Raw genomic sequence first — 56,328 nt, forward strand, 5'->3', positions numbered from 1 at the left:
CTATTCCCCTCTACCTTTATATTCGTTGGTTGTGTTGTTTTTATCTTGTTTTGTTGGGGGGGGGGGGGGGGCCCCGGGGGGGGGGGGGGGGCCCCCCCCCCCCCCCCCCCACGTCTGGTCGCTGTCGGTCAGTGGGCGTCGGTCGCCCGGACCACCACCGCCGAGTTGTACCCGCCGTTGCCCCGGGCCAGCACCAGCGCGGTGCGGACGACCGCCGTGCGGGGCTCCCGCCGGACCAGGTCCAGCCGGTAGTCGGTCGGGACGTCCCGCACCTGGGCGGTGGGCGGGATGACACCGTCCCGGATGGACAGCAGGGCGCAGACGACGTCCAGCGGGCCCGCGCCCGCGTAGAGCCGCCCGGTGAGCGTCTTCGGCGCCGTCACCGGCACCCCGTGCGGGCCGAACACCTCGGCCAGCGCCCCGGCCTCCTGCCCGTCGAGCGCCGGCAGGCCGGCGGCGTCGGCGTAGACCACGTCGACCTCCGCCGGGGTCACGCCGGCGTCATCGAGCGCCAGCCGGATCGCCCGCGCCAGGTTGGCCGGGCGTCCGCTGCCCGGTGGGGGGTCGAAGGTCGCCGCGTACCCGGCGAACTCGCCGTACCACCGGGCCGCCCCGCGCTCGCGGGCCGCCCTTGCGTCCTCGAGCACGAGGAAGGCGCCGCCCTCACCGGGCACGTACCCGTCGGCCGCCGCGTCGAACGGCAGGTAGCACCGCCCGGGGTCGGCCGACCGGCTGATCCGGTCGCTCGACAGGTGGGCGACCCACCCCCAGGGGTCGAAGGAGGACTCCATGCCGCCGGTCAGCGTCAGCGGCGTGCCCCGGCGCAGCGTACGGCGGGCGTGTGCCACCGCGTCCAGGCCACCGGCCTGCTCGGCCACCACCACGCTGCCCGGCCCCCGCATCCCGTGCCGGATGGAGATCTGCCCGGTGTTGGCCGCGTTGAACCAGGCGAACGACTCGTAGACGCTGACGTGCTCGGGGCCCGACGTCCAGAGCTTCTGGATCTCCCGATGGGTGAACTCGAACCCGCCGGTCGCGTTGGAGCTGATCACACTCATGTCGAAGTCCGGCAGCGCCTTCGGGTCGACCCCGGCGTCATCGAGCGCCTGGTCGGCGGCGACGAGCGCGAGCTGGGTCACCCGGTCGGTCTGCGGCAGCAGCCGGCTGGAGAGATGCTTTCGGGCCTCGAACGCCTGGATCTGGCCGGCCAGCCGGGCCGGGTAGGCGGCCGGGTCGAACCGGGCCAGCGGCCCGATCCCGCTGCGCCCCTCCAGCGTGGCTTGCCAGTACTCCTCGGTGCTCATCCCGTTGGGGGCGAGCACCCCGAGCCCGGTGAAGACCGCCGTCATGCGTTCACCCCTCGCCACTTGCGCAGCACCATCGCGCTCTGGAAACCGCCGAACCCGCTGCCGACCGTGACCGCGGTGTCGACCACGTGGTCGCGCGCCGTGAGGGGCACGTAGTCCAGGTCGCACTCCGGGTCCTTCTCGTGCAGGTTCGCCGTCGGCGGCACGACACTGTGCTCGATGGCGAGCGCGCAGGCCGCGATCTCGATCGACCCGATCGCGCCGAGCGAGTGGCCGATCATGGATTTGATCGAGCTGACCGGCACCTCGTAGGCGTGCTGGCCGAGCACCCGCTTGAACGCGCCGGTCTCGTGCCGGTCGTTCTGCTTGGTGCCCGAGCCGTGCGCGTTGATGTAGTCCACGTCCTGCGGGCCGACCCCGGCCTCCCGCATCGCCGCGCTCATGGCCTCGGCCATCTCGCGGCCGTCCGGGTGCAGCGCCGTCATGTGGTACGCGTTGCAGCGGTTGGCGAACCCGGCAATCTCCGCGTAGATGTGCGCGCCCCGGCGGCGGGCGTGCTCGTACTCCTCCAACACGAACATCGCCGCGCCCTCCGCGATGACGAACCCGTTGCGGGTGCGGTCGAACGGCCGCGCCGCGTGCTCCGGATCGTCGTTGCGGGGGGTGGTCGCCTTCAGCGCGTCGAAACAGGCGACCGCGAGCGGGGAGATGGCCGCCTCGGTCGCCCCGGTGACCGCCACGTCCACCCGACCCTCCGAGATGAGCTGGTAGGCGTGGCCCACCGAGTCCATCCCCGAGGTGCATCCGGTGGACACCACCCCCACCGGGCCCTCCGCGCCCACCTCCCAGGCCACCTCCGTGGCGATGGTGGTCGGTGTGAAGTGGTTGAACAGGTGCGGTGAGGCGTAGCGGTGGTCCACCACCCAGTCCCGGCCGGTGTCGGAGAGCACCAGGTACTCCTGCTCCAGGCTGGTGGCCGCCCCGACGGCCGTGCCGATGCTCACCGCGAGCCGCCCGCGGTCGACCCCGTCGAGGTCGAGCCCGCTGTCCTGGAGGCTCTCCCGGGTGCAGGCGATGGCGAACTGGGTCGCCCGGTCCATCCGGCGGATCTCCCGGTGGCGCAGGCCGCGCAGCGCCGGGTCGAAGTCGCACTCGGCGGCCACCTGCGAGCGGAACGCCCCCGGATCGAAGGCGCTGATCCGGCGGGTGGCGGTCCGCCCGGCGGTCAGCAGTTCCCAGAACCCCTTCGTGTAGTCCCCGCCGGGAGCCACCACGCCGATCCCGGTGATCACCGTCCGTCTGGCCACGACATTCCTCCTCGTGTGGGCCGCGTCCCGATGCCCGACAGGTCAGGCCGCACGAGCGACCATGTCGAGCAGCGCGCGGGGGGTCTCGGCGGTGGCGATCTCCTCGTCCGCGATCTTGACCCCGTACTCGTGGTTGATCCGGCTCGCCGTCTCCATCAACGCCAGCGAGTCGTAGCCCAGGTCGTTGAACGGAGTGTCGAGGATGTCGCCCCCGAGGTCGACGGACTCGTCCTCGCCTGCGCACTCGGCGAGGATCCTGCGCAGATCGTCGATCGTCATTTCCCGTCACTTTCCCTTCGCGCACCGGTCCCGGAGGGACAGTCGTCGTACTGTGCGAGCCTGCTGGGCGGGCCTGGATCCGCGATGGTGCTCAGCTCGACTCCCGCTCGAACATCCGCAGCCCAGTCGGGCACCCGCTCGATCTCCAGCAGCGCCGCGCTCCAGGCGAAGCCGCCGCCCACGCCGAGCATCAGCACCCGGTCCCCGGCCCGCACCTGGCCGTGCTCCACGAGCCGGTTGAGCCCGGCGAACTGGTCGCCCGCGCCGAGGTGACCGATGCCCCGGCTCCACGACCAGGTGGTGCGGTCGGGGTCGATGCCGAAGCGCCGGAAGAAGTTGACGTCCATCCGTCGCCGACCGAAGTGCGGCAGCACGAACCGGTCGACATCGCCGATCTTCATCCCGGCCTCGTCGAGGGCGGCGGTCAGGCACTCGGTGTGCCGTAGGGCCATCAGCACCACCGTCCGCTTGCCCAGCGGCGTACGGAGGAACGCCTGGGTGGTCTCCTCCACGTCGACGGGGCGGCGGACGGCGAACGGCACCGCCCCCCACGGATCCTCGCCGCGGTGCATCTGCTCCAGGTCCGGCTCGGCCACCGTCACCAGCGACACCAGCCGGGCGAAGCCCTCGCCCCGGGTGACCACCACGGCGCTCGCCCCGTCGGCCAGCACGGTGCCCGGGTCGGAGCGCCAGCGGTCCAGGCCCGGCGGGCAGAACCGGTCCCCGGTGGTGAGCAGCGCGGCCCGCCCGCCGGTGGCCCGCAGGTGGGCCGCCGCCAGTTCGAGCGAGGCCATCCCGCCGTTGGAGGTCTGCCGGATCTCCACCGCCGGGCACCGGTTGCCGACGGCCACCCGCTGCACGTACGACGCCGGGGCCCACATGTCATGGCCCTGGTAGTACGACGAGGAGTGCAGGATCAGGCCGATCTCGTCCGGCCCGAGGCCGGCCCGGTCCAGCGCCAGGCGGGCCGCCCGGGCGGCCATCTCCGGCGGCGGGTCCTCCGCCACGGTCACGCCGGTCACCTGCATCCGCCGGACCGCCACCGGGCCCACCAGCCCACGGGCGACCGCGACCTCCGCCGGCATGACCGGTGGCAGCCAACTGGCGCAGGCACTCAGATAGATGTCGTCCCATCGCACGGGCGCAGGCCTCCCCGGCAGTGTCGGTCAGCGACGTCGGCGAGCCTCGCGGCAGGTCGTGGAAGCGCGGTGGAGCCGCGCTCTAGCCAACCTCGAAGGGGCCGGGGCAGCGTGACCGGGCGGTACCGACCGGACTGGAGGCTTGCCGGAAATGTCAGCGCCCGAACGTGAGCAGGTCCTTCTCTTCCCCGGCCAGGGTTCGCAGCACACCCGCATGGCGGCCGGGCTCTACGACCACGACCCGGTGTTCACCGAGCACGTCGACCGGGCGCTGGCGCTCTTCGACGACCCGCGGCTGCGCGACGCCTGGCTCTCCGACACCCCCCGGGTGGCCCTGGACCACGTCACCATGGCGCAGCCGCTGCTGTTCAGCGTCGGCTACGCGCTCGGTGCCATGGTGCTGAGCTGGGGCGTACGCCCGGCCGCGCTGCTCGGGCACAGCGTCGGCGAGCTGGTCGCGGCGACCCTGGCCGGCGTGTTCGACGTGGCCGACTCGGTGGCGCTGATGCGGGACCGGGTCGACCGTCTCGCGGACACCCCGCGCGGTGGCATGCTGACCGTCTCGGCGACGGTGGACGATGTCGCGCCCTACCTGCGCCGGCATCCGCAGGTGGCCGTCGGCGCGGTCAACGCGCCCCGGCAGACCGTGCTGGCCGGCTTCGAGGGCCCCTTGGGTGCCGTCGCCGGTGACCTGCGCGCGGACGGCTTCACCGTGCTGCCGGTGGCCGCGCTCAGCGCCTTCCACAGCCCGGTCCTGGCGCCGCTGTTCGAGGACCCGGGCCCACTGGCCGGGTGCGTGCCACAGGCGCCCCGGATCCCGCTCTGGTCCGCCTTCGCCGTCGACCGGCTCGACGCCCGCACGGTCACCGACCGGGCGCTGTGGCTGACCCAGCCGGTCGCCCCGGTGCACTTCTGGTCCGCCCTGGACAAGCTGCTCGCCGGCGGGCCGTACCTGCTGACCGACGTCGGACCCAGCCAGGGGCTGGCGATGATCGCCCGCCGGCACGCCGGGGTCAAGCGGGGCGGCAGCGCCGTCGCGGCGTTGCTGCCCGCCCGTCCGGGCACCGCCGAGGCGGACCGGGACGCGGTACGCCGGTGGCGCGACCGGGTCCGGGAGGAGGGCCACCGGCTGCGCCACGACCCGGACCCCGTCCCCCTCGGGTGACCGGTTCCAGCGGGGGTCCAGCCGCGCTCCAGCGTTGCCCCGGATGGTCGCGACAGCGCCCGAGCGGCGGTGCGCCGGTCGACCGGCCGTGGCGTACGGCCGGCCCGACGTCGGCGGCCGGCGCGCGCCCGGGGTCGTGGTGGACCGGCGGGAGCCGGCGATGTCGACCGTTGGAAAGGGAGCCCGTCATGCGTCTGGGAGTCAACCTCGTCTATCAGGGGGCCGGTGAGCTGGCGCGGGAGGCCGAGCGTCTCGGCTACGACCTCGCGCTGGCGTCGGAGGGCTACAAGTCGGACGCGCCCAGCGTCCTCGGGTTGGTGGCCGGGCAGACCAGCCGGATCGGCCTGGCCTCCGGCGTGATGCAGATCCCCGCCCGGCAGCCCGGCGCCGCCGCCCTCACCGCCGCCACCCTCGACGCGCTCAGCGGCGGCAGGTTCCGGCTCGGCCTCGGGGTGTCCAACCCGCACGTCTCCGACGGGTGGTACGGCGTCCGGTTCGACCACCCGCTGGGGCGCACCCGGGAGTACGTGGAGATCGTCCGCCGGGCGCTGGCCGGCGGCCCGGTGAGCCACCAGGGCAAGCACTTCGCCCTCCCCGCGTGGGGCCAGCAGGGCGCCCCGCTGCACCTGTTCACCGAGCCGCTGAATCCCGCGCTGCCGATCTACCTCGGCGCCGTCGGGCCGCAGAGCCTCCGGCTGGCCGGCGAGATCGCCGACGGTTGGCTCAGCGGGTTCACCACCCCCGAGCTGGTGGCCCGGTCGGTGGGGGAGCTCCGGGCCGGCCGGGCGCGGCGGGGCAGGGATCTGACCGGCTTCGAGGTGGTGCCGTTCGTGGCGATGTCGGTGGCCGACGACGTGGCCACCGCCGCCGACAGCCTCCGGGCCCACTACGCCTACCTGCTGGGCATCGGCGACCCGAAGGACAACTTCTACTGCCGGCTGGCCGGGGAGATGGGCTTCGATCGGGACATCCTGGCGTTCCGGGACCGGCTGCTGGCCGGGGACCGGCGGGGGGCGGCCGCGGCCGTGCCGGCCGGGTTCGTCGACCGCACCGCGCTGCTCGGGCCGGTGGACCGGATCGCCGACCGGATGCGGGAGTTCGCCGACGCCGGGGTGACCGTGCTCAGCATCATGGTGTCCGCGAACGACACCGACCTGCCGGGCCGGTTGGAGATCCTGCGGCAGGCGGCGACGGCGGCCGAGCGGGCCGCCTGACGCGTACCACCGTCGTCGACGTCGCCCCGCGCCCCGTGTCGCGGGGCGACGTCGTGTCGGCACGGGGAGGGCCGGGCGGCGGGCCGGGCGCCCACCGCGAGCCGTCCGGCCCCGCACGCCGGGGACCGGAACGACCCGTGCCCCGCCGGTGAACCGGCGGGGCACGGGCGTCCGTCCGTGGCGGCTCAGCCGGCCCGCCGCCAGTACACGCTGTAGTCGTCGATGGCCTCCACCGGGTCCGTGATGCCCTCCCGGTCCCGGAACTCCTCCACCGCCTTGCGGCAGGCGGGGATGCAGTAGTCGTCGATGATCACGAAGCCGCCGGGCGATAGCTTCGGGTACAGGTTGACCAGCGCGTCCATCGTCGACTCGTACAGGTCGCCGTCGAGCCGCATCACGGCCAGCTTCTCGATGGGCGCGGTGGGCAGGGTGTCCCGGAACCAGCCGGGCAGGAAACGGACCTGGTCGTCGAGCAGGTCGTACCGGGCGAAGTTGGCCCGCACGGTGTCCATCGACACGCCCAGCACGTCGTTGCGCTGGTGCAGCGCCATCTCCTTGTCCATGGCATGGCCGTCCTCGCCCGGGTCGGGGATTCCCTCGAAGGAGTCCGCGACCCAGACCCGCCGGTCCTCGACGTCGTGCGCGCGGAGCACCGCGCGGGCGAGGATGCAGACCCCGCCGCGCCACACCCCGGTCTCGATGAAGTCGCCCGGCACGCCGTCGGCGATGACGCGTTCCAGGCACTCGCGGACGTTGCGGATCCGCTTCAGCCCCACCATGCTGTGCGCGACGCTCGGCCAGTCGACCCCGTTCTCGCGCAGCTGCGGGTTGAAGTTCTCCTCCGGCACCCAGACGTTCGGAATCGGGGCGTCCCCGTAGATCACGTTCGTGACCACCTTCTCGAACAGGTCGAGATAGAGACGCCGGGTCGTGTCAGTCATCTGCCGTCCCTCGTTCCTCGGATGTCGTGCGGCTCGCGTACCCCACGCTCGTCGTCCGCGACGCTGATGGCCTGCACCGGGCAGGCGAAGACCGCCTCGCGCACGAGCGGATCGGCGCCGTCGTCCTCCCGTCCGGGCTCGACCATGCTCAGGCCGTCCTCGTCCTCGGTGAAGATGTCCGGTGCGGTCATGACGCACTGACCGGCGCTCATGCACCGCTCCCGGTCAACGGTGATCCGCATGCCCCAGCTCCTCCCTGATGCCCCTGCTCACCACGTGACCAGCAGCTCGACCGGCCCCTGGACGGTGTCGGCGGGTGGCATCGGCACCTCGTCGGCCGGCAGGGCGAGACGGATGTCCGGGATCCGCTCGAAGAGGGTGCGCAGGCTGATCTCGATCTCCGCGCGGGCCAGGTTCTGGCCGACGCACTGGTGGATGCCGTGGCCGAAGGCGAAGTGGTGCCGGGCCGACCGCGACCAGCTCAGCTCGTCCGGCGACGGGTACATCTCCCCGTCCCGGTTCATCAGGGAGTTCGAGAAGACCACCGGGTCGTCGGCCCGGATCGTCTGGGCGCCGATCTCGATGTCGCCGGTCGCCACCCGCAGCACGCCCTCGGCGACCGACTGGAAGCGCAGCAGCTCCTCCACCGCCGTCGGCATCAGCGACGGGTCGGCCCGTAGCTGCGCGAGCTGCTCGGGGTGCTGCAACAGGGTGAACGTGCTCAGCGAGATCATGCTGGCGGTGGTGTCGTAGCCGGCCAGCAGCAGGAGCACCACGATGCCGATCAGCTCGTGCCGCGGGATCGTGTTGTTGCGGGCCTGGTCCTCCAGCAGGTCGCTGAGCAGGTCGCCGGTGGTCTTCTCGGCCTCCTTGCGGTCGAACAGCTCACCCAGGTACTTCTGCAACTGGATGCTCGCGTCCTGCGCCTCCTCGTTGGAGGAGCTGCGCAGCACCCGGTACACCCGGTCCTTGAAGAACTCGTTCTCGTCGTACGGCACGCCGAGCAGGGAGCAGACCGTCTGCGAGGAGACCGCCACCGCCAGGTCCTCCGTGATGTCGGCCGGCGGCCCCTTCTCCAGCATCCGGTCCACGCACCCGTCGACGGTCTCCTGGATGTGCGGTCGCAGCGAGGACACCCGCTTGTAGCTGAAGCTGGGGATCAGGCCCCGGCGGTGCACCTTGTGATCAGCGCCGTCCACGCCCAACAGCGGGGTGCGGAACTCCTGGCTGCCGGCGAACCGGGGGGCCGGGAACGGGAAGTTCGGGTGCTGCTGGTCGGAGGAGATCCGCGGGTCGTTGAGCAGCCGGCGACCGACCGCGTGCCCGGTGACGAGCCACGCCTCGCGCCCGTCGTACAGCCGGATCCGGCCCAGCGGCCGGTTCTCGCGCAGTGACCGGTACCCCTCCGCCGGGTCGTACGGGCAGGTGCGGTCCTGTGGCCAGGCCACGACTTCTGTCATGGGGATCCTCACTAGGTAGAGCGTGCTGGCCATCGCCGCCGGGCCGCCCGCTGTGGGGCCGTGGCCTCCCCGCGCTCGGCGGGCCGGAGTGTGCGACGCCCTCGGTCCGGCCGATCGTGGGCCGGTGGGGTCGCGGCCAGCTCGAAAGCGGCTAGAACAGGGCCGCCCGCCGCGCCGGCGCCGTCCCCCGCCGGTGCTCCACCCGAGGTCCACCGCTGCTCTAGCCCGCCTGCCGAGACTTCTCGGCGGACTCCCGCCCCGCGTGCGGAATCCACCGTCGACCGTCATCGAGCTGATGCTCGTTCCGAGAGAAGAGCGTGATGACCACCGCACCGGACAAGGCAGTCAGGTTCCCGTTCGACGTCAGTGAGCTGGACGTACCCGAAGAGTTCGCCGCGCTTCGCGCGGACCGCCCGGTGCTGCGGGTCGAACTGCCCTTCGGCAGCGAGGGCTGGCTGGTCAGCCGGTACGAGGACGTCCGGACGGTGCTGAGCGACCCCCGGTTCTCCCGGGCGGCGACGGTGGGCGCCGACATCCCCCGGACCAGCCCACCGACCACCCAGCCGGGGAACCTGATGGCGATGGACCCGCCGGAGCACACCCGGCTGCGTCGGCTCGTCGCCAGCGGCTTCACCAACCGCAACATCCAGCGGTGGGAGCCCCGGATCGGCCAGGTGGTGGCCGAACTGATCACCGACATGCGCCGGCACGGGGCACCGGTCGACCTGGTCGAGCACTACTCCGGGCTGTTGCCGGTGACCGTGGTGTGCGAGCTGCTCGGGGTCCCGGTCGCCGACCGTCGGCTGTTCCAGCGCTTCGCCGAGATCGTCTTCGCCACCACGGCCGCGACCGCCGAGGAGATGGCCCAGGCCGGCGCGGACCTGACGGAGTACCTCGCCGCGCACATCGCCCGCCGCCGGGAGAAGCCCGAGGACGACCTGATCTCGCAGCTCGTCGCGGTCCGGGACGAGGACGAGGACCGGCTCAGCGAGGAGGAGCTGATCGCCATGGCCGGCAGCATCCTGGTCGCCGGCCACGAGAGCACCGCCAACGAGATCTCGAACTTCGTCTACACCCTGCTCACCTCCGGCTCGTGGGCGCAGCTCGTGGCGCGCCCGGACCGGCTGGACACGGCCATCGAGGAGTTGCTGCGCTACGTCGCCCTGGGCAGCGGCTACAGCCCGCCCCGCATCGCCCTGGAGGACCTGGAACTGGGCGGGCAGCTCATCCGGGCGGGCGAGTCGGTCATCGCGAACCTGATCTCCGCGAACCGGGACGAGGCGACGTTCGAGGGGGCCGACCGGCTGGACCTCGACCGTCGGCACAACCCGCACCTGTCGTTCGGGTTCGGCCCCCACCACTGCCTAGGCGCGCAGTTGGCCCGGCTGGAACTGCGGGTCGGGCTCGGCGCGTTGCTGCGGGAGTTCCCGGCGCTGGACTTCGCCACCGACGCGCAGGGCGTCGTCTGGCGGGTGGGCACCCGGGCCCGGGGCCCACGGGAGATGCTGATCCGCTGGTGAGCCGGGCGGGCCGGCGCGCCCGCCCCCCGATCGGCCGGGGACACCGGCGGGCGAAGGAGAAGCACGTGACGCAGGTCGAGGCGCGTGGACTGGTGGCACCGGGGTACGAGGAGGTGGCGCGGGCCTTCGCGCGGAACTTCGAGGAGGGCGCCGAGGTCGGCGCCGCGGTGACCGTCTACCGCCGGGGTCGCCCGGTGGTGGAGCTGTGGCGGGGCGTCGCGAACCCGGAGACGGGCCGCCCCTGGCGGCGCGACACCATGGCCGTGCTCGCCTCGCTCAGCAAGACGCTGGTGACCGGGGCGGCGCTGATGCTCACCGAGCGCGGAGTCCTGGACCTGGACGTGCCCGTCGCGCACTGGTGGCCGGAGTTCGCCGCCGAGGGCAAGGGCGGGATCACCCTGCGCATGGTGCTCAGCCACCGGTCCGGCGTCGTCGCGCTCGACCACCGGCCCATCACCTACGAGGCGCTGCGCACCGGGACCCCCGTCGTGGAGGCGCTCGCCGCCGCCCGCCCCGAGTGGCCGCCGGGCACGGCGCACGGGTACCACGCCACCACCTTCGGGCACCTCGTCGGCGAACTGGTCCGCCGGACCACCGGACTGACCGTGGGGCGGTTCGTCGCCCGGGAGATCGCCGGACCACTCGGGCTGGACTGCCACATCGGGCTGCCCGCCGACGCGGTCCCACGGCTGGCCACCTCGCTGCCGTCGCAGGCCGAGACGTTGATGAGCGGCGGGGAGAACCCGGGCACCAGCGCGCTGCTGGCGGCGCTGGCCGACCCTGCCTCGCTGGCCCACCGGGTGAGCATCAGCAGCATGGCCGCCGACCCGATGCTGATGGACGAGGTGACCCGGGTGCAGGTGGAGAACCCGTCGTACGACGGGGTGGCCAGCGCCACCGCGCTGGCCCGCTTCTTCGCCGCGCTGATCGGGGAGGTCGACGGTGTCCGGCTGATCGGGCCGGGCCTGGTCGCCGAACTCCGGCGGGTGCACTCCACCGGGCCGTGCCGGTGCCTGCTGCTGCCGGCCACCTGGGGGCTGGGCGTCATGGTGCCCGACGGCCCGCAGTTCCCGGCCGACGCCGGGCTCGGCACCGCGTTCGGTCTCTCGGGCGCCAACGGGGCGTTCGCCTTCGCCGACCCCGAGCACGAGCTGTCCTTCGGGTACCTGCCCAACCGGGGCTCGGCGGAGCTCGGCGTGCTGGACGCCCGGACGCGGCGGTTGGTCGCCGCCACGTACCGGAGCCTGGCGGACGCGGCCTGACGGCGGCGATCCCGTGGCGCACACCGGCCGACCGGGCCGACCGCGCAGGCCCGCGGCCCGGTGCCGGCCGAGCCGCGGTTCCCGGTGCCTCGGCCGGGCCCCGGATCGCCGCCCGCGACCCGGTTTGCCCCCTGATCGTCCACATGGCCCGTGTTATCGTTCGGGGGTGACTGCCGGGTCGGCCATGTGCCACGAGCGAGTGAGGTTCCCGGCTGACGCGTGATCCTGGCGCGGGCCCGAGGCCCGCCCGGCACCGCTGATCAGCGTCCCCGCTTCCCCCTTCCCACCGTCGGTCCGCGCCCACAGCGCCGCCGGCGTCCGTGGGGTCGTTCCCCCGCGTTCCCGGTCGGCCAGGCCGGCCGGGCGTCCCCGTACGGAGACCTGCCGGCCCGCCGCCGGTCGGTCCCGCGCGCCCTTTTCCGCCACGGTGGACGCCGCCTGCCGGCGCCCGTGGCCTGTCGTCCCGTGTGGAGGAAAACGTATGACCATTGATCTCGACCAGCGCGTCGTGGAGGAGTTTCGGAGCAACCGGGGCCGGGTGAGCGGGCCGCTGGCCGGCAGCCGCCTGCTGCTGCTGAGCACCAGGGGTGGCGACGGCGGCCAGCGCCGTACCACCCCCGTGGAGTTCGTGCACGACGGTGGGCGACGCACCCTGATCGTCGCGGTGCCGGACCGTGCGGGAGCCCTGCCTGGCTGGTACGAGGACCTGCGGGCCGGCTCCCGGGTGGGGGTGGAGAACGGCGTCTTCACCCTGGAGGCCGAGGCCGTCACCCTGGACGGGGCGGAGCGCGAGGAGATCTTCGCCCGCCTGGTCGAGGCGGAGCCCGGCCTCGCCGAGGCGCAGGACCGGCTGGGCGCGCCGATCCCCGTCGTGGCCCTCAACCCGGTCAGCGGCCGGCCGAGCGGGTCGTCCTGGTCGGAGGACCTCAAGCTCATCCACGACGCGTTCCGGCGTGAGCTGGCGCTGATCCGCACCGAGCTGGCCGGGGCGGGCCCGAGCCTCGGCGCCCAGCTCCGGATCAACTGCCTGACCCTGTGCGGCGGCCTGGGCCACCACCACACCAGTGAGGACGCCCAGATGCTTCCGGTGGTGGGCGAGCACCACCCGGAGCTGGCCGGGGTCATCGCGGAGCTGCGGGCCGAGCACGAGGCGATGGCGAAGCTGCTCGCCGAGCTTCAGGCCGTGATCAGCGCGGACCGTCCGGACACCGCCCAGGTCCGGGCCGAGGTCGAGCGGCTCACCGCCCAGGTGGAGGCGCACCTCGACCACGAGGAGGCGGAGCTGCTGCCGCTGCTGGACGCGCTGGCGCCGAACTGAGGCGGCCCGCCGGCCGGCGGCCCATCGGTCAGGGCCGCCGGCCGGCGTGTGGCCCCTGGCGGGCCGCCCGGGCCAGGGCGGCCAGGCCGGGTTGGAGCAGCGCCGTGGCGAGCTGGTCCCGCCAGCTGGGCTGCGCCGGCAGGCCGGCGGACCGCCAGCGGTCGTGCCCCAGGACGCTGAACGAGGGCCGCCGCGCCGGGCGGGGGAACTGGTCGGTGGTGGTCGGCCGCACCCGGTCGGGGTCGAGGCCGGCCTCGGCGAAAACCGCGCGGGCCAGCCCGTACCAGGTCGTCTGCCCGGCCGCCGTGCCGTGGTAGGTCCCCGCCGGCGCGGCGCCGGCACGGGCCGCCGCGCCGAGGGCCGCAAGCTGGTCGGCGAGGGCCGCCGACCAGGTCGGCTGGCCGCGCTGGTCGTCGACCACGGAGAGGGTGTCCCGGGCGGCGGCCTGCCGCAGCATGGTTCCGACGAAGCCGTCGCCTCGCCCCGTGTAGAGCCACGCCGTCCGCACCACGTAGCCGTGTTCCGGCAGGAACCGGGCCACGGCGCGCTCGCCGACCAGCTTGCTCCGCCCGTACGCGTTCACCGGGGCGGGTGGCTCGTCCTCCCGGCGGGGCGCGGCGCCCTCGCCGGAGAAGACGTAGTCGGTCGAGACGTGCAGCAGCCGGGCGCCCGTGGCGGCGCAGGCGCGGGCGAGCCCCGCGACGGCGTCGCCGTTGACCGCCGCCGCCCGCTCCGGCGCGCTCTCCGCCGCGTCCACGTCGGTCCAGGCGGCCGCGTTCACCACGACGTCGTGGCCGACCACGGCGGCGGCCACCGCGTCCGGGTCGCAGATGTCCAGGGCCACGCGCGGGGCGGCGGTGACCCGCGCGGCCGGATCGGCGCGCAACCGCGCGACGAGGTCGCGGCCGAGGCCGCCGCCGGCCCCCGTGACCAGCCAGCGGATCACCGGGGCCTGCGGCGGGCCCGGAGGGACGACATCAGCGGCGGTACGCGGTGGTGAACCGCATGACCGCGGTCCACACGATCCGGCCCGCCTCGTCGCGGATCTCGTCGACGGCGTCGAACACGGCCCGCTTGGCCTCGGCCCGCCGGTCCTCCGGGATCGCCTCGGTGGCGGCCCGGGCGGCCATCGACTCCATCCACGACCACCAGTGCTCGGGGGTGGGGAAGACGTTGTCGTACTGGCGCTCGACGTGGTCGATGCCGGTGTAGCCGGTCAGCTCCATCTGCGAGATCAGCCAGTCCGACCAGCTACGCGGGTTGGTGTGCGGCAGCGGGTCGGGCGGCGGCTGCTGCGGCATGAAGGAGATGAGGGTGTCGGCCACCGGCATCCAGCGCAGCCGGTCGTTGGCCACGAAGGTGCTCAGCGACAGGCGCCCGCCCGGCCGCAGGATCTTCGCGTAGTGGCGGAGCGCCCCGGGGATGTCCGGCAGCAGGAAGGCCACCAGGCTGCCCAGGATGAGGTCGACGCTGCCGGGCGCAGCCTCCGGCGCCTCGGCGTCGCCGACCCGCACCTCGACCGAGTCCAGGCCCCGCCGCTTCGCCTCCTGGCCGGTCAGCGTCACCATTCCGGGGGCGAGGTCGATCCCGAGGACGCGGCCCGTCGGGCCGACCGCCTCGGCCGCCGGGAACAGCGCGGCACCCCGCCCGCAACCGACGTCCAGGACGTGTTCCCCCGGCTTGGGAGAGGCATGCTCGACGAGATGACGGCCCACGTCGGCGAAGAAGTCGACATGCGTTCCGTAGGTCTCCGAGGCCCGATCGAACAGGCCGGCGAGATTCTGCTTCTGCTGGTTGCCGTTCACGACGCTGAGCGTCCCACAACGGAGTCCGGATATCCCGCCCCCTCGATCCCGGCTGTACCGGTTCTCTAGCCGTCGGACGGAGGGGGCCGGCAATCGTCGACGTATCGACCTGGGACAATCAATTGCGCGATCGGGGAATGGGGCTGGCCCTTACCGCTACACGTCCACCCGGCGCAGCACCACCACGGGGATGCTGCGGGTCGTCTTCGCCTGGTAGTCGCCGTAGCCGGGGGCGACCTGCACCGCCCCGGCGAACAGCCGGTCCCGCTCCTCGCCGGTCGGCGCCTCGGCGACGGCCTCGTACGACGTGTTGCCCACCTCGACGGTCACCCGCGGGTTCTTCAACACGTTGTAGTACCAGGCCGGGTTGTTGGGCGCACCGCCGGCGGAGGCCACCACGAGCGGCTGCCCGTCGACCTCCAGGTAGCCCAGCGGGGTCGTCCGGTGCTCGCCGCTGCGGGCGCCCACAGTGGTCAGCAGGCAGAGCGTCGCGCCCTCGAACATGCCGCCGACCTTGCCGCCGTTCGCCCGGAACTCCGCGATGATCTTGTTCTGGAAATCCTGGTAGCCGGCGGGAGCCGTCGTTTCTTCCTGGGTCATGCCGCCCCTTTTCCAAATCGGCTTACGTCCGGACACGCCGGCACCCGGCCGATCGGGTGCCGGGCCTGGGCCAGGCTAACACGCGCCATCGATGCGTAAAGGCGGCCGGCAACGCTCGGAAGGCGGTTTCCCCACCAGCCCGGACGCGGCCGACCCCAGTGAGATTCGAGCGCCGCCGCCTAACGTCGCACGTCGTCGAGAATCCGGTGCCGTCCACCGGACACCGCGCGAACCGGAGGCGACGCGAAATGGCAGCGCAGCTCGCGAAGAACACTTTCCCGACCGTGGACGCCGGCCTGCTCACCCTGGTGGCCGAGCATGCCGACGCGGCGGAGCGGGCCCGCCGCCTCGCGCCGGAGGTCGTCGCGGCGCTCGTCGCGGCGGGCTTCGCCCGGCACTTCGTCCCCCGGGACCTCGGCGGCGCGGCGGGCTCGTTCGCCGACCTGCATCGGGCGGTGGCCGAGGTGGCGACGGTGTGCCCGGCGACGGCCTGGTGCGCCTCGATCAACGCGCACCTCGCCCGGATGGCGGCGTTCCTGCCCGAGGAGGGCCGGCGGGAGGTCTGGCACGACGGGCCCGACGCGCTCGTCGTCGGCTCGCTGATCCCCGGCTCCCGTGCGGTGCCGGCCGCCGACGGGTGGCGGCTCACCGGAAGCTGGCAGTACGTCAGCGGCGTGGACCACGCGGACTGGGCGCTGCTGTGCGGCGTCGGGCCGGCCGGCGAGGGCGCGACCGCGATGATGTTCGCCCTGCCCCGCGCGTCCTGGACGGTGCTCGACACCTGGTCCGACGTCGGCATGTGCGGCACCGGCAGCCACACCCTGACCGTCGACGACGTCTTCGTCCCGGCCCGGCGGGTGTTCCAGCGGGACCTGGCGATCCGTGGCGGCGGGGCCGGCGCTTCGGCGGCCTGCCTCGCCGTGCCGCTACGTGCGGTCAACGCGCTCTCCTTCGCCGGGCCGGCGCTGGGTGCTGCCCGGGGACTGTTGGAGGCATGGCGTGGCCACGTCACCGCCAAGTTGAGCCGGTCGCCGTCGGGACCCGTCCCGCACCCGTACGCGGCGGCGCTCGCCCGCGCGACCGGTGAGATCGACGCGGCCGAGCTGCTGCTGGAGCGGGCCTGCCGGACCGCGGACACCGGCGAGGTCCCGACCGTGTCGGAGGTACGCAACCTGCGCGACTGCGCGCTGGCGACGGACCTGCTCGTCACGGCCGCGGACCGGCTGTTCCGCTCGGCGGGAACGAGCGCGCACTCGGTCGACGGACCGATGCAGCGGTACTGGCGCGACCTGCACTCGATCGCCTCGCACGTGGTCCTCCAGTTCGACGCCGCCGCCACGACGTACGCCGAGGCGGTGCTGGGTGGCGCCCCGGCCCGGTGACCGACGGCCGCCCGCCGCCGGGCGGCGACGCGGCCCGAGAAGCCGCCACCGCGCGCAGTGGACGCGGTGCCCGACCGATCCCCCTGAGAGGTGCTGGTGACGATTTCAGCGGAGAAGATCCTGCCCGAGCCGAGCCTGACCGAGGTCGCCGACGGCGTCTTCGCCTATCTGCAGCCCGACGGCGGCTGGTGCGTCAGCAACGCCGGACTGGTCGTGTCCGACGGCGTGGCCGCGCTCGTGGACACGGCCGCCACCGAGGCGCGGACCCGGTTGCTCCGCGAGCACGTCACCGCGGACGGGCGACCGGCGCCGGCGGTGCTGGTGAACACCCACTCCCACGGTGACCACACGTTCGGCAACCACCTCTTCCCCGAGGCGACGATCTTCGCCCACGCGCACGCCCGCAACGAGATGGACCGGGCCGGCCTGCACCTCACCGAGCTGTGGCCGGGCGTGGTCTGGGGCGACGTCCGGGTGGCCCTGCCGCAGGTGACGTACCGCGACCCCGTCACGGTGCACGTGGGTGGGCTGGCCGTCGAGCTGGTCCCGGTCGGGCCCGCCCACACCACCAACGACACGGTGGTGTGGGTCCCCGAGCGGGGGGTGTTGTTCACCGGCGACATCGTCATGTCCGGGGTCACCCCGTTCTGCCCGCTCGGCTCGATCGCCGGCTCGCTGCGCGCCGTCGACGAGCTGCGCCGCTTCGGCGCGACCACGCTGGTGACCGGGCACGGCCCGGTGGGCGGGCCGGAGATCCTCGACGTGGCCGAGCGCTACCTGCGCTGGGTGCGGGACCTGGCCCGGGAGGGGGTGGCGGCCGGGTCGACCCCGCTGGAGGTGGCGCGGGCCGCGGACCTGGGCCCGTTCGCGGAGCTGAAGGAGCCGGAGCGGCTGGTGCCGAACCTGCACCGGGCGTTCGCCGAGGAGCGCAGCACCGCCCTCGGCGAGGAGCTGGACATCGTCGCGATGGCCCGGGAGATGGGCGTCATCTTCCAGGAGATGGTCACCTACAAGGGCGAGCCGCTGAGCTGCTGCGCCTGAACCCGGCACGGCGGTGGCGGGGCCGGATCCCGGCCCCGCCACCGTTCCGTCGGCTCAGCGCTGCGCCAGCACGTTGTACAGCTCCAGCTCGTCCCACATGAACGGGGCCCGGTGCCGGGTCACCCGCAGGCCCCACCCGCGCAGCGTCCGCTCCACGTCCTGGCGGTCGCCGCCCGGGCCGCCCACCTCGACCAGCAGGGCCCGGATGCGCGGCCGGTCCTCGGCGTCGACCCCCGCGAGGACCGCCGACTCGGCGCCCTCCACGTCGATCTTCACCAGGTCGATCGTGGTGACGTCGGGATGGGCGGTGCGTAGCAGGCCCGACAGCCGGTCGACCGGCACGGGGATCTCCCGGGCCTCGAACAGCCGGGCGGCCTGTTCCGCGCCGAGCTGCCGGGACATGAGGGCCCGTTGCAGGTCGTGCTTGTCCGGGTGCAACGTCGAGTTGCCGGGCAGCCGAGGGTAGAATGCCATCGGCACCGCGTCCTCGGGTCGGGCGCCCAGGCCGACCGGGTGGATCGTCACGCCGTCGAGCCCGTGCAGCTCCACGTTGCGCCGCAGCACCCGCAGGTTCCCGGGCGCGGGCTCGACGGCGATCACCCGGGCCGCCGGGCGCAGGCGCTTGACGAAGAGGGTGAACAGCCCGATGTTCGCCCCGACGTCGACCACCACCGGCGCCTCGGGCAGCTCGATGCGGCGGTACGTGTCGTCCTGGAATATCTCCCGGTGGATGAACCGGGCCTCGGCCTCGCTGGTCGCCCAGCACGACAGGCCATCGTCCAGCTCGACGAGCCGAATCTCCTCCGCGGACCCGCCGGTCCGGATCTCCTCGGGCATGGCGGTACCCCTTCCTCCCGGCCGGTGGGCGCGGGTCTCTCGCAGCGGTCGGGCGCGGGGCGCGGGAGGGCCGTGGTCAGCGCAGGTGCGAGCCGCCGTCGACCAGCAGCACCTGCCCGGTGGTGTACGTCGAGTTGACCAGCGCCCACACCGCATCCGCCACGTCCTCCGGCTGGCCGACCCGGCGCAACGGGGCCAGGTTGCTCACCTGCTCGGCGATCGGCGCGAAGAAGTCCTTGCCCCGGGTCCATGGGGTCTCCACGAGGCCCGGGGCCACCGCGTTCACCCGCACCTGCGGGCCGACAGTGGCGGCGAGCAGGCGGGTCAGGTGCTCGATCGCCGCCTTGCTGACGGCGTACGGGATGGAGCTGCCCGCCGGGCGGCTGCCGGCCAGGGAGGAGACGTTGACCACCGCGCCCGCCCCGCCGGCCCGCAGGGCGGGCATCGCGGCGACCGTCGTCTGCCAGGTCCCGACGACGTTGACGTCGAGGATCTCCCGCCAGACCGCGCCGGTCGCCGCCGCCAGGTCGGCGTGCGGGATCGGGCGGGTGATCCCGGCGTTGTTCACCAGGACGTCGAGACGGCCGAAGTGTGCCACCGCGTCGTCGACCAGCCGCAGACAGTCCTCCTCCCGCGCGATGTCGGCCTGGACGTAGTGGCCGTCCGGCAGTGAGGCGGCCACCTTCTCGCCGGCCTCGACGGACCGGGCCGAGTTGACCACCACCCGGAAACCCTCCGCCGCCAGGCGCCGCGCCACGGCCTCCCCGATCCCCGACGACGATCCGGTCACGAGTGCCACCCGACTGGTGCTCATGAGTCTCCCCTCCGCGTCCCCCGGCCCGCTGCGGGCCGGCCCGGGGCCCGCTGGCGCCCGGTCATCCGGTCCACTGTCCGGGGGCGGTCTCGATCCAGGGTCGCGCGCCGGTCGAAGTCGGCACGGGCGGGCCGCTCGACGCCGCGTCCACCACCGCTCGAGACGGCCGGACGAAAGTGGCCGAGCAGGCCCGGCGGCCCACGACTTCCGGCCGACCGCCACCGCGGACGCGGTGTCCGGGCGCGAGGCAGTCCGGGAGCCGGCGCGACGGTGCGCGGCGGCGAACGGGCCGACGACGGAAGGGCTGCCATGTTCTCCACCCTGTCGGAGTTCCACGACTGGTTCACCGAACGGCGACGCGCCAACGACTACCGGGTCGAGCGGGTGCCGCTCGATCGGCTCGACGGCTGGTCGTTCGAGGAGGCCACGGGTAACCTCGCGCACCGCAGCGGACGGTTCTTCTCCGTGCAGGGGCTGGACGTACGCGACTCGGGGCGGGAGGTCGACTCCTGGCGACAACCCATCATCGTGCAACCCGAGCACGGCATCCTGGGCATGCTGGTCAAGGAGTTCGACGGCGTCCCGCACTGCCTGCTCCAGGCCAAGATGGAGCCCGGCAACGTCAACCTGGTGCAGCTCTCGCCCACCGTGCAGGCGACCTGGAGCAACTACACCGGGGTGCACGGCGGCAAGCCGGTGCCGTACCTGGAGCACTTCGTCGCGCCCCGGGGCGGGCGGATCCTCTCCGACGCGCTCCAGTCCGAACAGGCGTCGTGGTTCCTCGCCAAACGCAACCGGAACATGATCGTCTGGACCGACGAGGACGTGCCGGTGCGCGAGGACTTCTGCTGGCTGAGCGTCGACCAGCTCGCCGCGCTGCTCCGGCTCGACAATCTGGTCAACATGGACAGCCGCACCGTGTTGTCGGGGGCGGCGATGCTGCGTCCGGCCGCCCCGTCGGCCCCCGCCGACAGCTTCGACGACGCGCTGGCCCGCTCCGTCCGGCCGGACAGCCCGGCCCTGCACGACACCGCCGAGCTGCTGAGCTGGTTCACCGAGGCGAAGGGCCGGTGCACTCTCACCCGCCGGCTCGTCCCGCTCCGTGAGGTGCTCGGCTGGGCGCACTCCGACGGGGTGATCGGGCACGTCGACGGCCGCCACTTCACCGTCCTCGGGGTGGACGTGCGGGCCAGCAACCGGGAGGTCGGCGGCTGGTCGCAGCCGATGTTCGCGCCGTGCGGACAGGGCGTCGTCGCGTTCCTCGCCCGGCGGGTGGAGGGGGTGCTGCACCTGCTGGTGCAGGCCCGGATCGAGACCGGGGCGCTCGACCGGATCGAGATGGCGCCGACCGTGCAGTGCCAGCCCGGCAACTACCGCCCCCCTTTCCCGGCGGACCGGCGACCCCGATTCCTGGACGAGGTCCTGGGCGCACCGCCGGAGCGGATCCGTTTCGCGGCCGTCCACTCCGAGGAGGGCGGCCGGTTTTACCACGCCCAGAACCGGTACCTCGTGGTGGAGGTCGGCGACGACTTCCCGCTCGACGTTCCGCCCGACTTCGCCTGGCTGACGGTGGCGCAGCTCGTCGACTTCGTCCGATTCGGCAGTCACCTCAATGTCGAGGCCCGGAGCCTGCTGACGTTCCTCACCTTCTTCCACAGCGAGGCCGACCGGCTGACTCCCGTGAGCTGACCCACCGGCCAGGTCTCCAGATCAGCTCGAGCTGATCACGAGAGGCCGACCGTAGCTTTCCGGGCATCCGGCGCTTCCCGCCGGACGTCCGGCACGGGCGCCGGAGCCTCGGGCCGCGACCCGTCGGTGGACGCGGTCGACACCGGACCGGGCGGCGCCCGCCCGGACGGGCGCCGCCCGGGCACCTCGCGACAAACCCTCGGTGCGCGACCAGAAGAACCAAGGAGACAGCAAGTGACCGTCCACGCAAGCGCCGATTCCATCCGCACGGAGCTGCGGGCCCACCTGGCCGGGATCCTCTACTGCGAGCTCGCGGAGATCGACGACGACGCCACGCTGACCGAGCTGGGGCTGGACTCCGTCCTCGGGGTCGAACTCGTCACGTTGGTCAACAGCCGGTACGGCCTGCAGGAGTCCCTGGACACGCTCTACGAGCACCCCACCGTCAACCAGCTCACCCGGCACGTCCACGACCAGGTGGCCCAGGGTCAGGCGGCCGGGCGATGACCGCGGCTCCGCTGGCCCGGGAGCCGGTGCTGCTCGACGAGAGCTGCCTGACCCGGGAGGTGACGGTGACGCCGAGCATGTGCGGCGGCAGCTCGCTCGTCTTCGCCCAGCTCGGCGACTGGACCTGGGAGGCGGTCAACGCCGCCTGCCGGACGAACGTCTACCTGGCTCAGAACTCCGAGGGACAGCCCACCTACCTGTCCTTCTACTACTTCCACGTCAAGGGCAGCCCGACCCTGCACCCGTACGGCCTCACCTTCGGCGACGAGCTGGAGGTGACCTCACGGGTGCTGGACTTCGGCAGCCAGTCGGTGCTGACCCTGCACCGCCTCTCCCGGGTCGGCAGCCTGGGCGGTGACCGGCTGCTGGAACCGGAGGAGTTCTACGAACGCCCCCGGCCGGACTGCATGTACGTGGAGAACCTCAACCGGTGGGTCTCGCGCAGCCGGGCGAACAGCAACCAGAAGCTGGTCGAGGCGTCGCCGGTGGGCTTTCAGCACGAGCACCTGCCCCGGCTGCCGAGCGCCTACTCGCCCCGCTCGGCGGCGGGCCGGGCCCGGGAGAAGGGCACCTTCTACCCCGACGGGGTGCCCGGCTTCCTGCCGGTGGCCTCGGCGCACAGCGACCAGCCGCTCGATCCGGTGCGCGACCTCAACGGGGTGGGCCTGGTCTACTTCGCGTCCTACTTCTCCATCATCGACACCGCCCTGCTGGGGTTGTGGCTGAAGATCGGCCGCAGCAAGCGCCAGTTCCTGCGGCGCCGGGTGATCGACCACCAGCTCGGCTACTTCGGCAACGCCGACCTCGACTCCGTGTTCAGCATCTCCGTGCGGCTGTGGCGCGACGCCACCGACCAGGGCGTGGAGATCGCGGACATCGCCGTGCGGGACCGGGGCACCGGCCGGCTGCTCGCCGTCGCCGCGATCAAGCAGACCGTGGAGGAGGCGTGACCGCCCCGGCCCGGGCCGAGGTCCGGCGGGTGGTGCTCGACGTCATCGCCGAGATCCTGCCGGGCGTGCCCCCGGAGGAGATCACCGACGACAAGAACCTGCTTGACCTGGGCGCGGACTCCGTGGAACGGGTGGAGATCATCGTTGAGCTCCAGCACCGCTTCGGCTCGACCGAGCCGGTGTCACGGTTCGCGGACGTGCCGGACATCGGTGCCCTGGTCGCGTTCTTCGACGAGGCGGGTCGCCGGTGAGCACACCGACGGTGGGGGTCGAGGGGCTGAACGCCTACGCGGGGGTGGCCCGGATCTCCACCCGTGCCATGTTCACCGAGCGCGGCCTGAACACCGACCGCTTCGCCAACCTCCAGATGGAGCAGCGCTCGGTGCAGCTGCCGTGGGAGGACCCGGTGACCAACGCGGTCAACGCGGCCCTGCCCCTGGTGGCGGCCCTGAGCGACGACGAACGCGGGCGGATCGAACTGCTGGTCACCTCGACCGAGTCCGGCCTGGACTACAGCAAGTCCGTCGCCTCCTACGTGCACGAGTTCCTGGGCCTGCCGCGCACCTGCCGCGTCCTGGAGGTGAAGCAGGCGTGCTACGGCGCGACGGGTGCGGTGCAGCTGGCCGTGGGCCACCTGGCCTCGGGGATCAGCCCGGGCGCCAAGGCGCTGGTCATCGCCACCGACGTCAACCCGATGGACGAGCACGCCGGGTACGCCGAGCCGACCACCGGCCACGGCGCCGTGGCGGTGCTGGTGAGCGACCGTCCCCGGCTGCTCGCGTTGGACGTCGGCGCGTACGGGATCAACAGCTTCGAGACGATGGACACGGCGCGACCCCGGCCGGACTTCGACCTGTACCACGCCGACCGGTCGCTGCTGACGTACCTGGAGTGCCTGTCCGACAGCTACCGCGCGTACCTGCGGCGGGTGCCCGGGACGCGGCTGGTCGAGTCCTTCGACCACATCGTCATGCACACGCCGTTCGCGGGCATGGTCCGGGCGGGGCACCGCAAGCTGATGCGGGAGTTCGCGCCCCGGCCGCCGGCCGAGATCGAGGCGGACTTCGTCCGCCGGGTCGCGCCGTCGCTGCGCTACACCCAGCAGGTGGGCAACCTCTGCTCCGGCTCGGTCTGGCTCGGTCTCGCGAGCCTGATCGACAACGCGCCGGCGTCCACCGGCGACGCCCGGGTGGCGCTGTACTCGTACGGCTCCGGCTGTGCCTCCGAGTTCTTCAGCGGCCGGCTGGTGCCGGGCGCGGCCGGGTGGTCGGGCCGACTGGACATCGCCGGCCGGCTGGCCCTGCGCCGGGAGCTGACCTTCAAGGAGTACGAGGGGCTGCTCCCCGCGTCGCGCCAGTGCCTCGTCCCGAAGGCCGACCACACGGTCGACCTCGCCGGGCACGAGGAGTACCTGGAGCCGTTCCGCGCGGCCGGGCCGATGCTGGTGCTCGAGTCCGTGGCGAACTACCGCCGGCGGTACGGGTGGCGGTGAGGGCCGACGGCCGGCAGGGTGGCCGTCGGCGGGGAGGGGCGCGGTGAGCGCCCCGCTGGACCTCGACGTTTCCCGCCCACCGGTGGTGCGGATGACGATGCGCGCGGGCGTCACCCGCAACCGGCTCGACGACGAGCTGGTGGCCGGGCTGACCGCCGGGCTGCGGCGGGCCGAGCGGACGGCGGGCGCCGGCGTGTTCGTGCTGGACGCCGTCGGGGACACCTTCTGTGCCGGGATGTCGCTGGGCGACCTCGACCGGATCGACTGGCGGCCGAGGATCACCGCCCTGGCCGACCTGTTCGACCGCCTTCGGGCGTCGCCGCTGGTCACCGTCGCGGTGGTCGACGGGGCGACGCTCGGCGGCGGGGTGGGGCTGGCCGCCGCGTGCGACCACGTCATCGCGGGTCCCGGCAGCCGGTTCAGGATGACCGAGGTGTTGCTGGGCCTCGTGCCGGCCCTCGTGCTGCCGCTGGTGGCCCGCCGGGTCGGCCCGCACCGGGCGGCCTCGCTGGCCCTGTCGGCGACCGAGCTGACCGGGCGCGACGCGGAGCGGCTCGGGCTGGCCGACCGGTCCACCGAGGACCCGGCGGAGGAGCTGCGGCGCTTCGTGGTGGGCCTGCGCCGCGCGGACCGACGGGCCGTGCGCGCCCTCAAGCGGTACGCGCACGGCGGCGGCACCGGGTCGGCCCTGCGGCGCGAGGACGCCTGGGCGGTGCTGGAGGAGCTGCTGGCCGACCCGGGCGTGCACCGGCGGGTGGCCGCTTTCCGGGAACAGGGGTTGATACCATGACGAATGTTGATCTATCCGGGCGGGATCCGGTCCTGCTGGAGGTGGAGCCGCCGGTGGCGGTCGTCCGCCTCCAGGACGTCACCGGCCGGAACCGGATCTCCGGGCCGCTGGGCGACGGCCTGCGCGCCGCGCTGGGCCGCGCCGCGGCGCACCCGGAGGTACGGGCGGTGGTGCTGGAGGGCCTGCCGGACGTGTTCTGCGCCGGGGGGTCCGCCGACCGGATGCTCGGCGGCCACCAACAGCGGGTCGTGGAGGTGTGGCGGTTCCTCCGCGCGGTGCTGGACTGCCCGCTGCCGGTGGTCGCCGCGGCCCAGGGCCACGCGCTCGGCGGCGGCTTCCTGCTGGCCCTGTACTGCGACGTGGCCGTGCTCAGCGCCAGCTCCCGGTACGCCGCCAACTTCCTCACCTTCGGCTTCACCCCCACCGGCGGGGCAACCTGGCTGCTGCCGACCGTGCTGGGCCGGCCGCTGGGCACGGAGATGCTGTACACCAGCCGCAGCTACCGGGGCCAGGAGTTGGCCGACCGGGGCGCCGGGGTGCGGGTGGTGGCCCACGACCGGGTCGCCGCCGAGGCCCGCGCCACCGCGCTGCGCATCGCCGCCGCCCCGCGCGCCTGCCTGGAGGAGGTAAAGGCGCAGCTCGCCGAGCCGGTCCGGCACGCGGCCGAGGCCGCCCTGCACCGGGAGACGCCGGCGCACGAGGCCACGGTGGGCACCGGCGAGGCGGCCTGGCGGATCCGGATGCTGCACGGCGAGCGGCTGCGGGACCGGCCGACGCAGGCTGATCCGGTGCGGCCCGGGAGCGGGTCGTGAGCCCCGTCGACCCGCGGGCGGTCCGGGCGGCCACGGACGACCCGTCGGCGGTGGCGATCATCGGGATGTCCTGCCGGGCCAGCGGGGTGGAGACGCTCGACGACTTCTGGCGGCTGGTCAGCGGGGCGCAGCGCCGGTTCGCGGAGGTGCCCGCCGGCCGCTGGCACGGGCTCGACCCGGGGGTGGGGACGCCCCGCGCCTCGCTGCTGGACCGGATCGACGAGTTCGACGCCCGGTTCTTCGGCATCGCCCCCCGGATGGCGGCCTGGATGGACCCCCAGCACCGGCTGCTGCTGGAGCTGGCCTGGCACGCCGTGGAGAACGCCGGCCGGAACCCGGACGACCTCTCGGGCCTGCCGGTCGGCGTCCTGGTCGGCGGCTTCATGTCCGACTACCGGGAGCGGATGGCCGCGGTGGGGCGGGCCGACGGGGCCGCGCTGCCCGGCACCCTGCTGTCGTTCCTCGCCAACCGGGTCTCGTACCAGTTCGGGTGGACCGGGCCCAGCATGGTGGTCGACTCCGCCTGCTCGTCCGGCCTGACCGCCCTCGGCCTGGCGGTGCGGGGCGTGCAGTGCGGCGACTACCCGATGGCGCTGGTGGGCGCGACGAGCGTCATCAGCGCCGGCTTCTACGCGAACAACGCCTACCGCGGCGGCGCGCTCTCCCCGTCCGGCCGGTCGGTGCCGTACCACCCGGAGCGCGACGGCTACGTACGGGGCGAGGGCGGGGCGTGCCTGCTGATCAAGCCGCTGCGCGCGGCGCTGGACGACGGTGATCCGGTGCACGGCGTCATCCGCGCCGTGGGCACCGCGCACAACGGGCGCGGGGGCGGGCTCACCGGCACCGACGCCGACTCCCAGGAACGGCTCACCCGTCGGACCGTGGCGGCGGCTGGTTGCCGGGTCGGCGACCTGGGGTACCTGGAGGCCCACGGCACCGGAACCCCGGGCGGCGACGGCGTCGAACTCGTCGCCCTGGCCCGGGCGAGGGACCCGGAAGGGGAGGGGTCCCCGGACCCGGCCAGGCCGGGCGGCAGGACCTGGGTGGGATCGGTCAAGGCCAACATCGGGCACCTGGAGGCCGCCGCCGGACTCATCGGGCTGGTCAAGACGGTCCTCGTCGTGCAGCACGGCGTCATCCCCCGGGTGGCCGGCCTCGACGCGCCGGACCCCCGGTTGACGCCCCCACCGGACGGGCCGGTCGCGATCGCGGTCGAGGACGTGCCGTGGCCGGCGGGGGACGGACCGCGCCGGGCGGCCGTCAACTCCTTCGGCCTGGGCGGCGCGCTGTCGCAGGTGGTGGTCGAGCAGGCGCCGAAGCCGACGCAGTCGCCGACGTCGGGGTCCGGGTCGGCGTACCCGGTGCCGCTCTCCGGGCCGCACGAGGCGGCGGTCCGCGCCACCGCCGAACGGCTGGCGCGGGCGCTGAGCGCGCCGCCGGGGGCCACCCTGGCGGCGGTGGCCTGGACCCAGCAGAGCGGGCGACGGGCCCAGTCGACCCGGCGGGTGCTCCTCGCCCGGGACCTCGACGAACTGCGCGACGCGCTCGGTGCGCTGGCGGCGGGCCAGCCCCACCCACGGGTGCTGGCCGTCGCGGACCGGGCGGTGCCGGCCGATGTCGACCGGGCCTCGGCGCTGGCCGCAGTGGCATGGCTGCGGGGCGACCCGGTGGACTGGCGGGAGCTCTGGGGAACGCGGGGCCCGCCGGAGCGGGCGGCCCTGCCCGGGTCGTACCTCGACCGGCGCTCGCACTGGTTCGACCGGGACGTCCCGGGGCCCGCCGGCGGGTGACCCCGCCCCGGTGTCCGCTCCCCGCCCGGTCTCGGCCCCGGGCCCGGTCGCGCGGGGCTGGTTGCCGGGGCCCCGGGCGGCGGGCGAGTCGCGGGCCGACGGCCGGCCACCTGTGGTCACCCGGCCCGCCCGCTGCGGGCGGGCCGGGTGACCACAGTCCGGTGCGGGCTCAGTCCGGTCCGGAATCAAACCGATTCCAGGTCCAGCGCGGGGTCATTGGCGAGAATCGCCCGGTGCAGCCCCTGGATCCGCCGGGACGGCTCCACTCCCAGCTCGGCGACCAGCGTCCGGCGGAGCTGCTGGAAGGTCTCCAGCGCCCGCCACGCGTGCCCCGACCGGTAGAGGGCCAGCATGAGCTGGGCGTGCAGGTTCTCCTGCAACGGGTTCTTCGCGGCCAGCTTGCGCAGCCAGGGGATGAGGGTGGCGTGCCGGCCGAGCCGCAGCTCGGCCACGATCTGCTGCTCCACCACCCGCATCCGGGCCTCCTGCAGGCCGAGCAGCTCGGTGGCCAGCACCCGGCCGACCGGGACGTCCTGAAGCGCACGTCCGCGCCAGAGCGAGAGCGCGCGGCCGAGGGACTCGGCGCCCGCCGCCGCGTCACCCGCCTCCAACGCCGCGTCACCCACCTCGGCGAGACGCTCGAACTCCCGCAGGTCGAACGAGCGCGGCGAACCCTCCAGGCGGTACCCCCCGAAGCTGGTGCTGAGCACCTCCTTCGCGCTCTGTCCCGCCGGCAGGGCGCGGCTGAGCTGGCGGCGGATCTGGAGGATGTACGTCTGTAGGGTCGTCGTGGCGCTACGGGGTATGGCATCGCCCCAGATCTCTTCCATGAGCGTCGGCACCGAGACGGTGTGACCGTTACGGAGAGCGAGCAGCGCGAGTACCTGTCGAGGCTTTCCTGCACTAGGGACGATCGAGGTCCCGTTCTGGGTCAGGGTCAGGGAACCCAGTATTCCGATGTGCATCTACTGCCCCTTCTCTCCGCATGCGACCGACGACTGGATCACTATCGGTTACCAGCCCGCCACATACTGGCACCGCAGTGGGCGGCGGCAAAGTGACGCAGTCACCTCCTTGGGGTGAAAAATCCACGGGTTGCCACGGCGGTTGGTGGCGGGTCAGGATCGGCTGCTGCGCCGTGCGCGCTGCGAGCCGGGCTCGAGGTGCCGGCCCTACCGTTCCGGGCATGAAAGCACTCGTACTGGCCGGAGGATCGGGCAGCCGGTTGCGCCCGATCACCCACACCTCGCCCAAGCAGTTGGTGCCGGTGGCGAACAAGCCGGTGCTCTTCTACGGCCTGGAGGCGATCGCCGAGGCCGGTGTGACCGACGTGGGCGTCATCGTCGGCGACACCGGACGGGAGATCCGGGAGGCGGTCGGCGACGGCTCCCGGTTCGGACTGCGCGTCACGTACATCACCCAGTCGGCCCCGCTCGGCCTGGCGCACGCGCTGCTCGTCGCCGGCGACTACCTCGGTGACGACGACGTCGTGATGTACCTGGGCGACAACTTCGTCGTCGGCGGGATCAGCGGGATCGTCGAGGAGTTCCGGGCCCAGCGCCCGGACGCGCAGATCCTGCTCACCAGGGTCGACGACCCCACCGCCTTCGGGGTGGCCGAACTGGACGGCTCCGGGCGGGTCGTCGGGCTGGAGGAGAAGCCGGCCCGGCCGAAGAGCGACCTCGCGCTCGTCGGGGTGTACCTGTTCACCTCGCGGATGCAGGAGGCCGTCCGCGCCATCCGGCCCTCCCGGCGCGGCGAACTGGAGATCACCGACGCGATCCAGTGGCTCATCGACCGCGGCTGCGACGTGCGCTCCACCACCATCTCGGGCTACTGGAAAGACACCGGGAACGTGCTGGACATGTTGGAGGTCAACCGCTCCGTGCTGGACACGCTGGAGCCGGGCATGGAGGGCAAGGTCGACCGGGCCAGCGAGATCATCGGCCGGGTCCGGGTCGAGGCGGGCGCGGAGATCCGCCGCTCCCGCATCGTCGGGCCGGTCGTGATCGGCGCAGGCTCGGTCGTGACCGAGTCGTACATCGGACCGTTCACCTCGATCGCCGACAACTGTCGCATCGAGGACAGTGAGATCTCCTTCTCGATCGTGCTGGAGAACTCCCTCATCGACGGGGTGCGGCCCATCGAGGGCTCGCTGATCGGCCGCAACGTGGCCGTCGCCCCGGCGCCCCGGACGCCCGCCGCTCACCGGTTCGTGCTCGGTGACCACAGCACCGTCCACATCTCGTCATGACGGCCACCCGGATCCTGGTCACCGGCGGCGCCGGCTTCATCGGCTCGCGGTACGTGCGGGCGCTGCTGGGCCCGGGCGGGGCGGCCGACGTCGACGTCACCGTCCTCGACAAGCTCACCTACGCGGGCAACCTCGCGAACCTCGCCCCGGTCGCCGACGACCGCCGCTTCTCCTTCGTCCGCGGTGACATCTGCGACGGTCAGCTCGTCGACAAGCTCGTCGCCGAGCACGACCAGATCGTGCACTTCGCGGCCGAGTCGCATGTCGACCGGTCCATTGAGGACTCCGACGACTTCGTACGCACGAACGTCGTCGGCACGCACACCCTGCTCCGGGCGGCGGCGCGGCGGGTCGACGAGTCCCTCGTCTTCGTACACATCTCCACCGACGAGGTGTACGGGTCGATCGCCGAGGGCTCCTGGCCGGAGACGGACCCGGTCAACCCGAACTCGCCGTACGCGGCGGCCAAGGCGTCCAGTGACCTGTTGGCCCTGGCGTACCACCGCACGCACGGCCTGGACGTGCGGGTCACCCGCTGCTCCAACAACTACGGCCCCTACCAGTACCCCGAGAAGGTCATCCCGCTCTTCGTGACCAATCTGCTGGACGGCCGGAAGGTGCCGCTGTACGGCGACGGCCTCAACCGCCGGGACTGGTTGCACGTCGACGACCACGTCCGGGCGGTGGAACTGGTCCGGAACGGGGGCCGGCCGGGGGAGATCTACAACATCGGCGGCGGAGTGGAGCTGAGCAACGTCGAGCTGACCGACCGCCTGCTCGCCGCCTGCGGGGCCGACCGGACGATGGTCCAGCGGTGCCGGACCGGAAGGCGCACGACCGCCGCTACTCGGTCAACTGCGAGAAGATCAGCCGCGAGCTGGGGTACCGGCCCGAGCGGGACCTCGACAGCGCGCTGGCGGAGACGGTCGGCTGGTACCGGGAGCACCGCGCCTGGTGGGAACCGCTGCGGCGGCACCACGGCTGACCGCGGCGGCCCCGGCTGCCCCGGCTGCCCCGGCGGAGCGTCGGGGCGTGCCGGCCTGCCCCCGACAACCCTCCCGCCCGGTGCCCGTGCCGGCCCGCCCCCGTGACAACCCTCCCGCCCGGCGCCCGTGCCCGGGGTCGGCCCCGCCGGTCCCGGGCACCGGTGTCAGTACCGCGTGCGACCCGCCGTCCGACCCGCGTGTCCGCCCGGGTCGGACGGCTGACTCCGGTCCGGTTCGACCGGGACTCGAGTTGACCACATGAGACTCGTGCCGACGGTGTGAGATGGCATGGGGGGCCCGCGTCGTTGTTCCACCAGATTCTGACCCGACATGATCGCCCCGGCTCAGCGTGGACCCGGTGGCGCGTTCGTGCGAGGCGCCGGCCCGGTGCGAGCGGGAACGTCGTGGTCCGTCCCCTGCCCCGTGACGCTCACCGGCCGCGCTGACGGCGCGACGCGCGTCCCGCTCACGTCGACGGCCCCGGCGGGGCCCTCGGCGTGAGCGGTGCCGCGTCCGGCTGGCGGGCCTTGGCAGGTTCGTGTGGTCGTCGGGCGTCGGACATTCACCGCTCCGGACCGACCCTCGATCGTCGGCTGGAAGCGCACACACGGACCGGCGGCCGCCGTCTCGCCGCCCCCGAGCGTCGAGGACGGGTTAGGGGTTGACCGGAGCAGCGATCGGAGGCAGCCCCAGCGCGCACTGTCGCCTGAGCTGTCGCTCAATGCGGGGCCGCCCCGGCGGGCACCCGGGCAGGACCGGACCGGAACCACTGTCCTCACTCAGCGAGTCGGTCCGGATACCGGTGGCGAGTAAGATCTACGGGTCTGAATGACCTGGATCGGGGGAGTCATGAGGGACTGTTGGGGCGACGGGCTCGACGACGAGGAGGAGGAAAATCGGCCCGGCTGGGGTGGGAAGGTACGCCGGCGGCTCGGCTTTCTCGGGTTATCGTCGCTCCTCGCGATGGCGGCGGTCGTCGCCGTGGGCGTACCCGTGGTGCGGGCACCCGCGCTGCTGTTCGAGGGGACCGTCGCCGGGGTGCTGCTGTACCGAGGGCTCGGCGCGCTGCGCGGGTACGCCGGCCGGCGGGCCGCGGGTGCCGCCCCCGGTGGGATGGCGACCGACCCGTCCGCTCAGGTGGAGTCGTCGCGCCGGGAACTCGCGATCGGGCGGACCGACGGCCGGGAGATCGGCCGGGAGCTGCACGATCTGTTGGGCCTCGGGCTCTCCACGATCACCCTCAAGACGGAGCTCGCCTCCCAGTACGTGGGCCGGGACGACGAACGGGTGCGGCGGGAGCTCGGCGAGGTGCTCGTCATCGCCCGCCACACGATCGACGACGTACGCCGGATGGCCCGGGGGGACCAGCGGTTGTCGCTCGTGGACGACATCACCTTCGTCCGCGAGCTCCTCACCTCGCTCGGCGTGCGGGTGACGGCGCGGATCTCCGGGGTGCTCGGCGACGACCGGATCGAGCGGGAGCTGTCGCTCGTCCTCCGCGAGGCCGTCACGAACCTGCAACGTCACAGCCACGCCCGGCGCTGCTGCATCCGCCTGCGCCGCACCAGCGGGTGGGTGCGAATGTCGGTGTCCAACGACGGGGTGGACCCGAACGCCCCCCTCGGCTCCGGGGGGAGCGGCCTGCCGAGCCTGCAGCTGCGCCTGTCCGGCCTGGGCGGGACGCTGGTCACGCTCTCCGGCGACGGTTGGTTCCACATCATCGTCAACTGCCCACTGCCTAGCGCAGCCACCCCGCGTCCCGCGCGATCCGAACAGCATCCAGCCGATTACGCGCATTGAGCTTGTGCACGATGACCGTCAGATAGTTGCGGACGGTGCCGGCGGACAGGTGCAGCTCCTCGGCGATCTGGCTGGGGCCCGCGCCGTTTGCGGCGAGCTGGAGGACGTCCAGCTCGCGCCGGGTCAGCGAGACGGGCTCGCCCATCCAGGCGGCTGCCGCGAGATCGGGGTTGATCACCCGTTGCCCGGCGGCGGCCAGCCGGATGGCGCGGACCAGGTCCGCAGGCAGATCGTCCTTGAGCAGGAACCCGCTGACCTGCGCCTCCATCGCCCGACGGATCACGGCGGGCGAGTGCAGCGCGGTGAGCATCAGGACGGCGCAGCTGGGCACCACGGTGCGGAGCTCGGCGGCGGCGGTCAACCCGTTGACGCCCGGAAGGTTGACGTCGATGAGCGCCACGTCCGGCTCCAGCCGGACGGCGGTCTCCACGATGTGGTCCCCCCGGTCGAGCTGTGCGACGACTTCGAGGTCACCCTCCAGCTCCAACAGGGCCACGAGCGCGCCGCGGATCATGTGCATGTCCTCAGCCAACAAGAGTCGAATCGCCACCACCCTAGGGTGCCGGTGGACGACACCTTGAACCAGTCGGATTGACGTGTGCCGTACAGGACAGGGGGCGGCGATCCGTCACCCGAAGCACGCGGCGGGGAAAGTGTCGGTGGGATGGCGTAGTCATGTCCGGTCCCCTCGGGCGGCCGGTTCGTCCGGTCACCGTCGCCCGACCTGCTCGAACGGTGGGGAGGACCCCCGATCGCCCTGGTCGGCTTCGCTGTCACGGCCGGGCCGGCGCCGTCCTGGGGCCCTGTCCGTGCGCCGGGGAGGCCGGGTCCGGCCCGTACGGGCCGGGGTGGCTGCTCCACCGCCGCTGCACGCGGGCTCCAGTCGTCCCGTCGAGGCTGGACCGGATGGCCGCCGGGTGGGCCCCCGGCGGCCCGGCCGGCGATCCCGCCGCCGACCACCCGCCGGAGCCGAAGGACGGTTCGGATGAAGATGCTCTACCTCGCCGGTGGGAGCCCGGCGACCGTGTTCGCGCTCGCCCCGCTGGCGACCGCGGCCCGTAACGCCGGCCATGCGGTGATCGTGGCGGCCACGGCGGACATGGTCCCGGTCGCCGCCGGCGTCGGCCTGCCGGCCGTCCCGGTCACCGACGGCACCATGCGCGACTTCATGTTCGCCAGCCGTGACGGCGCCCCGCTCGCCCTGCCCGACGACGCGGGCGAGCGGCTGCGCTTCGGCGGCCACGGCTTCGGCCGGCTGGCCGCCGCCAGCATGCCGGCCCTGACCGAGCTGGCCCGCCAGTGGCGGCCGGACGTCGTCGTCGGTGGCACCCTCGCCTTCGCCGCCGGGCTGCTCGCCCGCCGCCTCGGCGTCCCGTACGTGCGACACGCGTGGGACATGGGCGAGCCGGCCGAGATGGACCACGGCGCGGCCGACGAGCTGACTGCCGAACTGGCCGGTCTGGGCCTCGCGGACCTTCCCGAGCCGGAACTGTGGATCCACCTCTGCCCGCCCAGCGTGCTCGCCCCGGACGCGCCGGACGGCCGGCTGATGCGGTACGTGCCGGCCGGTGGGCAGCGTCGTCTGGAGCCCTGGATGTACACCCGGCCGGAGCGGCCCCGGGTGTGCCTCACCGCGGGCAGCCGGGCGGGGGAGCAGGAGGTCGCCGCCCTGGGTGGTCTCGTCGACGAGCTCGCCGCCGCGGACGTGGAGCTCGTCGTGGCGGCGCCCGACCAGGTGGCCGCGTCGCTGACCGCCGGGCGGCCCGGTCTGCGCGCCGGCTGGCTGCCGCTGGACACCGTGCTGCCCACCTGCGACCTGCTGGTGCACTCCGGCGGCGGGCAGACCGCCCTCACCGCGATGTGGGCGGGTGTGCCCCAGGTGCTGGTGCCCAACATGCCCAAGCTGATCCCGCACTCGCGGCGGCTCCACGCGTCCGGCGCGGCGGTCATGCTGCCCCTCGGCGAGGACGCCCCCCGGGTCGTCGCCGTCTGCCGCGAGGTGCTGACCGATCCCGCCTACCGGCGGCGGTCCGGGGGACTGGCGGCGGAGATCGCCGCCCTGCCCGGCCCGGCCGAGATCCTCCCGGTCGTCACCGACCTGAGGGTCGGCTGAACTCGGGCGGATGCGCTCAGCGGTCCCGGTCGCCGGTTCCTGGCCGTCGGGCGGGACCGTTCGACGCGGCCCGGTGCAGCTCGGCCAGCAGGTCCGCCTGGGCCAGGCAGTCCGCCGTCGGGGCGGTGCCCTCGCGGACCGCCCGGACGAAGGCGGTGACGGTGTTGGCCACCTGGTCGTCGGGGTCGACGGTGACCGTGCGGGTTCCCTCGGCCGTCTCGACCCTGATCTCGGTTGCCAGGTCGGCCGGCGGCGTGAAGGCCCGGTCGACGGTGAGGTGACCGGCGCTGCCCCACAGCTCGTACCGGTTGCGGTAGGCGTGCCGCATGCCGAAGGTGAGCTGCGCGGTGACCCCGGCGGCGGTGCGCAGGAGCACCGCCCCGGCGCCGTCCACCTCCCGACCCGGCCCGGTGGTCAGGGACGCCCCCAACACCTCCAGGTCCGTGCCGAGCAGGTGCACGGCCGCCCGTACCGGGTAGAGGCCGACGTCCCACAGGCTGCCGCCGCCGAGCGCGGCGCTCCACCGGATGTCGCCCTCGGGCGGCTCGGGGATGGCGAAGGACGCGTGGAAGGAGCGAAGCTTGCCGATCGCCCCGGCCGCGACCAGGTCGCGAACGACGGCGTGGCGGGCGTGGTGGACGAACATGACGTTCTCGGTGAGTGCGAGACGGCGGTCCCGGGCGAGGCGCAGCAACTCGCGGGTCCGGGCCGGGTCGGTGGTGAGGGGCTTCTCGGCGTGCACGTGCTTGCCGGCGCGCAGCGCCGCCTCCACCCAGGCAGCGTGCAGGGCCGCGGGCAGCGGGACGTAGACCGCCTGCACCGCCTCGTCGGCCAGCAGCGCGGCGTACCCGGTCACCGGCCGGCAGCCGAACTCCCCGGCCGTCCGCGCGGCCCGCGCGGCGTCGCGGCTGGCGACCGCCACCAGGTCGACGTCCGGATGCGCGGCCAGCGCCGGCAGGACCCGGCGGCGGGCGATGTCGGCGCAGCCCAGGACGCCGACGGCGAGGCGGCCCGTCACGGGTGCGCCCCGGGCGGGGCGGTCGGGTGGGTCGCTGGGCGCATGGGTCACCTCGGCGGCGTGGAAAGGGACAGGGCCTCGGATTCTGCCGGAGGGCACTGGACTACGGCTCGAACCGTCCGCCTCGTCCGTCGGCCGGCCGGAAAGGAGCTGCGGAGCAGGTTGCCGCCGCGTCGCTGCAATTCCGCTCGCCGCATTCTCAAGGCCGGCTCGAATTACCCACGCAGGCGACTTGAGCTGGCAATTATTGGTTCCTCGGTGGGACTTGCCGAAGTGCGCCCTGTGGCAGCATCCGATTCATGAGAGTCCTTTTTCCCGCCGCCCCCGGATACGGGCTGATGCTGCCGATCGTGCCGCTGGTCTGGGCCGCGCGGGCCGCCGGGCACGAGGTCCTGTTCGCCACCACCGCGTACGTCACCGGCACCGCCGTGGAGTGCGGTCTGCCCACCGTGGACGTCTTCCCGCAGCGTGACGTCGGGGCGGACCTGATCCTCGCGTCCGGTGGGAAGGCGCCCGACCCGGACGACCCGGCCGCGGCGGCGGGGCTGCCACCCGGGTACTGGCGTCTCGCCCGGCAGTTGAAGCCGTTCGAGCTGTTCGCCCTCGCGATGACCGAGGGCACCGTCGCCGCGGGCCGGCACTTCGGCGCCGACCTGGTGGTGTACCCGGCGGACCACGTCGCCGGGATGCTGACCGCCACCGCACTCGGGGTGCCCGCCCTGGAGGTCGGCAACCGGGTCTCCTGGTCGCTGCGGGACGAGGACTTCCGGGCCGACGGCGGGCACAACGACCGTACCGGCGTGATCCCGGACCAGGCGCCGGTCATGCGCGAGCTGCGGGAACGACTGGGCGTCGGCGACCGGGGGCCCGACCTCGTCGCCCGGATCGACCCGCGCGCGCCGAGCCTGGGCGGGCTGGAGCGGGACGAGCCGGACAGCCGCGACGGCGTCCCGTGGTGGGCCATGCGGTACGTCCCCTACAACGGCGGTGGCCTGCTGCCCGAGTGGGCCCGGAAGCGGCCGGAGCGGCCGAGGATCTGCCTGACCCTGGGCACGGTGACCCCGCTGCTGTCGGACGGCAGCCGGCTGTCCCTGCTGATGCGGGCGCTCGGCGAACTCGACGTGGAGGTGATCCTCGCCGACCACTCGACGGACCTGTCCCGGCTCGGTGCGCTGCCCGACAACGTGATCCGGGCCGGCTACCTGCCGCTGTCCACGTTCCTCGACAGCTGCGCCCTGGTGGTGCACCACGGCGGCTCCGGCACCACCGCCGCCGCCCTGCACTACGGCGTCCCCCAGCTGCTGCTGCCCGAGGGGGCGGACAATCCACTGGTGGCGCGGCGGGTGGTCGACCGCAAGGCCGGGCTCGCCCTGTCGCCGGCCGACCTCGACGTGCCCACCGCACAGGGGCTCGTGCGACGGCTGCTGACCGAGCCCGCGTTCCGCCGGGCCGCCGCCCAGGTGAGCGCGGAGATGGCCGCGCAGCCGAGCCCGGCCGCCGTCATCGACCGCTTCGTCCGCGAGGCCCTCGACCGGCGGGGATGACCCGCCCACCCGGCCGCCGGGGTTCCGTGGGCCGCCTCGGCCCGGGGACCCCGGCGGTACCGCGTCCGGCCGGCGCCGCACGCGCCCCGGGGCGGTGCCGACCCCGGCACCGCCCCGCTGGTACGGGTGTTCCCGTCACTCCGGCTCGCCGGCGAGCCCCTCGCCCCAGTCGACCGACGTCATCGCCTCGTAGCTGAGCAGCTCCCGGGGGATCCACGTCGGGCTGGGGCCCTCCGCGTTCACCCCCTTCTCCAGAATGGCGAGGCTGCGGTAGAAGTGCGCACCGGTGAGCGTCCGCTCGACCTCCGTCGTCGTGGCGTCCTCCGGCCGCTCCTGCTCCTCGTGGTGCAGCCCGTCGAGCAGGCTCTTGAGGAAACCCATGCTGGTCGTCCGGTCGTCGAGGCGTTCCGAACTGCCGCCGTAGCCCGGCCAGTACGAGGTCTGCAGGTCCTCCACGACGTACAGGCCGCCGGCGCGCACGTGGGGGAACAGCGCCCGGAAGGCGGTGATCACGTCGGCGTTCCGGTGCGAGCCGTCGTCGATCACGATGTCGAACGGACCCAGGTCCGTGCCGAGCGACCGCAGGAAGCCCTCGTCCGACAGGTCGCCCTGGACGGTGTGCACGCGCTGTTCCCGGATCGGCGTCTTGTCGAAGATGTCGACGCCGTAGAAGACCGCCCGCGGGAAGAAGCGCTTCCACATCCGCAGCGACCCGCCGCCGGAGGCGGGGTTGCCGAAGCCGCCGATGCCCAGCTCCAGGACGACCAGCGGCTGGTGCCGCAGCGGCCCGAAGTGCCGGGTGTAGTGGGGCGTGTAGTAGTGCAGGCCCCACTTGTCCGAGCCGTTGCGCAGCGACAGCTCGGCCAGGTCGGCCGGGCCCCCGGCGACGGCCCCGACGAGCCGCCGCATCACCTGGAACACGTGCATGGCGGCACCCAGCCGCTCCGGCGCCTCGATGTCGTGCCAGCGGATCCGCAGGCTCCGCCCCTCGTCCCCCCGGTACGGGCCGAACACGGCCCGGAGCAGGTGCGCCAGGGACGTCTCCAGGGTGGCGTGCGGCTCCTCCGTCGTGACCGGCGAGTGCTCGGTGCGCTTGCCGACGCGGATGTGGTGCTCGACCGTGGCGCCGTCGTGCTCCAGGGCCAGCCGCACCACGATCGGCGTGGCCGCCACCCCGGGGACGTCGTGCAGGTCGGCCCGGGCGACGAGTTCGTCGGCGAGCTGGGCGGCCACCCGGGCGGGGCCCACCTCGCCGATCACCGACCGGATCTGCTCGTCGGATCCGGCCGCGGCCAGGATCACCTCACGGATCTGCTGATGTGCGCGTTGGATGGTCACGCCACCAGACGGTGACGCGGGGTGCTGGACTCGCGCTCGTGGCGGGCTCGACCGGCGGCGGCCGGCCGGGCGCGGGGCCGCTTGAGCGAGATTCCACCGGGGCGCGGGGCAGCGCGGTCATCGTGTTCGGGACTCGCCCGGACGAAAGGATGCCCATGGCTGCCACGGTGACGCGTCGGAGTCTCCTCGGACTGGGTGCCGCGCTCGGCGGCGCGGTGCTGCTCGGCGGGCCCGCCGCCGCGGCGAGCGCGGCCGGTGTCCCGGCATCGGCCCAGGTGGTGCCCGCCGCCGGCGGCCCCTGGCCGGACCTGCTGCACCTGCCGGACGGCTTCCACCCCGACGGCATCGCGGTCGGCCCGGCGCCGTACGCCTGGTTCGGCTCCCTGCTCGGCGGCGCGATCTACCGCGCCGACCTGCGGACCGGGGCCGGGACGGTCATCTACCCGGGGACCAACCCGGGCGTGTTCGACCCCCGGTACATGGCGCTCGGCCTGCACGCCGACCCCCGTGGCCGGCTCTTCGTCGGCGGCGGCTGGGGCCGGGTGATCAAGGTGCACGACGCCGTCGCCGGCACCCTGCTGCGCAGCTACGACGTGGGCGTCGCCGACAGCGCCGTCGCGTTCACCACGGCCGCCGCCGGCACCGTCTGGTTCACCGACGGCTTCCAGCCGCTGCTGTACGGGCTCCCGCTCGGCCCCCGGGGTGAACTGCCCGGCCCCGACCGGGTGGTCACCCTGACGCTGGGCGGTGACTGGGTGCAGGCGGGCGGTGGCGCGGTCAGCGCGAGCGGGATCTGCCCGACCCCGGACCGGTCGGCGCTGCTTGTGGTGAACGTCGCGCCCGACGGCGGCCTGTTCCGGGTCGACCCCGCCACCGGGTACGCCCGCCGGGTGGACCTGGGCGGACTGACGCTGCCCACCACCAACGGCATCGCTCTGCGCGGCCGGACGCTCTACGCGCCCCGGCTCACCGATGTGGTGGTGCTGCGGCTCAGCCCGGACGGGACGTGCGGCGAGCAGGTCGGCCTGATCACCGACCCGCGCTTCGACATGCCCAGCGCCGCCGCGGTGTACGCCGACCGTCTCTACGTGACCAACGGCAACTTCGACGAGCCGCCCGTCCCGCAGACCCGGTACAACGCGGTGGCCGTGCCGCTGAACACCCGTTGACCCGACCGCCGCCGCTCGTGCCGGCGGCGGTGGCCTCCCGCCCGACCGGCGGACACCGCCGGGTCATCCCCACCGGGGTGCCCGGCGGGCGAGGAGAAGCAGCGACCGAGGAGGACACATCATGGCCCAGCCCGGCACCCGGGTGGCGTTGGTCACCGGGGGCACCAGCGGGATCGGACTGGAGGTCACCACCCGGCTGGCGGCGGCCGGTACGCGGGTGTACCTCTGTGGCCGGAACCCGGAGACGGTGGAGAGCACCGTCACCTCCCTGCGCGGCAAGGACCTGGACGTCGCCGGCAGCGTCTGCGACGTCACCCGCCCCGACCAGATCCGGGACCTCGTCCGGGCCGCGGTGGACCACTACGGCCCGGTGGACATCCTGGTGAACAACGCCGGGCGCGGCGGCGGTGGCCCCTTCGACCAGCTCGACGACGAGCTGTGGCGCCAGGTGATCGATACCAATCTCACCGGCCTGTTCCTGATGACCCGGGAGGTGCTGACCGCCGGCGGAATGCTCGCCGCGGGGCGGGGCCGGATCGTCAACATCGCCTCCACGGGCGGCAAGCAGGGCGTCGCGTTCGCGGTGCCGTACTCCGCGTCCAAGCACGGCGTGGTGGGGCTGACCAAGGCGCTGGGCCTGGAGCTGGCGCGGACCGGGATCACCGTGAACGCGGTGTGCCCCGGTTTCGTCGAGACCCCGATGGCCGAGCAGGTCCGGCAGGGCTTCGCCGGGGTCTGGGGGGTGAGCGGGCAGGAGGCGTACGACCGGATCACCGCGAAGGTGCCGATGGGTCGTTACGTCGAGCCGCGCGAGGTCGCGGCGATGGTCGAGTACCTCGTCGGCGACGACGCGGCGGCGGTCACCGCGCAGGCGCTCAACGTCTGCGGCGGACTCGGCAACTACTGACCGTCGCGGCACCGACCGATGCCCGTTCCGTCATCCACCCTGGAGAGCCCGTGACCACCGTGACCCCGACGACGACCCCCACCTCGTTCACCGACCTGTACGTCCGGATCCAGCAGTTCTACGCGGGCCAGGTCCGGCTGCTCGACGGGATGCGGGCCGAGGAGTTCGCCGCCACCTTCACCGACGCCGGCCGCTTCGACCACGCGCCGGGCACCCCGCCGCTTCAGGGGCGGCGGGCCATCGCCGAGGAGATGCGCCGCTACCAGGAGGCCCGCTACGCCGCGGACCCCTGCCAGCGGCGGCACTGGTTCAACATGCTGGAGGTCTTCCCGGGCCCCGACGGCACCGTGTCGACCGAGTACTACGCGCTGGTGCTGCTCACCCGACCCAACGAGCCGGTGCCCGTGGCGGCGCCGAGCTGCCTCGTCCGGGACGTGCTGGTCGACCGGGACGGTGAGCTGCGGGTCCAGGAGCGGACCGTGCTGCCCGACTACGCGATCTGAGCACACCGACGCCGGGTGGCGGCCCGCGCCCCTGGCCGGCCCGGCCGGCGGCGCGGGTCCCGGCGGCCCGGCACGACCGCCGAGGGAGCGGCCGGCGGACATCGTCCGATCGTCCCGGCCGCTCCTGCGGCCTGTACGGATGTTCGAGCAGCCCGCCCGGCCCGTACGAGGCGAGCCGGGTGGGGCTGCCCGCCGACGAGAGGACTGGATGGGACATGGGTCTGCGACTCATCGAGCTGGACGAGGGTTTCCCGTGCTATGTCAGCGGGGAGTTCGAGGCCCGCTTCATCTACGCGGAGATATTCCAGGACAACAACTACGACCACGCCGGGCTGCCCGAGGCGCCGTTCGTGGTCGACGTGGGTGCCAACATCGGCCTCTTCTCGCTCTTCATGAAGCGGCGGTACCCCTCGGCCCGGATCGCCGCCTTCGAGCCCGCGCCGCAGAACGTCGAGGCGCTGCGACAGAACCTCGCGCTGCACCGGGCCGAGGGGGTGACCATCCACCCCTTCTGCCTCGGCGCGGAGGACCAGGCGGAGGCCCGGCTGACCTACTACCCGGAGATGCCGGGCAACTCCACCCTCCACCCCCGGGAGAAGGACCTCCAGCGGTCCCTGATGGGCGAGCGGCTGGGGGACGATCGGGCGGCGGAGCTGTTCACCGCCACCGAGGTAACCGTTCCCGTGCACCGGCTGTCGCGGGTGCTCGCCGAGCACCACGGCGGGGAGACCGCGATCGACCTGCTGAAGGTGGACGTGGAGGGTGCCGAACTGGACGTCCTGAACGGGATCGACGCCGCCGACTGGGCCCGGATCGGCACCGTGCTGCTGGAGGTGACCGACTTCGACGGCAAGCTGACCGGCGCGCTGGACCTGCTGCACCGGCACGGGTTCCGGACGACCGACACGCCGGTGCCGTTCATGTGGGAGGAGCTGCGCTTCCACTACGTGACGGCGACCCGCGCCTGACGCTCCCACGCCGACCCGGCCGCCCCGCGAGGGCGCGGCCGGGTCGGCCCGTCCGCGCCCCCGTTGCCCCCGGCGTCCGCCCAGGTCGGCCCGGCCGGGCTGCGCCGGGCTGGCCTGCGCTGGGATGGGCTGGGCCAGCCTGGGCCGGGCCGGGCCGGGCTGCGCCGGGCCGGGCTGGGCCGGGCTGGGCCGGGCTGCGTCGGGCTGGGCCGGGCTGCGTCGGGCACGCGCGTGCCCAGCCCGGCGGGGCCGGGCTGGGCGTCGACGGGGCGGGCTGGCGGTCAGGCGGTGAACGCGGGCAGCCGTCCGGCGTCGCGCATGGCGGCGAGGGTGGGCGCGGCCCGGTCCTTGTCCGACATCACCGGGGGCCCGGACAGCTCCCACGGCAGCGCCAGCTCGGGGTCCAGCGCGTCGACCTCGATCTCGGCCTGCGGGGCGAAGACGGTCGACACGGCGTAGCAGGCGCAGGTGTCGTCCGCGAGGGCGAGGAACGCGTGTCCGACCCCCTCGGGAATGTAGAGCGCCCGGCCGGAGGCGGGGTCGAGCTCGGTCACTACGTGCCGTCCGAACGTCGGCGAGCCGACCCTCAGGTCCACGATGATGTCCCGCATCGCCCCCCGGACACAGGAGACGAACTTCGCCTGCCCCGGCGGCAGCGCCGAGCCGTGGATGCCGCGCAGGGTGCCGCGCCGGGACACCGAGTAGTTGATCTGCCGGGCCACGAAAGGCTTGCCGAGGTGCGGCTCGAGCACGTCCGTCCGCATCGACTCGAAGAACGCGCCCCGGTGGTCCGGGAATCGGTGTGGCTCGATGACGTACGCACCGGGAATGGTCGTTGCCGTGATCCGCATGGCCGGATCCCTCCTGTCGTCCTGTCCTGCCGTCTCGTGGGGCGGGCGCCGGGTGTCAGCCCGGCCCCGTCAGCCCGAGTGCCGCGCCGTGAGGGTCTCCAGCACGGCCACCATCTCGTGCGGGCTCCGCGCCTGGCTGGTCTCCCGGTGCAGCGCCTCCGCGCCGGCCGTGAACGCCGGGTCGTCGAGCAGCCGGCCGACCTGCTTGCGCAGCAGGTCGACGCTGAACTCCGCGCAGTCGACCAGCAGCCCCGCCCCGCTGTCGGCCAGGAACTGGCCGGTGGTCGCCTCGCTCCAGAACGGCATCGGCACGATCAGCTGCGGCACCCGGGCGGCGACCGCCGCCGCGAAGGTCCCGCCCCCGCCGTGGTGGATGATCGCCGAGCAGGTCGGTAGCAGATAGGTCAGCGGCACGTACTCCACGAGGCGCACGTTGTCCGGCACGGTGCCGACGCTCGCGATCAGGTCGCGGTGCAGGGTCGCCACCACCTCGACGTCCATCTCGGCCAGTCCGGCGACGACCTCGGGGAAGGACACCCCGGACTCCCGGAACAACTGTCGCCCCCGGCCGCCGATGCCCAGGGTCAGGCAGATCCGCGGACGCTCGGGCCGGCCGTTCAGCCAGTCGGGGCACACCGCCGTGCCGTTGTACGGGATCCGGCGGATCGGCTCGTACCGAATGTCCAGCGGCAGTCGCAGCGCCGCCGGCATCGGGTCGATCGTCCACTGGCCGAGCAGCAGCTCCTCGTCGTACTCCAGGTCGTACTTCTCCAGCATGGGCCGCATGAGGGCGGACACCGGGTCGACGAGCCCGGCCCCGTCCGGGCCGGCCAGCCGCTCCAGGGACTTCGACCGCAGCCACCCGATGTTGTCCTGCCCCCACAGGAACCGGGCGTGCGCGGCCCCGGTGACCCGGGCGGCGACGGCCGCTGCCACGCAGAACGGGTCCCACACCACCAGGTCGGGGCGCCAGCGACGGCACAGGTCGACGAGGTCGTCCAGCATCGGGGTGAACAGGCGCAGCATTCCGGTCAGCCCGGCCCACTGCTGCTCCCACCGATCGGCCTGCCCGGTGTCGAGCGAGAGCGCGTCGCTGAGCTGGTCGAGCATCTCGAAGTTGTCGTTCCACCGGACCGCGTCGGCGAGCACCTCGCGGGAGCCCAACGGCACCGCGGGCAGGCCGGCGTCCGTGGCGAGGTGCACGGTGTCGGGGTGGATGGCGACCCGGACCTCGTGGCCGGCGTTCTGCAACGCCCAGGCCAGCGGGACGACCGGATGCACGTGGGCCGTGGCCGGGAACACGGTGAACAGGACACGCATGGGGTCGGCTCCTATCGTCGGTGGGCAGTGCGGTCGGTCAGGCGGCGGCGAGCATGTCGGCGAGGGAACGCTTGAGGTCCCGGCGGGGCCGCCAGTCCCACAGGTGCGCGGCCTTGGTGATGCTCAGCTCCAGCCGCTCGACGTCGCGGCGGGCCGCGCCCTCGGCCACCGGTGACACCCGGACCGGGACCCCGCTGAGCCCGATCAACAGGTCAACCAACTCCCGCACCGGCACGGCCCGACCGCTGCCGACGTTCACCACCTCGCCGACGAGTGGGGGTCCGGCCGGCGCGGCGGCGGACACCACGGCGTCCGCGACGTCGCGGATGTCCACGAAGTCCCGGCGCACGGTGAGCGGGGCCAGCGACAGCGGCATCGCCACGCCGGCTGCGGGCCGGCTGCGGGCGAAGTCGGCCAGCCGCCCGGCGATCCCGCCGAGCAGGCTGCCCCTCGGCAGGTGGGGGCCGGTGCTGTTGGCGGCCCGCAGCACCACCGCGTCCAGCCCGCCGGCCCGCGCCGCGTCGATCACCGCCTGGCTCCCGCGAAGCTTCGACAGGCCGTAGTCGGTCACCGGCGCCGTGGGGTGGTCCTCCGGGGTCGGGCCATGCTCCGCCCCGGCCCCGTACTCGTGGACGCTGCCGAGCTGGACGAGTCGCGGCGGCCGGTCGAGCCGACCGAGGGCGGCCATGAGCCGGACCACCAGGTCGACGTTGCCGCTGCGGAGCTGCTCCGGGGTCGGCCGCCAGACCGCGCCGGCGCAGTTGACCACCACGGCGGCGTCCAGGTCGGCCAGCAGGGCGGCGATCCGCTCGGACGGCGCCCCCGCGAGGTCCATGCCCGCCCAACGGCCGGGTGGCTCGCCGTCCGGGTCGGCCGGCTCCGTCCGGGACACCGTCGTCACCTCGGCACCAGCGGCGGTCAGCGCCGCACACACGTGCCGGCCCACGAAACCGGTCCCGCCGAGCACCGCGACGCGCCGGCCTGCCATGTCGGTCGTGTAGCCCATGTCGTCCTTCCGCTGGTCGCCGGGCACCCGGGTTCGTCGCACCCGACCCGGCGCGGGTGTCGAGACAGCCGGCCCCACGGTCGTGCCGGCGGCTCGATTCCCTCTCGCAGCGGGATCGAGGCGTCGGGTCAGCGAGATTCGACGGCGGGTTGAGTCAGGCTCCAGAGCAGCGCCCGACAGTGGCGGATCAGTGGCCGCCACGGGTGGCCGAGGTGGACGGCGAGGAGGCACCATGGCCGGCAGCGGCGAGCACGACGAGGTCACCACCGCCCCGGCCGACCGGGTCTACGGCCTGGTCGCCGACGTGACCCGGTGGCCGCTGATCTTCGGGCCCTGCCTGCACACCGAGCTTCTGGCCGACGGTCCGGTGGACCAGCGGCTCCGGATCTGGGCCACGGTGGGTGACGAGGTGCGCAGTTGGACGTCCCGACGTCAGCTCGATGCCGCCGCGCGCCGGGTCGACTTCGCCCAGGAGAGCCCCGCCCCGCCCTTCAGCGAGATGTCCGGCAGTTGGTGCTTCGAGCCGGCCGAGGGCGGGACCCGGATCGTGTTGGGCCACCGCTGGAACACGACGAAGCAGGACGACGACGTGCAGCGGTGGATCGCCACGGCGCTGGACCGCAACAGCACCCAGGAGGTGGCGGCGGTCCGGTTCTGGGCGGAACGGCCGGAGGACCACAGCGACCTCATGTTCAGCTTCTCCGACGAGGTGGTGATCGACGGCCCCGCCGAGCGGGTCTACGGCTTCCTCCACCGGGCCGACCTGTGGCCGCAGCGGCTGCCGCACGTCACCCGGCTCGACCTGACCACCGAGAAGGCGGTCGGTGCGGCCGACGGGGTCGAGGTGCAGCGGATGGAGATGGTTACCAGGGGGCCGGACGGCGGCGAGCACACCACCCGGTCGGTGCGGTTGTGCTTCGACGGCGACCGGATCGTCTACAAGCAGACGGCGATGCCCCGCCCGCTGCTCGCCCACGGCGGGACCTGGACGGTGACGGGCGACGGCCGCCGTACCCGGGTGACCTCCCGGCACGACGTGGCCCTCGACCCGGAGGCGGTGGCCGACGTCTTCGGCCCCGGCACCACCCTGGAAGCCGCCCGGGCCGCGGTCCGCGACATCCTGCGCACCAACAGCCTGCGCACGCTGGAGCGGGCGGGCGCACACGCCGAGGGGCGCGACTGAGCGGGTCCCGGCGACGGGCCGGGCCGGGCGCGGCGTCCCCCGCCCTGACCAACGGTCCGGGGCGCGAATTCCGCCCCGCGCCGGGGCGCTGCTGTTCGAAAACCGGGCCGACGGCGGTCGGCGGCCATCGGTAGGCTTGCCCGGACGCCTCCCCCCACATGAGAGACGGATGATGCGCATGTTCGGCTGCCGAGCCGTCACCTTCCGGGCCCGTCCCGGCTCACGGTCCGTCGTGGAGACTGCCGCCGCCGGAGGTGCCCGGTGACCGGCCGGGGGCAGCCCCGCCGTCCGGCTGGCAACCCCGTCGACCGGGCGCGGGCGCTCGGCGACGAGCTGGTGCGGATCCACGATTCGCTGCGCACCGACCTGAAGCGGATCCGCCGGGAGATCGACTCCTATTCGGGGGACATCGGCACGAGACCGACGGAGCTGCGGGCGCACTGCGCCGCGTTCTGCCTCGCGCTGACCAAGCACCACACGAGCGAGGACGCGACGGCGTTCCCGATCCTGCGCGAAGAGTTCGGGGAACTGGCTCCCCTGCTGGATCAGCTCGAACAGGACCACCACATGGTGGCCGACATCGTCCGCAGGGTGCAGAGGCTGCTGGAGGAGCTGACCCCCGAGAACACCGAGCGGATGAAGGGCGAGCTGGACGGGTTGGCCGCCATCCTCGAATCGCACTTCCAGTGGGAGGAGCGGCGGCTGGTCGAGGCGTTCAACGCGCTCGACGAGGCGTCCCGCCCGACCGAGGATTTCTTCGGCATCCCCGCACCCCGCTGACCCGGGGCACCCTCCCGGCGTCCCGCTCCCGCCCGGGGCCGACGTTCGCGACCCGCATGGCCTACTGCTGATATCCGACGGTGTGTGTCCGTACACCAGGGGCTACCTGGCTGTATTGATGACTACCATCATTGGTGTCGCTGGCTACCGGGCCGGATCGACGATCGTCGACCTCGGGGGAGGTGCGCGCGATGCCGACGGAACCCGCCCGCAGTCCGTCGCTGAGCCTCATGCGGTCGAGGCTGATCACCTCGCTGGACGTGCGGCCCCGGTCCCTCGGCCTGGTCGTCGCGCCCGCCGGGTCCGGCAAGACCACCCTGCTGGCCCAGTACGCGGCCACCGTCGCCGGGCCGGTGGGTTGGCTGCGCACCGTGCCGTCGGATGCCGACCCGGCGCGGGCGCTGGACCGGGTGGACGCGACGCTGCCCGATCACTGCGCACTGCTGGTCGTCGACGACCTGCACCTCATCGAGGGCACGCCGGGGGAGTCCGTGCTGCTGGACCGGGCCCTCACCCTCACCCGCGACGGCGTCCGGGTGGTGGTCGGCACCCGGCGCACCCCGCCGCTGATCCTGGCCCGGCACGAGTTCTCCGACAGCGTCGTCATCGACGCCGAGCAGCTACGTTTCCGTACCTGGGAGGTCGAACGGCTGCTGCACGACATCTACCGGGAGCCGCTGCCGGCCGACGACGTGGCGGCCCTGGCCCGGCGGCTCGGCGGCTGGGCGGCCGGCCTGAAGCTCTACCACCTCTCCACCCGGGGCCGACCGCTGGCCGACCGGCGGCGGGCGGTCGCCTCGTTGGGCGCACGCTCCGCGCTGTCCCGGGACTACCTGACCCGCACGGTGCTCGCGGAGCTCGCCCCCGACCTGCGTCGGTTCCTCGTCCGCACCTGTGTGTTCGAGGTCCTCACCGCCGAGCGTTGCGAGGGGCTGCTGGGCGGCGACGCCCAGACCGCGCTGGAGGAGCTGGAGCGCCGGCAGGCGTTCACCGTCTCGCACGACGGCGGCCGGTCCTTCGCGTACCACGAGGTGTTGCGTGCCCACCTGATCGCGGCGCTCGCCGAGGAGCTGGGGGAGACCGCGGCCCGTGCCTGGCACGCCCGCGCCGGCCGGCTGCTCGCTGCGGAGGGCGCGGCGCTGGAGGCGGCCCGGTGCTTCGCCCGCGCCCAGCAGTGGTCCGACGTGCACCGGTTGCTCGACACCGCCGGTGACGACGTCGCCGTGCGGGGCCTCGATCCCTGGTCGGACCTGCTGCCCACGTGGTTCATCGCCGAGGACCCGTGGCTCGTGCTCGCCGACGCCCGGCACCGCATCAACGAGGGTCAACTGGCGGCGGCGGTGCCGCTGCTGCGCCGGGCCGAGGAGATGTTCGGCAGCGAGCCGGCCCGGTCGTGTTGCCGCTCCCTGCGCGCCGACGTGACGGCCTGGCTGCCGGACGGCCCGCACTGGCGCGGGCACTGGTCCGGCTGGCTGCGGGCCGCCACCCGCCGGCACCCGATGGTTGTCGTCGGCGAGGCGGAGCGGCTGACCGGGGGGGCCGACGTCCTGGTCCGGGCCGGCGCGTTGCTGCTGGCCGGCCACGCCGCCGAGGCGGCGCGCGTCCTGGACCGGCCGATCCCGTCCGAAGCCGGCCTCGTCGGGCTGGCCTGCCGGCTGCTGCGCGCCGCCGTCGCGTCGGCCGGCGGGGACCCGCAGGCACCCGCCGTGGCCGCCGCCGTCGGGTTGGACGCCGACCGGGCCGGTCTGCCCTGGCTGGCCCGGCTCGCCCGGGCCGTGCCCGCGCTGGCCGGCGCGGAAACCGACCTCAAGGAGGCCGCCGCCGTCGTCGAGGAGTGCGACCGGTTGGGGGACCGCTGGGGCGCACTGCTCGCGGCCGGCTGCGCCGCGCTGGCGCGCTCCCTGCACGGTGGCCCGGAGGTGGAGGAGGTCGGCCGGCTGCTGGGCAGGGCCCGGGAGGTGGACAGCGGAGTGCTCGCCGCCTGGGTGCAGTCCCTGCTCGCGCTGGCCGCCGTGCGCGCCCGGCTGCCCGATGCCGAGGTCGAGGTGCGCCGGGCGGAGAGCACCGCACGCGCCGCCGGTGTGCCGGGGGCACGGGTGCTCGCCCTCGCCGCGGGCGTGCCCGCCGGGCCCGGCCGGGCGGCGGGCCTGTCCGCCGTGCACGCCGCCGCCGAGCAGGCCGGGCTGCCCCGGCCGGCGGTCACCGCCTGGGTCACCCCGGAGCGGGGCCCGGCGCCGGCCGCGTCGGACACGGCGCCGCTGACCGTACGCTGCTTCGGCGGCTTCCGGATCTGCCTGGACGGCGAGCCGCTGAACTGGTCGCCGCTGCGCCCCCGGGCCCGGGCCGTGGCCCGGATCCTCGCCATGCACGCGGGCCGGGCCGTGCACCGCGACCGGCTCCTGGGCGCGCTCTGGCCGGACACCGATCCGGCCACCGCCACCCGCACCCTGCACGTCGCCCTGTCCAGCCTGCGCCGGTTCCTCGACTCCCACCTGCCCGCCGGCGAGGGGGAGAGCCTGCTGCACCGCGACGGCGACGCGTACCTGCTGGCCCTGCCCCCGGGTAGCTGGTGCGACGTCACCGAGTTCCGGCTCGCGCTGGAACGGGCGTCCCGCGCCGGGGCGAGCCGTGACCCGCGCGCGCTCGACGACCTGCGGGTGGCCGTGGCCGCGTACACCGGCGAGCTGCTGCCGGAGGACGGCCCGGCGGAATGGGTGGTGGCCGAGCGGGAGACGCTGCGCCGGCAGGCCGCGGACGCGGCGGCGCAGCTCGCCGAGGCAGCCCTGGGCGGCGCCGACGCCGATCCGGCGGTCGCGACGGCCGCCCGCTGCGTCGAGATCGACCCGTGCCACGACGCCGGCTGGCGGCTGTTGATCGCGGCGCACGCCCGGGCCGGCAACGCCGCCGCGGCCGAGCACGCCCGCCGCCGGTACGCGGACGTGCTCGTCTCCCTCGGCCTCGACCCGGCACCCGCGGAGACCACGCCACCGGGGGCCACGGTCAACGTCGACCGAAGAATTCCGCCTCCCCGATCGCCACGGCCGGATCCAATCCGGGCCCGTACGTCGAGCGGACCACCAGCCTGATCCGCACCACGTTCGACGCCTCGACGGGAAACTGCTGCTCGCCGGGTTCGTCGCGCAGCTCGATGTCGGTCTTCTTCTCCTTTCCTCCGGCGTCGACGGTGACCACGGTGAGCCCGCGCGGCCGGCCGGCTTCGAGGAACGCCTGCCGCCGCTCGCCGACGCCCGGGGTGATGATGACGGTGAGCAGCCGCACGGGCTCGGTGAAGCGGCCCTCCACCCAGGCGCCGGCGGCCGTGCCGGTCGGCGCCCAGTAGCGGTTGCTCGCCCCGTCGGTGAGCCGGGCCGCGCCGGCGCCCAGCTTCTCCGACGACGCGCTCACCGCCGCCGGGACGAGCGACGCCGGGTCCTCGGTCCAGTCCCGCACCGCCTCCACGGCCCGCCGCGCCAGGGGCGGCCCGGCCACCGCCAGCACGACGACGAGGCAGAGCCCGAGCACGAGCAGCAGCAGCCGGCGGGCCGCCCCGGCGGCCCGGCGGTCCTTCGGGGCGGAGCGGCGGGGCCCCCGGCGGCGCACCCGGTCCCACATCCGTCGCCACCGGTCCCGCAGCCGCTCCCACCAGGTGGCGCGCTCCGGCTCCGGTCCGACCGGCGCGGTCAGCGTCTCCCCGCAGAACCGGCAGATCCGGCGGCCGGGCGGGTTGATCCGGCCGCAGTGGGGGCAGGTCGGCTCCGGCGGCCGGGGCGCCGGAACGATCGCGTCGACCGGCCTCGGCGCCTCCCGGGTGGTGCTCGGTAGCCCGGGCTGCAGTGCTTGGGGCGTGCCGTCGCCCGCACGGACCGGCTTGTCCCCGGCCGGCTCGTCCCCGGCCGGCTTGTCCCCGGCCGGCCTGTCCCCGGCCGGCTTGTCCCCGGCCGGAGCGGGCTCGGCGGGGTCGGGCGGCCGCACGACGGGAGGCCGCACGACGGGAGGCGGCCCGCCGGCGGTGGAAGGCCCGGGGCCCGGCGGGGCCGGGACGACCGGATCCGTCGGCGCGTCGGTGGCCCGCACGGTCTCCGGCCGGCCCCGGGTGACGGCGGTCCCGGAGGCGTGCGGCGCGCTGCCCTCGTCCCACAGGTACTCGCCGCAGGCGGCGCAGAACTGCCTGCCGTCGGCGTTGGAGGCGCCGCAGTTCGCACAGGTGATCATGACTCGATCTCCAGCGTCAGCCGGACGTGGGCCGGCACGGCGGACGCGACGACCCGGCGCACCAGCGCCTCGTCGGCCGCCCCGACGACCCGGACCCGGACCTCCGGAACCTCGTCCGGCGGCGGCCCGCCCGTCGGCGTGGCCGAACACGTCACCCCGCCGTTGTCGGTGACCTCCACCCGTGCCCCGGTGGCCACCCGCACCGCCAGCTCGACGCCCCGGGCCGTCCCGCGCCACCGGTGCGCCTCCACCGCGTGCCGGACCACCTCCCGGCGCACGTCCGGCGCCCGGTCCCCGTCGACCGGTGCCGCCACCCAGCCGGCCAGCCAGTCCAGGAAGTCCGGCGGGGCCAGGTCCAGGTCGAAGTACGCGTCCAGGCAGTCGAGCGTCAGCAGGACCGGCGCCAGCACGTCGTCCAGCCCGGCGGTGAACCGCTGCGCGAAGTCGTCCTCCAGGTACACCGCGGGCAGCTCCTGCCCGATCGGGTGAGGGCTCGCCAGCCCTGGCACCACACCCCGCATCATCCCCTCCTGACCTCGACGACGCGCCCGCTCACCCGGTGACCCGCACCTGGTGGGCGTACGAGAAAGCGATGGCGCTGACGTCCAGCTCGATGCGCTGCACCGCCTCGCCGCGTTCCCCGGTGGTCGGATCGGCCCCGAACAACCGGACCTCCTCCACCAGGTCCACCCCGTTGACCCGCTGCAACACGGCGTGCAGCTCGCCCGACTGGATCGGCCGACCGAACGGCCACCCGTCACCGTCGGGACCGCCCCGCACCGGGTCGAGGTAGTCGTACAGGGCCCGCAGCGCCCGGCGGCGCAGCTCGGCGGCGGACGTGCTCACCCGCGGCCGGGCGCGGACCCGGGCGACCACCGTCACCCCCTGGTAGAACGGCGGCTCCACCAGCACCCGGGCGCCCACGCAGCGGCGCGCGTCGAGGAACGCCTTGATCCGGTCCAGGACCTCGTCGCGGGGCCGCAGCGCGGCGAACCGGGCCGCGTCGTCCTCGGCGTCGCCGTGCTCACCCAGCGCCGGCACCACCAGCACCCGCACCGCCGCCGAGCCGTCACCGGCCGGCACGCACCTCACCCGCAGCATCTCCGGCGCCGCCTCCCGGGCCAACTGCTCGTAGTCCTCGGCGGTGACCGCCCGTTCCCCGGTACGCAGGCTCAGCGGCCCCCGCACCGACGTCTCGGCCAGCGACTCGCCGTCGACGCCGCCGGTGGCCGCCGCCCGGTTGGTCACCGTGGACACGAACGGCACCGGGTCCCGCAGCACACTCAGCGTGCGGGCGGCCACGTTGCCCTGCCGCCCCCCGCCCGTGCGGTAGGTCGGGATCCGGACCACCGCGCCCTTCGGCGGCACCGCCCCGTACCGGCGCACCGTGCCGTCGGCCTGCCGGACGGCCGGGCCGAAGCCGATCTCCCCGGTGGACCGGTCGACGCACACGTGCCGGTCCTCCGGCCCCGAGCCGGCGAAGCTCGCCACCTCCCGCCAGGTCTGCCAGCCCTCGGCGGCGCCCACCTCGATCCCGATCGCGCCGTCGGCGGCCACGATCGGCGCCCGCTGCACCGTGAACCGCTGCCCCGGCACCCCCTCGGACGCGCCCAGGGTCTCGCCGCCGATCAGCTCGGAGTGGCAGGCGCTCACCGTGCCGCCGATGGTGACCGCCTCCGCCCGGCCCAGCCGGGGCGGGGCGTGGAAGAACGGCTGCCCGGCGACGGGCTCGCGCAGCCGGCAGCGCAGCCAGCCGGCACGGTGGCGGGCCTCCACCGACGCGGCGTGCCGCGCCGGGACGTGCAGCACCACCTCGCCGGCCCGGTTCAGCGCGCCCGTGGTGTCCCGCTCCACCGGGCACTCCTCCCAGCCGCCCTCGGTCCACGCCTCCCACACCAGCGGCGGATTCGTCGGGTCGACCCCGCGCCCGGCGACCACCCAGTCCATGGTGAGCAGCACGGCGCTGCCCGGCACCGCCCCGTCCAGGCCGAACAGCACCGCGTCGCCGGCCACCGGCGGGTCCGCGAACGCCGGGATCCGGTCCGCGCCGCCCAGGTCCCCGGTCCGGTCCGTCGCCCGCCCCCCGGCCGGCACGGTCAGCACCCGGACCAGCCGGCACGGCGGCACGGCCAGCTCGTGCAGCGTCTCGAAGGTCACCGGCTCCGCGCTCTCCGCGCGCACGGTCGCCACGTGCGTACCGGCCGGGACGACGACCGGGGCGTCCCTGGGCGCGGACAACCAGAACGTCACGTCCGTCGACGCCACCGCAGGCGGGAACGGAACGATGCCGAGCAGGTCCAGGAACTTCACGTAGTGCCGGTCCGGCACGCGGTTGAGCCGGTACAGCAGCTGGTCCACCATGTACGCGAACGTCTCGATCAGGGTCACCCCCGGGTCGGACACGTTGTGGTCGGTCCACTCCGGGCAGCGCTGCTGCACCAGGCGCTTCGCGTCGTCGACCAGGTCCTGGAAGCGGCGGTCGTCGAGGTGGGGGGCGGGCAGGGCCATCACTCGGCTCCCGGGTCGTGCGCGGGGATGACGTAGAACGGGAAGACCAGGTTGCGCGGGTCGTTGTCCTGGCGCAGCCGGTACCGGATGTCGATGTGGAGGGTGCCCCGGGCCGCGTCGGCGAAGTCGACCAGCACGTCGTCGAGCTCGACGCGCGGCTCCCACCGCTCCAGCGCCAGCCGCACCTGGTACGCCACCTGGCCGGCCGTGGACGGGTCGGCCGGGGCGAACGCCAGCTCGTGGATCGCGCAGCCGAACTCGGGGCGGCCCGGCCGCTCGCCCGGGGCCGTGCCGAGGATCAGCCGGATGCTCTCCACCACCTCCCGGTCCCCCCGCACCAGGGCGATCCCGCCGGTGGGATCGGTGCGCAGCGGGAACGCCCAACCGGCGCCGACGAAGTCGGTGGCCATCGGCGTCACCCGCCGATCAGCACGGTCGGGCAGCCGGCGAGGATCGGCGCCCCGCAGCCGGCCAGGTCGCCGAGGCGGGCGGCGGGCCGGCCGCCGATGAGTACCGTCGGGCAGCCGGGCGGCAGCAGCGGCGACGGGGGGTGCGGCGGGGTGCCCGGGAAGGAACAGGCGTGCATCGTGCCCACGGTGGCGGCGGGCTGCCCACCGATGAGGACGGTGGGCGCCCCGGGGCCGCCGACCATGCCCGGATGCGTGGTGGGGTCACCGACGCGAGCTGCTGGTGGCACGGCGCTCTCCCTTCACTCACGTACCGTCAGTTGATCCGGACGACGCCGCCGCGGACGGTGACAGCGCCGCCGGCGGTCAGCTCCGCGCCGCCCTGCCCGGCGACCTTCACCGTCGCGCCCTCCACGGACGCGCCGGCCGTGCCCTTCACCCGCACCTGCCCCTGCCCCTCGATGCCGACGTCGCCCTTCGAGGTGACCGTGACCTTCTGCCCGGCCAACTCCAGCGGCCCGGAGCCGGCGTCCAGGCTGATCCCGTCCTTGGCGCGCACGCTCACCTTGCCGTCGCTGACGATCTCGACCTGCCGGCCGGTGCGGTCCAGCCGCAGGGTGAACTTCCGGTCCCCGGTGGCCAGCAGGATCCCGTCCGGGCCGCTGCCCGCCTCCAACAGCTCCAGCCGGTGGCCGGTGCGGGAGACCAGGGCCCGCGCCGCGATCCGGCCGCTGCTGCCGTCCACCGGATCGGTGTCCAGCTTCGGCGGCGCGTCGGTGCCGTTGTGCAGCCCACCGAGGACGTACGCGGCGTCGAGGTTGCCGCCGGTGAACCCGACCAGCACCTCGTCGCCCACCTCCGGCAGCAGCACCGCCCCCCGGCCGGCGCCCGCCCCGGGCTGCACCACCCGCGCCCAGCCGGTGGTGTACCTCTCGTCCAGCCACGGCAGAGTGAGACGGACCCGGCCCAGCTTCTTCGGGTCCTTCACGTCGCTGACCACCGCCGGGACCAGTCCGTCGCCGGCCCGGTCGGTCGCCGCCGGGCCGGCGGTCAACCCGTACAGCGAGCGGTCGGAGCGGCCGGAGACGGTGAACGCGGTGGTGTAGCCGGCCTGCTCACTGAACACGTGCCGGGTGCTGGTCAGCACGTACTTCCCCTGGAACGGCTCGCCGATGTTGGCCAGTGCCACCGCCGCGCCCGCGCGCAGCCGGGCGTTGCCCTTCGCCACCCCCTCGATCTCCGCGCAGCCGCCGCCGAGGTCGCCGGCGAGCGCCCCGGCCACCGCCCGCACCGCCGCGTCCGAGCCCAGGGTCGGGTCGGCGACCAGGTACGGCGGGCTGCCCACCTTCTTTCCCAGCTCGGCCGGGTCGGCCCCGATGCCGTCGGCGCCCGGAACCTTCGGGGTGGCGGTCGCGCTGACCGCCCGCTTCGTCGCCGGGTCCCAGCCCCGGGCGGCCACCTCGGGCACCTGCGCGGTGGCGGTCACCCCGGCGCGCAGGGCGATCAGGTTCCGGTTGACCTCCAGCACCAGCGGGTCCTGGGTGGCCCGCGCGGACGGGTCCGGTGCGCCCGCCGGAGGCTCGGGCATCCGCAGGTGCAGCGCGCCGTCGAGCACCATCACCTGCGCGCCGACCAGCGTCGCGAGCCGGTGCAGGAAGATCCAGTCGCTGACGTTGTCCTGGCTGAGCTGCGCCTCCGGCTCGCCGCCGATGCCCGTCACCGGGTCGATCCGGCCCGCCTTCAGCCCGGCCCGCTGCGCCACCTTCCGCACGATGTCCGGCACGCTCATCCCCGGGTACGCGGCCACCCGTCGGCCGCGCAGCAGCCGGTGGGCCAGGTCCAGGCCGCGGACCTCGGTGAACGTGCCGGTGGCGTCCAGCTCGCACTCCACGGCGGTGACCTCGCCGGCGAGCAGCGGCGCGGGGCCGCCCGGATCGGAGGTCTGCACGGTCAACCGGACCGGGGCGCCGATGGTGAAGCCGCCCTTGGCCAGCACCGTCCGGCCCGGGTCCCGGTACCGCAGCACGAACCGGTCGGGCA

Annotated in this window: 51 protein-coding genes and 1 pseudogene (1 of these 52 only partly in view); 27 read left to right on the plus strand and 25 right to left on the minus strand. The window is 74.2% G+C overall.

The window, feature by feature from the left end; translation table 11 throughout:
• Positions 1–128 precede the first annotated feature (128 nt).
• Genes ABT023_RS22855 through ABT023_RS22870 form a run of 4 tightly spaced genes read right to left on the minus strand, consistent with a single transcriptional unit; the run spans position 129 to position 4,032 of the window.
• Positions 129–1,349, minus strand: coding sequence for a ketosynthase chain-length factor (locus tag ABT023_RS22855; protein ID WP_350888427.1), 1,221 nt, complete (start codon positions 1,347–1,349; stop codon positions 129–131).
• Complete coding sequence (locus ABT023_RS22860) at positions 1,346–2,614, minus strand: beta-ketoacyl-[acyl-carrier-protein] synthase family protein (protein WP_350888428.1); 1,269 nt, start codon at positions 2,612–2,614, stop codon at positions 1,346–1,348. The genes ABT023_RS22855 and ABT023_RS22860 overlap by 4 nt, the downstream gene beginning before the upstream one ends.
• Before the next feature lie 42 nt (positions 2,615–2,656).
• Positions 2,657–2,893 carry an acyl carrier protein gene (locus ABT023_RS22865; protein WP_350888429.1) on the minus strand — a complete coding sequence of 79 codons (237 nt, stop codon included), beginning with the start codon at positions 2,891–2,893 and terminating at the stop codon, positions 2,657–2,659.
• The gene (locus ABT023_RS22870; RefSeq protein ID WP_350888430.1) at positions 2,890–4,032 is read right to left on the minus strand and encodes a ketoacyl-ACP synthase III family protein; all 1,143 of its coding nucleotides are present in this window, start codon (positions 4,030–4,032) and stop codon (positions 2,890–2,892) included. Before ABT023_RS22870 ends, ABT023_RS22865 begins: the two co-directional genes overlap by 4 nt.
• A 151-nt stretch (positions 4,033–4,183) precedes the next feature.
• On the opposite strand from ABT023_RS22870, the gene ABT023_RS22875 reads away from it, so the two are divergent.
• Positions 4,184–5,197, plus strand: coding sequence for an acyltransferase domain-containing protein (locus ABT023_RS22875; RefSeq protein ID WP_350888431.1), 1,014 nt, complete (start codon positions 4,184–4,186; stop codon positions 5,195–5,197).
• A gap of 188 nt (positions 5,198–5,385) precedes the next feature.
• Complete coding sequence (locus tag ABT023_RS22880; protein WP_350888432.1) at positions 5,386–6,411, plus strand: LLM class flavin-dependent oxidoreductase; 1,026 nt, start codon at positions 5,386–5,388, stop codon at positions 6,409–6,411.
• A 185-nt stretch (positions 6,412–6,596) separates the two neighbouring features.
• On the opposite strand, the gene ABT023_RS22885 is transcribed toward ABT023_RS22880, so the two are convergent.
• From ABT023_RS22885 to ABT023_RS22895, 3 genes are read right to left on the minus strand one after another with little or no spacing between them, the layout of a single operon-like run.
• On the minus strand, positions 6,597–7,352 hold the full coding sequence (locus ABT023_RS22885) for a TylF/MycF family methyltransferase (protein WP_350888433.1): 756 nt from the start codon (positions 7,350–7,352) through the stop codon (positions 6,597–6,599).
• Positions 7,349–7,594, minus strand: coding sequence for a ferredoxin (locus tag ABT023_RS22890; protein WP_350888434.1), 246 nt, complete (start codon positions 7,592–7,594; stop codon positions 7,349–7,351). Before ABT023_RS22890 ends, ABT023_RS22885 begins: the two co-directional genes overlap by 4 nt.
• A 27-nt stretch (positions 7,595–7,621) precedes the next feature.
• Complete coding sequence (locus ABT023_RS22895) at positions 7,622–8,812, minus strand: cytochrome P450 (RefSeq protein ID WP_350888435.1); 1,191 nt, start codon at positions 8,810–8,812, stop codon at positions 7,622–7,624.
• Positions 8,813–9,132: 320 nt separating this feature from the next.
• Here ABT023_RS22895 and ABT023_RS22900 point away from each other — a divergent pair, with 320 nt between their 5' ends.
• From ABT023_RS22900 to ABT023_RS22910, 3 genes are all read left to right on the plus strand, one after another.
• Positions 9,133–10,332: a cytochrome P450 gene (locus ABT023_RS22900; RefSeq protein ID WP_350888436.1), complete on the plus strand. Its 1,200-nt coding sequence runs from the start codon at positions 9,133–9,135 to the stop codon at positions 10,330–10,332.
• Positions 10,333–10,397: 65 nt separating this feature from the next.
• The gene (locus ABT023_RS22905) at positions 10,398–11,594 is read left to right on the plus strand and encodes a serine hydrolase domain-containing protein (RefSeq protein ID WP_350888437.1); all 1,197 of its coding nucleotides are present in this window, start codon (positions 10,398–10,400) and stop codon (positions 11,592–11,594) included.
• A 481-nt stretch (positions 11,595–12,075) separates the two neighbouring features.
• The gene (locus ABT023_RS22910) at positions 12,076–12,912 is read left to right on the plus strand and encodes a nitroreductase/quinone reductase family protein (RefSeq protein ID WP_350888438.1); all 837 of its coding nucleotides are present in this window, start codon (positions 12,076–12,078) and stop codon (positions 12,910–12,912) included.
• Positions 12,913–12,940: 28 nt separating this feature from the next.
• On the opposite strand, the gene rfbD is transcribed toward ABT023_RS22910, so the two are convergent.
• The 3 genes from rfbD to ABT023_RS22925 form a co-directional block, all read right to left on the minus strand.
• Positions 12,941–13,858, minus strand: coding sequence for a dTDP-4-dehydrorhamnose reductase (rfbD, locus tag ABT023_RS22915; RefSeq protein ID WP_350888439.1), 918 nt, complete (start codon positions 13,856–13,858; stop codon positions 12,941–12,943).
• Positions 13,859–13,889: 31 nt separating this feature from the next.
• On the minus strand, positions 13,890–14,717 hold the full coding sequence (locus ABT023_RS22920; protein ID WP_350888440.1) for a class I SAM-dependent methyltransferase: 828 nt from the start codon (positions 14,715–14,717) through the stop codon (positions 13,890–13,892).
• A 156-nt stretch (positions 14,718–14,873) separates the two neighbouring features.
• Positions 14,874–15,317, minus strand: coding sequence for a nitroreductase family deazaflavin-dependent oxidoreductase (locus ABT023_RS22925; protein ID WP_350888441.1), 444 nt, complete (start codon positions 15,315–15,317; stop codon positions 14,874–14,876).
• Positions 15,318–15,565: 248 nt separating this feature from the next.
• Here ABT023_RS22925 and ABT023_RS22930 point away from each other — a divergent pair, with 248 nt between their 5' ends.
• Both ABT023_RS22930 and ABT023_RS22935 read left to right on the plus strand, forming a co-directional pair.
• Positions 15,566–16,699, plus strand: a complete 1,134-nt coding sequence (locus ABT023_RS22930) for an acyl-CoA dehydrogenase family protein (protein ID WP_350888442.1) — start codon at positions 15,566–15,568, stop codon at positions 16,697–16,699.
• A 96-nt stretch (positions 16,700–16,795) separates the two neighbouring features.
• On the plus strand, positions 16,796–17,740 hold the full coding sequence (locus ABT023_RS22935) for an MBL fold metallo-hydrolase (protein WP_350888443.1): 945 nt from the start codon (positions 16,796–16,798) through the stop codon (positions 17,738–17,740).
• A gap of 54 nt (positions 17,741–17,794) precedes the next feature.
• Here the strand turns inward: ABT023_RS22935 and ABT023_RS22940 are convergent, their stop codons facing one another.
• Both ABT023_RS22940 and ABT023_RS22945 read right to left on the minus strand, forming a co-directional pair.
• Positions 17,795–18,577, minus strand: coding sequence for an FkbM family methyltransferase (locus tag ABT023_RS22940; protein ID WP_350888444.1), 783 nt, complete (start codon positions 18,575–18,577; stop codon positions 17,795–17,797).
• 76 nt (positions 18,578–18,653) lie between these two features.
• Positions 18,654–19,391, minus strand: a complete 738-nt coding sequence (locus ABT023_RS22945) for an SDR family NAD(P)-dependent oxidoreductase (RefSeq protein WP_350888445.1) — start codon at positions 19,389–19,391, stop codon at positions 18,654–18,656.
• 309 nt (positions 19,392–19,700) lie between these two features.
• On the opposite strand from ABT023_RS22945, the gene ABT023_RS22950 reads away from it, so the two are divergent.
• The 8 genes from ABT023_RS22950 (at position 19,701) to ABT023_RS22985 (ending at position 27,421) form a co-directional block, all read left to right on the plus strand.
• Positions 19,701–21,080 (plus strand): NDP-hexose 2,3-dehydratase family protein, encoded by a 1,380-nt coding sequence (locus ABT023_RS22950; RefSeq protein ID WP_350888446.1) that lies wholly within the window; start codon positions 19,701–19,703, stop codon positions 21,078–21,080.
• 234 nt (positions 21,081–21,314) lie between these two features.
• Complete coding sequence (locus tag ABT023_RS22955; RefSeq protein WP_350888447.1) at positions 21,315–21,587, plus strand: acyl carrier protein; 273 nt, start codon at positions 21,315–21,317, stop codon at positions 21,585–21,587.
• Positions 21,584–22,537, plus strand: coding sequence for an LnmK family bifunctional acyltransferase/decarboxylase (locus ABT023_RS22960; protein WP_350888448.1), 954 nt, complete (start codon positions 21,584–21,586; stop codon positions 22,535–22,537). The genes ABT023_RS22955 and ABT023_RS22960 overlap by 4 nt, the downstream gene beginning before the upstream one ends.
• On the plus strand, positions 22,534–22,788 hold the full coding sequence (locus ABT023_RS22965) for an acyl carrier protein (protein ID WP_350888449.1): 255 nt from the start codon (positions 22,534–22,536) through the stop codon (positions 22,786–22,788). The genes ABT023_RS22960 and ABT023_RS22965 overlap by 4 nt, the downstream gene beginning before the upstream one ends.
• Positions 22,785–24,029 (plus strand): hydroxymethylglutaryl-CoA synthase family protein, encoded by a 1,245-nt coding sequence (locus tag ABT023_RS22970; protein WP_350888450.1) that lies wholly within the window; start codon positions 22,785–22,787, stop codon positions 24,027–24,029. Before ABT023_RS22965 ends, ABT023_RS22970 begins: the two co-directional genes overlap by 4 nt.
• Before the next feature lie 43 nt (positions 24,030–24,072).
• Positions 24,073–24,819, plus strand: a complete 747-nt coding sequence (locus ABT023_RS22975; RefSeq protein WP_350888451.1) for an enoyl-CoA hydratase/isomerase family protein — start codon at positions 24,073–24,075, stop codon at positions 24,817–24,819.
• Entirely contained in the window at positions 24,816–25,631 is an 816-nt protein-coding gene (locus ABT023_RS22980) for a polyketide synthase (protein WP_350888452.1), read from the plus strand. The genes ABT023_RS22975 and ABT023_RS22980 overlap by 4 nt, the downstream gene beginning before the upstream one ends.
• The gene (locus tag ABT023_RS22985; protein ID WP_350888453.1) at positions 25,628–27,421 is read left to right on the plus strand and encodes a polyketide synthase; all 1,794 of its coding nucleotides are present in this window, start codon (positions 25,628–25,630) and stop codon (positions 27,419–27,421) included. Before ABT023_RS22980 ends, ABT023_RS22985 begins: the two co-directional genes overlap by 4 nt.
• Positions 27,422–27,606: 185 nt before the next feature.
• Here the strand turns inward: ABT023_RS22985 and ABT023_RS22990 are convergent, their stop codons facing one another.
• Complete coding sequence (locus ABT023_RS22990; protein WP_350888454.1) at positions 27,607–28,386, minus strand: AfsR/SARP family transcriptional regulator; 780 nt, start codon at positions 28,384–28,386, stop codon at positions 27,607–27,609.
• A 221-nt stretch (positions 28,387–28,607) separates the two neighbouring features.
• Between ABT023_RS22990 and ABT023_RS22995 the strand changes: the two genes are divergently transcribed.
• The 3 genes and pseudogenes from ABT023_RS22995 to ABT023_RS23005 all read left to right on the plus strand — a co-directional run bounded on the left by ABT023_RS22995 (position 28,608) and on the right by ABT023_RS23005 (position 32,461).
• Positions 28,608–29,675: a glucose-1-phosphate thymidylyltransferase gene (locus ABT023_RS22995; RefSeq protein ID WP_350888455.1), complete on the plus strand. Its 1,068-nt coding sequence runs from the start codon at positions 28,608–28,610 to the stop codon at positions 29,673–29,675.
• A pseudogene (gene rfbB / locus ABT023_RS23000) lies at positions 29,672–30,660 on the plus strand (dTDP-glucose 4,6-dehydratase). The gene ABT023_RS22995 and the pseudogene rfbB overlap by 4 nt, the downstream one beginning before the upstream one ends.
• An 850-nt stretch (positions 30,661–31,510) precedes the next feature.
• A complete protein-coding gene (locus tag ABT023_RS23005) occupies positions 31,511–32,461 on the plus strand; it encodes a sensor histidine kinase (protein WP_350888456.1) in 951 nt (316 codons plus the stop codon).
• Here ABT023_RS23005 and ABT023_RS23010 read toward each other — a convergent pair.
• Positions 32,400–33,011, minus strand: a complete 612-nt coding sequence (locus tag ABT023_RS23010; RefSeq protein ID WP_350888457.1) for a response regulator transcription factor — start codon at positions 33,009–33,011, stop codon at positions 32,400–32,402. The genes ABT023_RS23005 and ABT023_RS23010 overlap by 62 nt on opposite strands.
• 435 nt (positions 33,012–33,446) lie before the next feature.
• Between ABT023_RS23010 and ABT023_RS23015 the strand changes: the two genes are divergently transcribed.
• Positions 33,447–34,574: a nucleotide disphospho-sugar-binding domain-containing protein gene (locus ABT023_RS23015; protein ID WP_350888458.1), complete on the plus strand. Its 1,128-nt coding sequence runs from the start codon at positions 33,447–33,449 to the stop codon at positions 34,572–34,574.
• Positions 34,575–34,590: 16 nt separating this feature from the next.
• Here ABT023_RS23015 and ABT023_RS23020 read toward each other — a convergent pair whose 3' ends face one another.
• A complete protein-coding gene (locus ABT023_RS23020) occupies positions 34,591–35,592 on the minus strand; it encodes a Gfo/Idh/MocA family protein (protein WP_350888459.1) in 1,002 nt (333 codons plus the stop codon).
• 299 nt (positions 35,593–35,891) lie between these two features.
• On the opposite strand from ABT023_RS23020, the gene ABT023_RS23025 reads away from it, so the two are divergent.
• Positions 35,892–37,136, plus strand: a complete 1,245-nt coding sequence (locus ABT023_RS23025; RefSeq protein ID WP_350888460.1) for a nucleotide disphospho-sugar-binding domain-containing protein — start codon at positions 35,892–35,894, stop codon at positions 37,134–37,136.
• Positions 37,137–37,271: 135 nt separating this feature from the next.
• Here the strand turns inward: ABT023_RS23025 and ABT023_RS23030 are convergent, their stop codons facing one another.
• The gene (locus tag ABT023_RS23030; RefSeq protein WP_350888461.1) at positions 37,272–38,474 is read right to left on the minus strand and encodes a class I SAM-dependent methyltransferase; all 1,203 of its coding nucleotides are present in this window, start codon (positions 38,472–38,474) and stop codon (positions 37,272–37,274) included.
• 155 nt (positions 38,475–38,629) lie between these two features.
• On the opposite strand from ABT023_RS23030, the gene ABT023_RS23035 reads away from it, so the two are divergent.
• From ABT023_RS23035 to ABT023_RS23050, 4 genes are all read left to right on the plus strand, one after another.
• Positions 38,630–39,643 carry an NHL repeat-containing protein gene (locus tag ABT023_RS23035; protein ID WP_350888462.1) on the plus strand — a complete coding sequence of 338 codons (1,014 nt, stop codon included), beginning with the start codon at positions 38,630–38,632 and terminating at the stop codon, positions 39,641–39,643.
• Between the two features lie 121 nt (positions 39,644–39,764).
• Complete coding sequence (gene fabG, locus ABT023_RS23040; RefSeq protein ID WP_350888463.1) at positions 39,765–40,550, plus strand: 3-oxoacyl-ACP reductase FabG; 786 nt, start codon at positions 39,765–39,767, stop codon at positions 40,548–40,550.
• Between the two features lie 50 nt (positions 40,551–40,600).
• Positions 40,601–41,053: a nuclear transport factor 2 family protein gene (locus ABT023_RS23045; RefSeq protein ID WP_350888464.1), complete on the plus strand. Its 453-nt coding sequence runs from the start codon at positions 40,601–40,603 to the stop codon at positions 41,051–41,053.
• Positions 41,054–41,268: 215 nt separating this feature from the next.
• Positions 41,269–42,021 carry an FkbM family methyltransferase gene (locus ABT023_RS23050; RefSeq protein ID WP_350888465.1) on the plus strand — a complete coding sequence of 251 codons (753 nt, stop codon included), beginning with the start codon at positions 41,269–41,271 and terminating at the stop codon, positions 42,019–42,021.
• Between the two features lie 281 nt (positions 42,022–42,302).
• Here ABT023_RS23050 and ABT023_RS23055 read toward each other — a convergent pair whose 3' ends face one another.
• From ABT023_RS23055 to ABT023_RS23065, 3 genes are all read right to left on the minus strand, one after another.
• Positions 42,303–42,872, minus strand: a complete 570-nt coding sequence (locus ABT023_RS23055) for a dTDP-4-dehydrorhamnose 3,5-epimerase family protein (protein WP_350888466.1) — start codon at positions 42,870–42,872, stop codon at positions 42,303–42,305.
• 69 nt (positions 42,873–42,941) lie between these two features.
• Positions 42,942–44,192 carry an activator-dependent family glycosyltransferase gene (locus ABT023_RS23060; RefSeq protein ID WP_350888467.1) on the minus strand — a complete coding sequence of 417 codons (1,251 nt, stop codon included), beginning with the start codon at positions 44,190–44,192 and terminating at the stop codon, positions 42,942–42,944.
• 37 nt (positions 44,193–44,229) lie between these two features.
• Positions 44,230–45,198 (minus strand): NAD-dependent epimerase/dehydratase family protein, encoded by a 969-nt coding sequence (locus tag ABT023_RS23065; protein WP_350888468.1) that lies wholly within the window; start codon positions 45,196–45,198, stop codon positions 44,230–44,232.
• Between the two features lie 232 nt (positions 45,199–45,430).
• Here ABT023_RS23065 and ABT023_RS23070 point away from each other — a divergent pair, with 232 nt between their 5' ends.
• The 3 genes from ABT023_RS23070 (at position 45,431) to ABT023_RS23080 (ending at position 50,247) form a co-directional block, all read left to right on the plus strand.
• Positions 45,431–46,381, plus strand: coding sequence for an aromatase/cyclase (locus ABT023_RS23070; protein WP_350888469.1), 951 nt, complete (start codon positions 45,431–45,433; stop codon positions 46,379–46,381).
• Between the two features lie 261 nt (positions 46,382–46,642).
• Entirely contained in the window at positions 46,643–47,161 is a 519-nt protein-coding gene (locus ABT023_RS23075; RefSeq protein WP_350888470.1) for a hemerythrin domain-containing protein, read from the plus strand.
• A 191-nt stretch (positions 47,162–47,352) separates the two neighbouring features.
• Positions 47,353–50,247 carry an AfsR/SARP family transcriptional regulator gene (locus tag ABT023_RS23080; protein WP_350888471.1) on the plus strand — a complete coding sequence of 965 codons (2,895 nt, stop codon included), beginning with the start codon at positions 47,353–47,355 and terminating at the stop codon, positions 50,245–50,247.
• Here the strand turns inward: ABT023_RS23080 and ABT023_RS23085 are convergent.
• The 6 genes in view from ABT023_RS23085 to ABT023_RS23110 are tightly spaced (at most 31 nt apart) and all read right to left on the minus strand, a layout consistent with a single transcriptional unit that may run on beyond the window.
• Complete coding sequence (locus tag ABT023_RS23085) at positions 50,162–51,373, minus strand: NADase-type glycan-binding domain-containing protein (RefSeq protein WP_350888472.1); 1,212 nt, start codon at positions 51,371–51,373, stop codon at positions 50,162–50,164. The genes ABT023_RS23080 and ABT023_RS23085 overlap by 86 nt on opposite strands.
• On the minus strand, positions 51,370–51,894 hold the full coding sequence (locus tag ABT023_RS23090) for a phage tail protein (RefSeq protein ID WP_350888473.1): 525 nt from the start codon (positions 51,892–51,894) through the stop codon (positions 51,370–51,372). The genes ABT023_RS23085 and ABT023_RS23090 overlap by 4 nt, the downstream gene beginning before the upstream one ends.
• Before the next feature lie 31 nt (positions 51,895–51,925).
• Positions 51,926–53,881: a putative baseplate assembly protein gene (locus ABT023_RS23095; RefSeq protein ID WP_350888474.1), complete on the minus strand. Its 1,956-nt coding sequence runs from the start codon at positions 53,879–53,881 to the stop codon at positions 51,926–51,928.
• Positions 53,881–54,291: a GPW/gp25 family protein gene (locus tag ABT023_RS23100; RefSeq protein ID WP_350888475.1), complete on the minus strand. Its 411-nt coding sequence runs from the start codon at positions 54,289–54,291 to the stop codon at positions 53,881–53,883. Before ABT023_RS23100 ends, ABT023_RS23095 begins: the two co-directional genes overlap by 1 nt.
• Positions 54,292–54,296: 5 nt before the next feature.
• On the minus strand, positions 54,297–54,578 hold the full coding sequence (locus tag ABT023_RS23105; RefSeq protein ID WP_350888476.1) for a PAAR domain-containing protein: 282 nt from the start codon (positions 54,576–54,578) through the stop codon (positions 54,297–54,299).
• 26 nt (positions 54,579–54,604) lie between these two features.
• Positions 54,605–56,328, minus strand: partial view of a VgrG-related protein gene (locus ABT023_RS23110; RefSeq protein WP_350888477.1) — the 3' portion only. It continues 118 nt past the right edge of the window; the window shows 1,724 of its 1,842 coding nt (coding positions 119–1,842); its start codon lies beyond the right edge, outside the window; it ends in the stop codon at positions 54,605–54,607.

The sequence above is a fragment of the Micromonospora sp. NPDC002296 genome, assembly GCF_040296145.1.
Taxonomy (GTDB): Bacteria; Actinomycetota; Actinomycetes; order Mycobacteriales; family Micromonosporaceae; genus Micromonospora.

What these genes read in the sequence shown, in the direction of transcription:
- ABT023_RS23070 (WP_350888469.1), top strand. Translation starts at nt 45,431, where the DNA reads ATGGCCGGCAGCGGCGAGCACGACGAGGTCACCACCGCCCCGGCCGAC.
- ABT023_RS22995 (WP_350888455.1), top strand. Translation starts at nt 28,608, where the DNA reads ATGAAAGCACTCGTACTGGCCGGAGGATCGGGCAGCCGGTTGCGCCCG.
- ABT023_RS22880 (WP_350888432.1), top strand. Translation starts at nt 5,386, where the DNA reads ATGCGTCTGGGAGTCAACCTCGTCTATCAGGGGGCCGGTGAGCTGGCG.
- ABT023_RS22925 (WP_350888441.1), bottom strand. Translation starts at nt 15,317, where the DNA reads ATGACCCAGGAAGAAACGACGGCTCCCGCCGGCTACCAGGATTTCCAG.
- ABT023_RS22855 (WP_350888427.1), bottom strand. Translation starts at nt 1,349, where the DNA reads ATGACGGCGGTCTTCACCGGGCTCGGGGTGCTCGCCCCCAACGGGATG.
- ABT023_RS22885 (WP_350888433.1), bottom strand. Translation starts at nt 7,352, where the DNA reads ATGACTGACACGACCCGGCGTCTCTATCTCGACCTGTTCGAGAAGGTG.
- ABT023_RS22890 (WP_350888434.1), bottom strand. Translation starts at nt 7,594, where the DNA reads ATGCGGATCACCGTTGACCGGGAGCGGTGCATGAGCGCCGGTCAGTGC.
- ABT023_RS23050 (WP_350888465.1), top strand. Translation starts at nt 41,269, where the DNA reads ATGGGTCTGCGACTCATCGAGCTGGACGAGGGTTTCCCGTGCTATGTC.
- ABT023_RS22895 (WP_350888435.1), bottom strand. Translation starts at nt 8,812, where the DNA reads ATGACAGAAGTCGTGGCCTGGCCACAGGACCGCACCTGCCCGTACGAC.
- fabG (WP_350888463.1), top strand. Translation starts at nt 39,765, where the DNA reads ATGGCCCAGCCCGGCACCCGGGTGGCGTTGGTCACCGGGGGCACCAGC.
- ABT023_RS23090 (WP_350888473.1), bottom strand. Translation starts at nt 51,894, where the DNA reads ATGCGGGGTGTGGTGCCAGGGCTGGCGAGCCCTCACCCGATCGGGCAG.
- ABT023_RS22875 (WP_350888431.1), top strand. Translation starts at nt 4,184, where the DNA reads ATGTCAGCGCCCGAACGTGAGCAGGTCCTTCTCTTCCCCGGCCAGGGT.
- ABT023_RS23015 (WP_350888458.1), top strand. Translation starts at nt 33,447, where the DNA reads ATGAAGATGCTCTACCTCGCCGGTGGGAGCCCGGCGACCGTGTTCGCG.
- ABT023_RS23005 (WP_350888456.1), top strand. Translation starts at nt 31,511, where the DNA reads ATGAGGGACTGTTGGGGCGACGGGCTCGACGACGAGGAGGAGGAAAAT.
- ABT023_RS23060 (WP_350888467.1), bottom strand. Translation starts at nt 44,192, where the DNA reads ATGCGTGTCCTGTTCACCGTGTTCCCGGCCACGGCCCACGTGCATCCG.
- ABT023_RS22940 (WP_350888444.1), bottom strand. Translation starts at nt 18,577, where the DNA reads ATGCCCGAGGAGATCCGGACCGGCGGGTCCGCGGAGGAGATTCGGCTC.
- ABT023_RS22900 (WP_350888436.1), top strand. Translation starts at nt 9,133, where the DNA reads ATGACCACCGCACCGGACAAGGCAGTCAGGTTCCCGTTCGACGTCAGT.
- ABT023_RS22930 (WP_350888442.1), top strand. Translation starts at nt 15,566, where the DNA reads ATGGCAGCGCAGCTCGCGAAGAACACTTTCCCGACCGTGGACGCCGGC.
- ABT023_RS22910 (WP_350888438.1), top strand. Translation starts at nt 12,076, where the DNA reads ATGACCATTGATCTCGACCAGCGCGTCGTGGAGGAGTTTCGGAGCAAC.
- ABT023_RS22865 (WP_350888429.1), bottom strand. Translation starts at nt 2,893, where the DNA reads ATGACGATCGACGATCTGCGCAGGATCCTCGCCGAGTGCGCAGGCGAG.
- ABT023_RS23065 (WP_350888468.1), bottom strand. Translation starts at nt 45,198, where the DNA reads ATGGGCTACACGACCGACATGGCAGGCCGGCGCGTCGCGGTGCTCGGC.
- ABT023_RS23035 (WP_350888462.1), top strand. Translation starts at nt 38,630, where the DNA reads ATGGCTGCCACGGTGACGCGTCGGAGTCTCCTCGGACTGGGTGCCGCG.
- ABT023_RS22950 (WP_350888446.1), top strand. Translation starts at nt 19,701, where the DNA reads ATGTTCTCCACCCTGTCGGAGTTCCACGACTGGTTCACCGAACGGCGA.
- ABT023_RS22960 (WP_350888448.1), top strand. Translation starts at nt 21,584, where the DNA reads ATGACCGCGGCTCCGCTGGCCCGGGAGCCGGTGCTGCTCGACGAGAGC.
- ABT023_RS22990 (WP_350888454.1), bottom strand. Translation starts at nt 28,386, where the DNA reads ATGCACATCGGAATACTGGGTTCCCTGACCCTGACCCAGAACGGGACC.
- ABT023_RS23085 (WP_350888472.1), bottom strand. Translation starts at nt 51,373, where the DNA reads ATGATCACCTGTGCGAACTGCGGCGCCTCCAACGCCGACGGCAGGCAG.
- ABT023_RS23055 (WP_350888466.1), bottom strand. Translation starts at nt 42,872, where the DNA reads ATGCGGATCACGGCAACGACCATTCCCGGTGCGTACGTCATCGAGCCA.
- ABT023_RS23080 (WP_350888471.1), top strand. Translation starts at nt 47,353, where the DNA reads ATGCCGACGGAACCCGCCCGCAGTCCGTCGCTGAGCCTCATGCGGTCG.
- ABT023_RS23100 (WP_350888475.1), bottom strand. Translation starts at nt 54,291, where the DNA reads ATGGCCACCGACTTCGTCGGCGCCGGTTGGGCGTTCCCGCTGCGCACC.
- ABT023_RS22980 (WP_350888452.1), top strand. Translation starts at nt 24,816, where the DNA reads ATGACGAATGTTGATCTATCCGGGCGGGATCCGGTCCTGCTGGAGGTG.
- ABT023_RS23025 (WP_350888460.1), top strand. Translation starts at nt 35,892, where the DNA reads ATGAGAGTCCTTTTTCCCGCCGCCCCCGGATACGGGCTGATGCTGCCG.
- ABT023_RS23095 (WP_350888474.1), bottom strand. Translation starts at nt 53,881, where the DNA reads ATGGCCCTGCCCGCCCCCCACCTCGACGACCGCCGCTTCCAGGACCTG.
- ABT023_RS22945 (WP_350888445.1), bottom strand. Translation starts at nt 19,391, where the DNA reads ATGAGCACCAGTCGGGTGGCACTCGTGACCGGATCGTCGTCGGGGATC.